Origin of the sequence: Falsochrobactrum ovis (assembly GCF_003259955.1) — a bacterium.
Lineage (GTDB): Bacteria > Pseudomonadota > Alphaproteobacteria > Rhizobiales > Rhizobiaceae > Brucella > Brucella ovis_A.
Genome location: NZ_QLMK01000006.1, coordinates 57,672 through 115,147, shown reverse-complemented (window position 1 = coordinate 115,147; position 57,476 = coordinate 57,672). Strand labels below are relative to the sequence as shown.

The following is a 57,476-nucleotide window of genomic DNA, read 5'->3' as shown; positions in this document are numbered from 1 at the left end:
TTACTGAGGCTTTTCTGCGCTTCATCTCGCAATAGATCGCTGTCTATGCCTCCGCGCAGAACGACAAAACCGACACCACCTATCAAAAATATAGCAATGCAAACTGACAAAAAGCATTGATAAAAACGGGTTAAGAACGAACGTCTTGTGTGTTTTAAACCGCGTCCAGTATCGCGCACGTCTTGTGAAGTAAGACGTTCGATTCTTTCAAGCTCGCCTTTGCTGAAGCGTATTCTGCGCGGTTTTTCCGTCAATATTCCAGCCGAATTATTCGTTCCATAGTCAATCTCGCCCACGAGTTGTGAGGGAGATCATATCTATATTCTGTTCTCGTTGGTCGCACTCAAAAACGGGTCTGAATATTTGCATATTCCCATCTAAATGCGATAGCACAAACTATAACCTGATATGGTCGCATTTCCATCAAAGAAAGGCTTTCCTATGGCTCGTCCTCAAGTTGGAGAAAAAGCTCCAGATTTTACCCTTGCTTCTGATCGTCGTGGGACGATTTCTTTATCGGAGTTCCGGGGACAAGCGGTCGTCGTCTATTTTTATCCAAAAGACGATACATCGGGCTGTACAAAAGAAGCCATTGAATTCTCGCAACTACAGCCGAATTTCGATGCAATAAATACAAAAGTCATTGGTATTTCCCCTGATAGTATTGAGAAACACGCAAAATTTCGAACAAAGCATGATCTGACGGTCGAGCTTGCTTCAGACCAAGATAAAACCGTTTTGGAAGCCTATGGTGTCTGGGTCGAAAAAAGTATGTATGGTCGCAAATATATGGGGGTCGAACGCACCACCTTCCTCATTGATAAAGATGGCCAGGTCGCGCAAGTTTGGAATAAAGTCAAGGTTGCTGGCCATGCACAGGCAGTACTCGAAGCTGCGGAGAAGCTAAATTAACTATATCTAAGAAATTTTTGATTAACCTTGATGAGGTCATAATCGTAACATCTATTAAGGATGTATTTCCTGCGCAACAGAAATGGACATGCGATGCAGAGCCATTCTCGCTTTAATAGTACATCCGCACAACTAGCCGTCAGGATTGGCGGCGCGTTGCTATGTGGAATTCTAGCTTTCGGATATAGCGGATTTTCTGCAAATGCTGATGAGCGTCAGATAATTTTGATCCAACCATTGCCAGAAAAGCCATCGGAAGCAGCGCCGCAGGAACTTGATTTAGAAGATGGAATTATCTCAGCACAGAAATTTACGGTTTTTGGAATTGATCCAATCATAACCGGTCCGGTTCCCGGGATTACACGCGGCTGATCCGTTAAAGATAGCCTAATTTTTGAACAAAGCGCCAGTTGAAGCTTTCAACCGGCGCTTTTGATTTGTGCTGTTATCAGTCGATATCTTCGACTAATTCCGCTCCGCCATGTATACGGTGCGCGAGCGCTGCTTCCATAAATGGCGTCACTTCACCGTCAAGTACCTCTTGAGGGTTGCTGCTTTCAACACCTGTCCTGAGGTCTTTGATGAGCTGGTATGGTTGCAATACGTAAGAGCGTATCTGATGGCCCCAGCCAATTTCCGTTTTCGTGGAGTTGGCGGCATCAGTCGCTTCTTCACGTTTCTTGAGCTCTTCCTCGTATAAGCGGGCTCGCAACATTGACCAGGCTTTTTCACGGTTTTTATGCTGTGAACGTTCGGCCTGACACTGAACCACGATACCAGTCGCAATATGCGTGATACGTACCGCGGAGTCCGTCGTATTGACATGCTGTCCACCTGCACCGGACGCCCGATAGGTATCGATGCGCACATCTGATTCACTGACCTGAACATCGATATTATCGTCGATCACAGGATAGACCCAAACACTGGCAAAGGATGTATGACGCCGAGCATTGGAATCATAGGGCGAAATGCGCACAAGGCGATGAACACCCGATTCGGTTTTCATCATACCGTAGGAGTTATGCCCCTTTACAAGAAGCGTAGCCGACTTGATGCCAGCCTCCTCGCCGTAGTGAACTTCCATCACTTCGACCTTGCGGCCACTGCGCTCTGCCCAGCGTGTGTACATCCGAAGCAGCATAGACGCCCAGTCCTGACTTTCAGTTCCGCCTGCTCCGGCATGAATTTCCAGATAGGTGTCGTTGGAGTCAGCTTCACCTGAAAGCAACATATCGATCTGACGGCGATCTGTCTCTTGTTTGAGTTCGCGGATTGTCGCTTCTGCATCCTCAATAATTGACTGATCGCCCTCCTCTTCGCCCATAGCGATGAGTTCGATACAATCATTTAAGGATTGCGTCAGCCCGTTTAGACCATTGATGCTATCTTCCAGGTTCTGGCGTTCCCGCATCAGTTTTTGGGCTTCTTGTGCATCGTCCCAAAGTGTCGGATCTTCAGCTTTCTGATTCAGATAACCAAGACGTTTGATTGCCTGATCCCAGTCAAAGATGCCTCCTCAGCAGGCTTATGGCCTGCTGGATTTCGTCGACCAGCGACTCGATTTCCGCGCGCATGGGTAAATCGTCCTTTATCAATTCTGTATGTGGTAAGAATAACGCAGGCTCTCCGAGGGAGCAGTTCCGCGTCATTCGATTCAGCGGTCAAACTCCGCCTGAACGGGCAGGAACATAATTAGCCTGCCCTAAGCTGTAAAGAGGGTGCTCAGTAAAGGCCGCCTGCACCAGAATTAATTGCTCTTGTGGCTTGGGGCGACTGCGGAATCACAGGCGCGCCCTCTCTATATTGATCCATTCCAATAACGGAATAAGTGTCCGAAGGCCCTGTTCCCGGCTTGAAAGCCTCCATGATCAAATTCGGATCACCTTCATTGGTCCGCATACCGGTCTTACGATTGATCCCAATTAATGTCATACCTTCCGGAACGCGGAAATTTGTTTTTGGCGTGCCTTCAAGCGCTTCGGTCATGAACGCTTTAAACACCGGCGCGGCCAGAGCGCCACCGGTATTACCGCGTCCGAGCGGCGTCGGCGTATCATATCCCATGAACACTCCCACAACGAGATCAGGTGTATAGCCAACGAACCAAGCATCTTTTTCGTCGTTGGTAGTACCCGTTTTACCCGCAATTGGGCGGTCAAGGCTTTTGAGAAGCTGGGCAGTTCCGCGCTGCACTACGCCTTCCATCATGGAGGTGATCTGATACGAAGTCATCGGATCAAGTACCTGATCCCGGTCGTCGATCAGAGTTGGCTCGTCCTGATTAGCCCATTGGAGCGCGTTGCAATTTTCGCATTTTCTTTCATCATGTTTAAATACGGTTTTGCCATAACGATCCTGAATGCGGTCGATCATTGAGGGCGTAATACTCATGCCGCCATTGGCCATCACAGAATAAGCCGTCACCATCCGCAAAACAGTAGTTTCCCCTGCGCCGAGAGACATGGAAAGCACTGGCATCATTTTATCATAGATACCAAACCGCTCCGCATATTCTGCCACGATGTTCATGCCCATATCCTGTGCAAGACGCACGGTCATGACGTTGCGCGATTGTTCAATGCCATAACGCAATGTGGAAGGGCCGGAGAATTTACCCGAGTAGTTCTTAGGCGCCCAAACACCCAGTGAGCCACCTTGATCGACTTCTAATGGCCCATCAAGAACGACTGATGCGGGTGTGTATCCGTTATCAAGAGCAGCGGCATACACAACCGGCTTAAACGAAGATCCGGGCTGGCGATAGGCTTGTGTTGCTCGATTAAATTCTGACTCAGAAAAGGAGAATCCGCCCACCAGCGCCAGAACACGGCCCGTGTGAGGGTCCATCGCAACGATAGCACCTTCTAGCTTAGGTGGCTGCTGCAACCGATAACGGGAATCGCCTTCGGCTTTTGATACAAAAATAATATCACCGCGCTCAAGGACGCCTTCGGGTGATTTAGCACTGCTGCGCTTGCCGCCAATATTGATAACGCGCATGGCCCATTTCATATCATCGGCCGCAATGAAAGCGCGATCACGCTGTTTGCTTCGCAAGCCCGATGCTTCAAGCGGCGGCTGCAATCCAATATCAACGCCTGCCGAAGAAACATTTAAAACAATTGCGAGACGCCACTCGGGAACATCAGAGAATGGCTCTAAGTCTCCAAAAGCAGTACCCCAATCATTTCCGATTTCGACATTTTTTACGGGTCCGCGCCAGCCACGAGCTTCGTCGTAACGCAGCAATGCTGATTGCAATGCCTTGCGCGCTGATACCTGCAATGCGGGGTCAAGTGTAGTGCGAACCGATAAACCGCCTTCATAAAGTGCGTCCACGCCATATTTCTGAATAATCTGACGGCGAACTTCCTCGGCGAAATATTCAGAAGCAAAAAGATAATGGGTCGCAGTACGCGGCTTTACGCCTAATGGCTCGCTCTTTGCCTCTTCGGCTTCTGCCGAAGTTATATAGCCATTCTCATACATGCGATCGATGACCCAGTTGCGGCGCTCAATGGCCCGATCTGGATAGCGGTAAGGATGGTAATTGTTGGGGCCTTTCGGCAACGCCGCTAGATAGGCAGTTTCTGCGATCGACAATTCGCCTACCGATTTGTCAAAATAGGAAAGAGCAGCAGCGGCGATACCATATGATCCGAGGCCAAAGAAAATTTCATTCAAGTAAAGTTCAAGAATGTGATCTTTGGAATAGGCCTGCTCAATGCGCATGGCCAGGATGGCTTCTTTAATCTTTCGATCATAGGTCTGGTTTGATGAAAGCAGGAAGTTTTTTGCAACCTGCTGGGTAATGGTCGAAGCGCCCACCGGCCGCCGGCCTGTTCCCATATTCTTGATATTGGTTACAACAGCGCGCGCTAACCCACCAAAATCTAGGCCATGATGTTCATAAAAAGTCTTGTCTTCGGCAGAAATAAACGCGGCTTTGACGCGGTTTGGCACGGCCTGAATGGGAAGGTAAAGACGGCGTTCGCGTGCGAATTCTGACATAAGGCTACCATCAGACGCATGCACACGCGTCATGACAGGCGGCTCATATTTCGCCAAAACTTCGTAATCCGGAAGGTCGTGGGTGAGATTACCCACATAGAGAGCGACCCCGCCTGCCACCAACAGCATCAGAACCGTCCCAATTCCGAAGAAATATCCGATTAGCCTTACCATGAATGCGGATTCCTGCCGTCCGATTATCGCCTAAGCGCAGCTAGCTATTGCAGCTGCCCATTGTACCATCATGCCCTTAGGCACCTTGTGGCTTAGTGACCACCAAATACGTCAAAGGCAAGATCGTTTCGGTGTTTTTACCAGTTTAACCCATTTCAAGGGCAGTGGGTGCTAAAAAACGTTGAAACTGTTGCATGGCTGCATCTGATAATTTGTCTCCCAAACATAATAATAAAATATTGGGCTAACCTTTCGAAAGATGTGATGGACGTCTGAAAGCTTTAAAGGCCTTAACCGCCAGTGCAATTCGATCCGCCAATTTATAACGCCACTGCGGATCGCTTAGCAATTTTTCGTCCTGCGCGTTCGATAAATAGCCGATTTCGATCAGAACCGATGGTACATCGGGCGCACGCAACACCTGAAATCCCGCAAAACGGTGCGGATTATTGATCAGGCTGATTTCTCCACGAAGATGGCTAATTACTTTTTCAGCAAAGCTAAGCGAAAATGTATGTGTTTCGCGGCGTGTCAAATCCAGAAGGATGTCCGCAACCTCGGGAAAATCTTCTGCGACAATGCCTGCAACATTGTCGGCCTTGTTTTCACGCTCAGCCATAGCCCGTGCGACCGCATCGGAAGCCTTATCCGAAATAGTGTAAACAGTTGCCCCGCGAATATCGTGCTGATTAACCGTATCCGCGTGAATGGAAATAAACAGATCCGCTTCCTCTTCGCGCGCTAAGCGCACCCGTTCAGACAGCCGCAGAAAAGTGTCGTTATCCCGCGTCATCAACACCCGAATTCCATCTTCCTGGGCCAATCGATCACGTAATTCCAGGCTAAACGCAAGTGTTAGATTCTTCTCCATTAAGCCGCTTATGCTTTCGGCCCCGCTATCAATGCCGCCGTGGCCGGGATCGATCATAACCGTAAACGGCCGCGATGGATCGCGTTCAAGAGCCGCTTTCACTCCGACCGGGGGTGCCACACGTTCAGTCGAACCTGTTATATCGCGTTGGGATTGAATTTTTGCGGCAAATTCACCAGATGATGTAGCGGTGATATCGGCCACTAGCTGGTAGCCCGGGGCATCTTCATTTTTTGTCACGCGGATAGTTTCGACATTAAATGGACCGCGAAAGGTCAAGATCAGCCTCGAACGGTTCGGCCCGACCAGGCCATATCGAACACGCGAAATCATTCCTCGTGGAGCAAGACTTTTTTCGTCAAATCCAAACCGTGTTTCGGGCATGTCCAGCACCAGCCGGTGGGGATTGTCGAGCAGTAATGTCGAAAATGTCGGTTCATTATCGAACATAATGACCACGCGCATACGCAAATCATCGCCCACCATCCGATAGGTGAAAGCGGATAATGAAGGATTAGCACCTTCTGCTTTAGCTTCGCCTGAAAATGATAAAAATGATGCTAGAAGCGTGAGAATAAACAGAATTTGTACTCTTAAGTTGAATTTTATTTCATTATTTTCAGTCGGATAATCCATAAAATTCCCAGTCAAATCTCGTTGGAATAACTGTTTAGGATCAGCCCATAGGTCAAATTCATCCTCTTCTTCCAAGCCCAAGCATAGACAATCCATATAAAACTTCGGTTAATGCGCGTCCGCCAATCCTCGCTTTTGCGCTGATCTGGCGCAGAATACCGCTTTGTAAGGCAGTTTTAAGCGAAAAGCTATCGACGCATGAAATGATATTCATACTTGTCATAGATGAAGCGACACCATAAAAGCTTAGTTAGGTTACGGAATAGCAGTCAGAATCATTTGCTGGTTCTTCATGAATACCGCAAGGACTAGCTGTCAAAAGTTTGGCGTAATTTAGAACGCCATGCCGATAACCACACAGAATTCGACGGAATACGGCGCCCCTGCCGCTTCCGTTTTTTAATCGGCCGACTGCGCATGAATACGCGCTGTCGCCAGCGCCCGAAAAGGGCAAAGAGGTCGGCCCGGCTTTTTCGGGTCATTTACGAGGTCGTTTCGTTCGGAACAGCTATGGGTCAACTAAGACCGACCATCGCAAGCTTGAAGACCGTGATCGCCACGAGGCCGTCGCGCGCGAAGTCCTTAGCCTTTGTTCTGACAAACTTTAAATTACCCGGCAGATGCAACCCAGTTACGATGACAGCCCACGGGGCTTTATCGAGCCTTAGCGGTTTGCGTTCTGGTTCCGGCAGGAAAGATACTAATGTCCAACAAAATGCTTATCGATGCCTCCCACCCGGAGGAAACCCGCGTCATCGTTACGCGCGGTAACAAGATTGAAGAATTTGACTTTGAGTCGGAACATAAAAAACAATTAAAGGGAAACATCTATCTCGCACGCGTTACGCGGGTCGAGCCATCTCTTCAGGCCGCTTTCGTCGAATATGGCGGTAATCGTCACGGTTTTCTCGCTTTCTCAGAAATTCATCCGGACTATTATCAAATCCCGCTAGCGGATCGTCTTGCACTGCTCGAAGCTGAAGCTAATGCAGCAAATGGGGAAGACGATGATGATGAACCCCGTAACAATAAGAGCGAGCGGCCGCGCCGTGGTCGTCGCCGGGGTCGTCGCGACGAGCAGAATGGGGATTCATACGCTAATGGCTCGGAAAAATCTGTTCCACCCGCAGAACCTGTTGGGCCAGCCTTTGAAAATTACGTACCTGGAACGCCAGCCATCAGCCTTTTGCAAAATGCTGATGTCGTGTCTGAAGTGATTGAAAGCCAGAATGGCGACGATGATGATTCAGACGATAATGGCGACAGCGAAGATGATTTGGTTGAATCGGTCGGCTCCGAAGACGCGTTGGAAGAGCTGCCCACGCCGCGCCGCACCAATCGCCGCCAATATAATATTCAGGAAGTTATCAAGCGTCGCCAGATTATTCTGGTGCAGGTCGTTAAGGAAGAGCGCGGCAATAAAGGTGCGGCTCTAACAACTTATTTGTCCCTTGCTGGTCGCTATTCGGTATTGATGCCAAACACAGCGCGCGGCGGTGGTATTTCTCGCAAGATCACAAATCCTCAGGATCGCAAGCGCCTGAAAGAGATCGTCAAAGAACTCGAAGTGCCGCAAGGCATGGGCGTAATTTTGCGCACAGCGGGTGCCAATCGGACCAAAGCTGAAGTTAAGCGCGACTATGAATATTTGATGCGGCTGTGGGAAAATGTCCGCACGCTGACCTTGCAATCGACTGCGCCTACCCTTGTTTATGAAGAAGGCAGCCTCATTAAGCGGTCTATTCGCGACCTGTATAATCGCGACATTTCAGAAATTCTGGTCGCGGGTGAAAACGGCTATCGTGAAGCAAAAGACTTCATGCGTATGTTGATGCCCAGTCATGCCAAAGTCGTTCAGCCCTATCGTGACCCGGTTCCTGTTTTCACCCGTTATGGGTTGGAAGCTCAGCTTGATCGAATGTTACAGCCGCAGGTTACGCTGAAATCCGGCGGTTATCTGATCATAAATCAGACAGAAGCTCTTGTCGCGATTGATGTGAACTCTGGCCGCTCGACACGTGAACATTCGATTGAAGACACGGCTTTGCAAACCAATCTGGAAGCAGCCGAAGAAGTGGCACGCCAATTGCGACTGCGAGATTTGGCCGGTCTGATTGTTGTCGATTTCATTGACATGGAAGAAAAGCGCAACAATCGCGCGGTCGAAAAGAAGATTAAGGAATGTCTCAAAGATGACCGTGCCCGCATTCAGGTGGGCAGAATTTCGCATTTTGGTCTTCTTGAAATGTCGCGTCAGCGGATTCGGGCATCGGTGCTGGAAAGCACTATGCAGATTTGCCCGCATTGCGGTGGCGCAGGACATATTCGGTCAGACTCCTCAATGGCGTTGCAAATCATTCGCGGCATCGAAGATTTTCTCCTGCGCTATCCAGGCTATGACATCGTCGTGCGCACACCAGCGACATCAGCCTTATACGTACTCAATCACAAACGTCAGTTGCTTGCGGATCTCGAAGGTCGCTTCGGCGCAGCCATCAGCATCAATGCGGATGAAAGCGTTGGTCATCAACAATTTGCAATTGACAAAGCAGGTCCATCCACGCGCCCAATCACGCATAGGCCGGTCCAGCCAATCGATAGCGAAGAAGATCTGAACGATCCGGATATTCCAATCGATGATGATTTCAACGCAGAAGATGACGCAGCATCTGTCGGTGAAACGGCAGATAAGGAAAACGACGAGAATGACCGTAAGCGCCGTCGTCGCCGTCGTCGCCGTGGTGGGCGTGACCATGAGACTGCCGATCAGTCAGAACAGACAGATTCTGAGAATGGAGATTCTGACGAAACGGATGAAGAAACCAATATTGGCGCAACATCCAGCAATCAGAACGAGGAAGAAAGACGCCGGAAACGTCGTCGGGGTCGCCGTGGCGGCAGAAAAAATCGTCGCGATGACGATGCTAGAATGCAAAGAGTCCCTGATGCGGAGCCAGTTGGCTATATTCCTGTTTGGCCCGTTGAAGCAGAGAAACCCGAAACTCCTGTTCAGGAACAATCGGCGACAATTCACACGATAGAAACAGTCGAGCCGGTTCGCATTGAAATCGAAACGCAACCCAGCGAGCAAGCTGAACCATCTACGGATGCGGACACAGATGCCAAAGCAGATGTGACTGAGGCGGCGGATACTTCTGCTGCGGTGGAGGCTGATGTAAAACCCGCCGCTCCGGTGCGGAAACCTCGTACGCGGCGCACCGCGAAAACCGAGGCGGCGGCTAGTGTGGAAGATAAGACAGCATCGGAAACTGATGCGGTTGAACCAGAAAGCGCCGAGGAGCCGGTGAAACCCGTACGCAAAACACGTACGCGTAAAAAGCCGAGCGAGACTGAAGTGGTGGCGGAAGCGGCTGCGGCACTGGATGACGAACAGCCTGCTCGCCCCACGCGTCGCACCCGTAAAGCTGCCGTGGTGACGGAAGCTGATGCTACGGATAGCTCTATAGATGAAGAGGCTAAACCCGTATCAAGTGAAAAAGCTTCAGTTTTGGAGAAAGAGAAGCCTGCTGAATTGGTAGAAACCTCCAGCGAAGGCGAGGAAGAAAAGCCAAAGCGCACCGGTTGGTGGCAGAAAAAAGGTTTCTTTTAAGAGCCTTATAATAAACAGCAGAAAACCGGCCTAACAGCCGGTTTTCTTAATATTTACCGAAGTTATTAGATTACGCCTGCTGCTGCGGAAGCCATTGCTCCAATCGGCGAAGAGCTTCCTGCATTTCATCAATGCTTCCAGCATATGAAAACCGCATGGTACGGTGTCCATCGATAGGGTCAAAATCCTTACCCGGTGTAGCAGCAATGTGGATATCTGTGATCATCCGACGAGCAAATTCCATGCTGTCATTGGTAAAACGGGAAACGTCACAATAGGCATAAAAGGCGCCATCCATAGGCGCAGCCAATTTAAGTCCCATCTTGGGAAGTCGTTCCATCAAGAGCGCGCGGTTCTGCCGATAACGATCTTTGACTTTCTCCAATTCTGCCGTCGCAGTAAAGGCTTCAATAGCAGCGCGCTGTGATAATTCGGGCGCTGAGATGTAAAGGCTTTGTCCGACCCGTTCAACTGCGCGCACATCACTTTTAGGGAGCACCATCCAACCGATTCGCCATCCCGTCATGCAATAATATTTCGAAAATGAATTAATAACGGTTACATTATCAGAGATTTGCAAAGCGGTGAGATCTTCCATCTCATAAGAAAGCCGGTGGTAAATTTCGTCTGAGATCACCCGAATACCGAGCGAATGCGCTGTCTCAATAATGGCCTGTTGATCTGCTTTGTTGATAACGGCACCGGTCGGATTGGCAGGACTTGCGAAGAGGATTCCTTTCAACGGTACCTGTGCATGAGCTTCAGCCAGCGCCGACGCTGAAAACTTTCCGTCCCGATCGGTTGGGATCTCGACGACCTCAAGACCAAGTGCGCTTAATATGCTGCGATAGGCCGGATATCCCGGACGGGTGATAGCAACACGATCGCCGGGATCAAAATAAATCAGAAAAGCAAGGTTAAATGCGGCCGAAGACCCGGTTGTTACCGCCACGCGTTCAGGAGAGATATTGACGCCATAATAATCAGCATAGTGACCGGCGATGACTTCGCGCAGTTCACTTAAGCCTAGCGCATTAGTATAACCTATACGGCCATCTTTAAGCGCACGCTCTGCTGCTTGAAGCACTGGAGCGGGCGCGGGATCTGCTGGCTGACCTACAGCCATTGAAATAACCGGATGGCCTGCGGCGCGAAGGCGATTGGCTTCGGCAAGCACATCCATCGCGTGGAATGGTTCGACTGCGCTGCGATTGGACAGAATATTCAAGACGGTCTCCAAACTGTTTAAGGCGTCACCTATACCCGCCCTATAATCGCCGGATTGCTAAAGCAACAGCGAAACTGAGAAAGGTGCAGCTCTATCGATGAATCGATGTGCAGGGTATAAGAATGATACTCATAGGCACAATGATGGGAACAATAGGATGCTAACTAAAACGAATACGGTCGGAAGATTTTTATCCGGCAGGGTTTTACGCAAGGCCCTAACGGTTTTTGCTGCGGTCGCTATTGCGACCAGCAATGTTCTGCCGGCCGACGCGCAATCGCGCAGTGTGCCCATTGTTCGAGATGCCGAAATCGAAGCATTGGTTTCAGATTATGCAACGCCGATCTTGAAAGCAGCTGGCCTGAGTACGCGCGGTGTACGGGTCATTCTGGTCAACTCATCCAGCTTCAATGCGTTCGTTGATGGTCGTCGCATTTTCATCAATACGGGTGCTTTGATGCAGGCGGAAACGCCAAATGAAATCATCGGTGTTATTGCCCACGAAGCAGCCCACCTTGCCGGCGGTCATCAACATCGGCTTCGCGAGCAGCTTAGCCGTGCCCGTACCATGGCTGTTCTTGGAGCTGTTCTGGGCATTGGTGCAGGTGTGGCAGGCGCAGCTGCTGGTAGTGGCGCTGCTGCAGGCGCTGGCGGCGGAATCGCCATGGGCAGTTCGGAATTTGCTATGCGCGGCTTGCTTAATTATCAACGCACGGAAGAAATGACGGCAGACCGTTTGGCCGTTAATTATCTCAATGCAACTGGCCAATCCGCCAAGGGAATGCTTGACACATTTGCTCGCTTTGCCTCAGCGCTGTCTCTTTCGGGCACACAAATTGACCAATATCGGGTCAGCCACCCGCTCCCGCGTGAACGTATCGCAAATCTTGAAGAATTGGCCAAGAAAAGCCCGAACTTTAATAAAAAAGACCCACCAGCCTTGCAAGCGCGCCATGACATGGTGCGCGCTAAAATTGCTGCTTATTCTGGCAATATGGGAGCACTGCAACGGATGTCTCGAAATAGCCCAAGCGGTTTCCCCGCTCGCTATGGAAGTGCCATTACGACCTATCTTAATGGCTCGCCCCGTTCGGCGCTGCCAAAAGTCGATGCACTTTTAAAAGAACAGCCGAAAAACCCGTATTTGCATGAATTACGCGGAGACGTCCTTATTAAAGCAAATGACCCTGCACAGGCGGCAAAAGCTTTTCAAAGGGCCGTTTCTCTTGATCCGCGCAAATCACCACTACTTCGGATGAGCCAGGGTCGCGCATTAATGCTGACCGGAACCAAGGCTAATATGCCGACTGCGATCAAGGAAATTAAAGCTGGTATCGCGTCCGATCCGGAATTTCCAGGCGGCTATGGCTATCTCGCGCAAGCCTATGGTCAATCGGGTGATATTGCGCGCGCAGATCTCGCAACCGCAGATATGCACTATTATTCAGGTCGTCTTCAACAAGCGAAAATTTTCGCCATCCGGGCACAAAAGCAAATGAAGTCAGGTTCGCCTGATTGGGTACGTGCTCAGGATATTATCAACACAAAATCCCAAAAATGATATATTAACTGCCTAATTGTGCGTGTTTTTTATCCTAGAAAGTGAACTTATGAAAAAAATCATTTCAGCATCCGTGGCGACTGCTTTTATTGGTGCCGGCTCGTTACTATTGGGCTATCAGGCCGGAGCCACACACTCGAACACTAGCTCAGCCGAGCGTAGTAGAGTGGCGATGTCTGATTCCGTGTCGCGAGACGCAATTGAGAAAACTGTCCGTGACTATCTTATAAAAAATCCAGAGATCATCGCCGAGGCGCAGCATGCGCTGGAGATTAAACAGGCTGAGGCTGAGAAAGCTCACATTGCTGACATTATCGCTTCCAACAAAGATAGGCTTTACGATCCCGAGCATGACGTTGTTTTCGGTAATCCTGACGCAGATGTGACCGTCATCGAGTTTTTTGATTATAATTGCGGGTACTGCAAGCGCGCCCTACCCGACATGCAAGCGATTTTGAAGAACGATCCTAACGTTCGCTTTGTCATGAAAGAATTTCCGATTTTGGGACCTGATTCAATGCGCTCACATCTGGTTGCGCAGGCATTTAAATCGATGATGCCTGAAAAATATGCAGAGTTTCATGATCTTCTTTTAAGCAAATCTGAACGCGCAACAGAGGCTTCCGCTATTGCTGATGCCGTGGCATTGGGTGCAGATGAAAAGCAGCTCCGCGATAAGATGCAAGATCCGGTAATCCGTAGTGCCTTTGAAAACACATACCAACTTGCAAGTCAGCTTAACATCACCGGTACCCCTTCTTATATCATCGGTAGTGAACTCATTCCGGGCGCTGTTGGAGCGGCTGAATTGATTGACAGAATCGCGACTTTACGAGCAGAAGCAAAAAATTGAATGCAAGGTTCTAATATAATTATTTGAGAGACTTTATATTCGATTTTTAGCGATCGAAATAACTGGCCTTATCTTTCAGGCGACCTCCCAAAGGTTAGGGAAACCGGCTAAGAACCCTTGTGATTGAACATAAGCTATGAATTAGAGGGTTTAGACTTGCATTCAGTGCTTCTATATGGAAAGCGAAGTGCATTCGACTTTCATCAAGTCCGTCATCGATTGTGAACAGATTATGGTAAAGACAGTTTTTGTTTTGAATGGCCCCAATCTTAATCTTCTTGGGAAGCGTGAGCCTGGAATATATGGCAGCGCGGCGCTCGAAGACATTGAAGCGAGCTGTAAAAGCGAAGCTGAACGTCTGGGCCTGTCCATCGAGTTTCGTCAAAGCAATCATGAAGGCGAATTGGTGAGCTGGATACAGGAAGCAGGTAGTCTCAATGCCTATGTGTTGATCAATCCAGCCGCATATAGCCATACTTCGGTGGCGATCCATGATGCTATCCGCGCGGCTAAAGTTACTGTAGTAGAAGTGCATCTTTCAAATATTCATGCGCGTGAAGCGTTCCGGCATCATTCCTATGTCTCCGCAGTCGCCACAGGCGTAATCTGCGGTTTTGGCACGGAAGGATACCTGCTCGGCCTGCGCGCTCTCGCGGCAATTGCCAAACAAGAAGAAAACAACGGGCAAGCTTAAAAGGGGCCTGATATGTCCAATAAAAACTCTGTCATCGATAAGGAAACCATCCGCGGCTTGGCGGATATTCTCAACGAAACCGATCTCACTGATATTGAAGTTGAGCATGGAGATTTGCGCATTCGCGTATCGCGCAAGGTTAAGGTTCAGGCGGCTGCCACGGTCATGCCAGCCGCCGCACCTCTAGCGCCAGCTGCTGCTGCCCCCGCCCCTGCTCCGGCTGCAGAAGCCAGTAAAGCAGATGTTGCGAAGAACGCTGTTCCCTCCCCTATGGTTGGCACCGCTTATCTTGCACCCGCGCCGGGTGCGCGCAATTTCATTGAAGTTGGCACTGAGGTAAAAGAAGGTCAGACGCTTCTGATCATTGAAGCGATGAAAACCATGAATGCTATTCCCGCACCGCGCGCGGGTACGGTGAAAGCCATTATGGTGGCCGACGCTCAGCCAGTGGAGTTCGGCGAACCGCTCGTCGTCATCGAATAATACCGAGTTGCATATTCGACCTCCGGCATTTTCAAGAAACGGGCAGCAAACGTAATGTTTCAAAAAATACTCATAGCCAACCGTGGCGAAATTGCTCTTCGTGTGCTGAGAGCCTGTAAGGAACTGGGCATCAAGACCGTCGCCGTTCACTCGACAGCAGACGCTGACGCCATGCATGTGCGATTGGCCGATGAAAGCGTTTGCATTGGGCCTCCTCCATCGCGTGATAGCTATCTGAACATTCATCAGATCGTCGCGGCATGTGAAATTACCGGCGCGGATGCTATTCATCCAGGCTATGGATTTTTATCCGAAAACGCCAAGTTTGCCGAAATTCTCGAAGCACATAACATCACTTTTATCGGGCCTACCGCTTCTCATATCCGGGTTATGGGCGATAAAATCGAGGCCAAGCGCACCGCAAAACGCCTCGGTATTCCCGTAGTTCCGGGGTCAGAAGGCGGAGTAGCCGATGAAAGTGAAGCAAAGCGAATTGCTTCGGAAATTGGGTATCCTGTCATCATCAAAGCGTCAGCCGGTGGCGGCGGCCGGGGTATGAAAGTTGCGCATTCCGAAGAGGAACTTTCGGTAGCTCTATCCACAGCACGTACCGAGGCAGGTGCCGCATTTGGCGATGATGCGGTTTATATCGAAAAATATCTCGAAAAACCGCGCCATATTGAAGTTCAAATTATGGGTGACGGTGCGGGCAACGCGATCCATCTAGGTGAGCGTGATTGTTCACTGCAACGGCGTCACCAGAAAGTCTGGGAGGAGGCAAACTCCCCCGCACTCAATGCCGAAGAACGTGATCGCATAGGCATGATTTGTGCTAAAGCCTGCGCGGAATTAGGCTATCGTGGCGCCGGTACAATTGAGTTCCTTTACGAAAATGGCGAGTTCTATTTCATTGAAATGAACACGCGTCTTCAGGTGGAACACCCGATCACAGAAGCCATTACTGGGATCGATCTTGTGCACGAACAAATCCGAGTTGCAGCAGGGCTTGGCTTATCGGTTCAACAGAAAGATGTTCGTTTTTCTGGACATGCAATCGAGTGTCGAATCAATGCTGAAGATCCCAGAAACTTCACTCCATCGCCGGGCTTGATTACTCATTATCATACACCGGGTGGGCTTGGCATACGCGTCGATTCAGGCGTTTATTCGGGCTATAAAATTCCGCCCTATTATGACAGCCTTATCGGCAAGCTCATTGTGCATGGTCGCAATCGCATCGAATGTATGATGCGTCTTCGTCGTGCGCTTGATGAATTTGTGGTAGACGGTGTAAAAACTACTCTGCCCTTGTTCCAAGAGCTGATTAGCAATCAAGATATTGCTAATGGCGATTACGATATCCATTGGCTAGAGAAATATCTGGCTGGCAATACCGATAACAAAGGTTTGTAAATAAATTGGCTGCAGGAGCATTGCCGGACGAATATTTGATCGCACCGGAACTGCTCCTGCGAGCCTATGCGTCTGGCGTTTTTCCAATGTCGGAAGATGCCGAAGATCCAGAAGTTTTTTGGGTTCGACCTGAAAAACGGGGCATCATCCCGTTAGATGATTTTCATATCCCCCGAAGCCTGCGCAAAACCATCAGGCAGAACAAATTTGAGATCAAAATTGACAGTGATTTCGTCAGCGTAATCGACGGATGTGCCAGCGGCACAGGAGATCGATCACGTACTTGGATCAATAAACCTATCCGTGATGCCTATATAAATCTGTTCCATTTAGGCCATTGCCATACGGTCGAGGCTTGGAGGGACGATCAACTGGTTGGCGGACTGTACGGCGTAACACTTGGACGAGCATTTTTTGGCGAAAGCATGTTTAGCCGTGAGCGGGATGCTTCCAAAGTCTGTTTGGCCTATCTTGTCTCTCACCTCAAACGCCAGGGCTTTGTCTTGCTAGACACGCAATTCACCACACCACATCTTGAACGATATGGTGCGGTGGAAATTGAGCGTAAAGATTATGAGAAGCTTCTCGAAAATGCACTTAAAAGCAGTGCAGTTTTTTAATCTTATTGATGGCCTGAGTTAAGCCATCTAAAACTAAAATTATTTCGAGCTATTGTTACGCTTATTTATTGCGACCAGCTCTTCTACACATCTCTTAAAGAATTCTTGCAGTTCTGGCTTATCTTCAAATGAGTTGAGCAAATTAAGGCCATGAGGTACAGGGTCTCCCCAAAGATCTACTTCTTGATGAGCCCTGTTTTGACATATATAGACTGCCCATGCTGGGTAATCTGTAACGTCCCATTTGGATTCAGTACTAGAAGATGTCTTTGCATCATTTGGTGATGCTTTAGCAATAGTGCAAACCGACATTACAAGCATAAGGCTTAAGGCAATTTTTTTCATTTTTAATCCTTTAAATAAATACAAAAACGACATAGTTCATGTACAAATATTTTAAAATACCAATTCCTTAGGGCAGTAATTGAATAAAATTGAAAAATAAAATTAAAATATAAATTAAATATAGCGAAGGAAAAGACTATCTACACACATCAACAGTTAAAATTCTTCCTATTGTTCAATATAGTCCGATCCTGTCGACCTATAAATTGGCATTAGCGCCATATCATCCAGCTTTGCTGTGCAATGCTCGCGGAGTTACCTGCAACGGACCCATATTTAATTTTGCATTGTGGTGGCGCGAGCAAGTAAATGACTTGCGCTATCTTAGATTGCTATTATCCCAGCTATATAGACAAGTTAATTGTGCGCGGTCGCAATCGCATTAAATCTATACGACTTCGCCACGTGCTTGATGAAGTTTGTGCTACGTGATGTTAAAAACTTCCCTGCCCTTGTTCAGCATTGCCGTTAATTTTTGATCATATCGGAATCGCCCTGCAGTAATTGTTCGGCAGGCTATACGGCGCTACTATTGGACGGGCATTTTTTAAGGAAAACCTGTTCGGCCGAGGACGGGATGTTTCCGAAATTGGATCGACCTATCACACTCAAATGTCGGCATTTGCGATGCTGGATGCAAATTCACCGCACCAGATCTGGGCGATTTGGCGCGGCGGACATTGAGCATAAAGATAATGAAAACCTACCAAAAACGCATTTAAAGCAGTGCGTTTTTTATGACTTAAGTTAAAACAGATACAGCTAAAATTATTTTATATTGTACTCGATCTTTAACATTTGTAGTTCTTCCTCCACGCATCTGTTAAAGCGATCATGTAATTCCGGATTTTCCCGAAATGAATAGGACAGATCCATAGCATTGTCCCTAACTTTCTCCATATCTTCGCCGTTATACTCATGAACCTCCTCTTGGCATTTAATAATCGCCCAATTTCGCAAGATTCCCTCATCCGGCTGTAAATTAGTGCCGGAAGACGCCTCTACACCGCTTGATGATGCAATGGAGCTACTGCAAACCGGCATCAGAAGCATAAGGCTCAACGCAATTTTTTTCATTTTTAATCCTCCATTTTCAATCCTTTAAATAAGAACAAATAAAGTAACCCATGTAGAAGGATATAAAAATCCCAACTACTTAGGGCGAAATTTAAGAACAATTAAAAATAAAATAACAGGAAATCAACGGCTTGCAGCGGGAGCAGGAACCGTGGAACTTTGCCTGCACCCGTTACCAGGAGCAAATGAAATGTCAGGAATTTGCGAATTTGGAGTTGAATTCACCGCACCACGTCCTGGACGTTTTGGTGCGGTGGAAATTGGCGCAATATTGAGAAGCTTCTCGAAAACACACTTAAAGCAGTGCAGTTTTTTATGGCCTAAATTAAGTCAGATACAACTAAAGTTAATCTAACTATACTGGCGCTTTAATAATTCGAGCGTTTCATCCACACATCTGTTAAAGCGGTCATGTAATGCTGGACTTTCACGAAATGAATGGGACAGATCGATCGCATTATACTTAAGTTTCTCTATATCTTCTCCATTGTCCTGACGAATCATGTCTTGGCATTTAATGATCGCCCAATTTCGCAAAATTGAATCGTCCGGCTTAAAGTCATTGCCAGAAGACGTCTTTGCACCAGTTGATGATGCATTGGAACTACCGCAAACCGAAATTACAAGTATAAGACTCAACGCAATTTTTTTCATTTTTATTCCTTTAAATAAGCACAAAAATTAAATATCCCATGCGGCGAGATATAAAAACCCCAACTACCGAGGGTGAAATTTAAGAAGGAATAAAAAATAAAATAGCGGGAAATTAACGGCTTGAAGCGGGAGCAGGAACCGTCGAATTTTGTTTACAATTTTTTAACCAGACATCGTAAACCGGATGCTCAACTGCGTTAAGACCGGGACTGTCGGCAAACATCCAACCGGTGAAAATTCTTCGAATTTTTCGATCTAACGTGATCTCGTCGACTTCTACAAAACTGTCGGTAAGCGGCGCTTCATCCTCAGTTCTGCTGTAACAGACTTTCGGCGTCACCTGTAAAGCACCAAACTGGACAGTTTCATCTATATACACGTCAAAAGTCGTGATACGACCGGTGATTTTATCGAGCCCAGAGAACTCAGCAACTGGATTGGAAATCCGTTCCGCATAGGCCATATTTAAGCTTGCACTGGCTGCGGTGAGAGCAAGTAAAATAATTTGCGCTGTCTTATAAAATCCGCTGCCGTTTTTAATTGCTATGCCGGAACTATGCTTCGTCAAAACGGAAATCCGCCTCAAAATAGTTAAAGTTTAAGCTGGATTGGATTCTAGAGATCAAATGTGACGATTCGTGGCCGGCTCGCAAGCAACAATGCGCTATCAAAGACAATCCGATCCGTTTGTCCTCAAAGCTTTATCGCTAGAAAGGCAAAGTCCGGCAAACAACAAGCCGCCGGACTAGAATGTTATCAGTTACCCGGCGTCCAGGCGTCATACTCACCCGTTACACGTGGCCGTTCGGCTGGCTGTGTGCCTGGCATTGCGATGGCACCTTTCGGCCGATAAGCGTAAGGCGTGCCTGTCAAATTCTGCAAGTGAGGCTTCTGCCACTCACGCGGCTTATAGTCCTCTTTGCTTGGTGGTGTGTCGACCCGATGATGTATCCAACCGTTCCAGCCAGCAGGAATAGCACTGGCTTCAGAGTAACCGTTGAAAATCACCCAGCGACGCGTACGACCTTCTGAATCCTTGCCGCCCTGATAATACACATTACCATACTCATCTTCGCCTACGCGTTCACCTTTGCGCCAAGTATGAAAGCGGGTTCCGAGTGTCTGGCCGTTCCACCAAGTGAAGAACTGCGTAATAAATTTTTTCATGACCTATCCAGATCCGTATTTTCCCCGGGCGAAAAGTCGCCGGATTTGCATTTCTTATGCCGCGTGCTTTTTAGTGAAGCAAGAGGCAAGTTGCCGCGATTACGAGTGATCAGCTAGATACTCCAGCTTGACAGCTGTTTTTCCAAGATCAGCACTGGCTCTTTGCTGGTGACACTGCCCCAATCTTCATTGCGATCTACACGTTTATAGTCTTTTTGCTCAAAAAAGCGAATAGCGCGTTCATTTCGTTCAATTGCTTCAAGCCGGATGCTGCTTACATCGGGAAAGGCCATTTCCACCTCGGAGAGAAGCATTGTGCCGATACCCTGGAGTTGGGATTCTGGAAGCACATATAATTGATGCAAAAACGCCCTATTCTTTTCACTCTGTCTGGCAAAGGCCATGCCGACAATCCGGCCTTCGCCATCGTCTGCAACAACAAATTCGGAATATGGTTTGCTCAGATTCTTTTGTAGTACAGCTAGGGAATGCCACTGATTGGTAACATCCGTTACCATTTCTCGGCCCAATATATCATCATAGGTGGCGTGCCAGGTTTCTAATAGCAGCTTATGGACTGCTTGCAGATCAGACACACTGGCACTCCGAACCCACATTATTCTTCTATCCCGAGCTTGTTTTTGACCAGTTCATTAACTGCCTGAGGATTAGCCTTGCCGCCTGTGGCCTTCATAACCTGTCCAACGAACCAACCAGCAAGCGCAGGCTTAACCTTGGCTTGTTCAACCTTCTCAGGATTGGCAGCGATAACGTCATCAACAGCTTTTTCGATAGCGCCGGTATCGGTTACCTGTTTCATGCCGCGTTCTTCTACGACTTTCTTCGGATCACCACCCTCGTTCCAGATGATTTCGAAGAGGTCTTTTGCGATCTTACCAGAAATCGTGCCTTCCTTGATCAGATCAATGATTGCGCCAAGCTGTTCGGGATTGATCGGCGATTCTTCAATGCTTTTGCCAGCTTTGTTAAGTGCGCCCAGCAAATCATTGATAACCCAGTTGGCAGCAGCCTTTCCATCACGACCATCGGCTACAGATTCATAATAATCTGCAATGGCTTTTTCGGTGACGATGATCGAAGCGTCATAGACTGAAATACCTTGCGTTTCGATCAGGCGCTGTTTTTTATCATCCGGAAGTTCAGGCAATTCGGCAGCAAGCGCATCGACGAAAGCCTGATCGAACTCAAGCGGAAGCAGGTCTGGATCAGGGAAATAACGATAGTCATGCGCTTCTTCTTTGGTTCGCATGGATCGGGTTTCGCCCTTTACCGGATCAAACAGACGGGTTTCCTGATCAATGGTTCCACCGTCTTCCAAAATAGCGATCTGGCGACGGGCTTCATATTCAATTGCCTGACCAACAAAGCGAATCGAATTTACGTTCTTAATTTCGCAGCGTGTGCCAAATTCTTCGCCAGGACGCCGAACGGATACGTTAACGTCAGCCCGCATTGAGCCTTCATCCATATTGCCGTCACAGGTGCCAAGATAGCGAAGAATTGTCCGCAATTTGGTCAAATAGGCGCGTGCTTCATCAGATGACCGCATATCGGGCTTGGAAACGATTTCCATCAACGCCACACCAGACCGATTTAGATCGACATAGGACATTGTTGGGTGCTGGTCATGCATAGATTTGCCGGCATCTTGCTCGAGATGCAGACGTTCAATCCCAATTTCCACATCTTCAAACTGACCCTTATTATCGGGTCCGACAGAGATCATAATCTTGCCTTCGCCAACGATTGGCTGTTTGAACTGCGAAATCTGATAACCTTGTGGTAGATCGGGATAGAAATAGTTCTTACGGTCAAAAACTGACTTAAGATTGATCTGCGCTTTGAGACCAAGGCCAGTGCGAACCGCTTGTTTTACGCATTCCATATTCAACACTGGCAGCATGCCGGGCATTGCGGCATCCACCAAAGAGACGTTAGAATTCGGCTCAGATCCAAACGCCGTGGAAGCACCCGAAAACAGCTTCGACTCGGACGTGACCTGTGCGTGGACCTCCATACCAATGACGACTTCCCAGTCGCCGGTAGCTCCGGAAATGAAACGTTTGGGTTCAGGCGTGCGCGTATCGATAAGGGACATTTTGGCTCGTCAATTGTGTAAAAACTGAATGTATATTCGCTAGAACAAAGCCCCTAGCGATGCAAGCTTTTAGGCTTATTGGAACGAAAAGGCCGCGCAAAGCGCGGCCCTTCCGTATGATTTCAATCGGTATGACTTATGCTTCGTCCGATTTTTTTTCTTCAGTTTTGGCGGCTTCAGCTTTTTTCTTAGGAGCGGCTTTCTTTTTTGGCGCGGCCTTTTTCGCAGGCTTTGCTTCAGTCGCTACTTCGTCTTCTTCAGCTGTCAGTTCTTCTTTCGAAACTTTTTTATCGGTTACTTTGATGTTGGCCAGCAAATGATCAACGACTTTTTCTTCAAAAATCGGCGCCCGCAAATTGGCTACCGCATCAGGCGTCTTGCGAAGGAATTCGTAAATTTCCTTTTCCTGACCGGGATAACGGCGAACCTGATCGTAAACTGCGCGCTGCAATTCTTCTTCCGAAACTTCTACACCAGCCTTTTCGCCGATTTCAGAAAGAACCAGTCCAAGACGTACACGACGTTCAGCAAGCTTGCGATATTCTTCGCGAGCAGCTTCTTCCGTAGTTTCTTCATCTTCGAAAGTGCGACCAGCCTGCTGCAGATCGAAATTAATCTGCTGCCAGATATTGTTGAATTCAGCATCAACAAGCTTCTGCGGCGTTTCAAACTGATAGTCATTATCCAAAGCATCCAGAATCTGGCGCTTTACCTTCTGACGCGTGATCTGACCATATTGACTTTCGATCTGCTCACGAACGATTTCACGAAGACGCTCAAGTGATTCGATGCCAAGTTTTTTGGCCGTTTCGTCGTTGAGTTCCTGCTCAGTTGCCTTCGCAACTTCCTTGACCTTGATGTCAAAAGTAGCTTCCTTGCCAGCAAGATGCGTCGCACCATAATCAGCTGGGAAGGTTACATTGATGGTCTTTTCATCTCCAGCTTTGACGCCAACGAGCTGCTCTTCAAAACCCGGAATGAATTGGCCTGAGCCAAGGATAAGCTGCGCATCATTGTCGGCACCGCCTTCAAAAGGCTCGCCATCAATTTTGCCGAGATAATCGATCGTAACACGATCATCATTGCCAGCTTTGCCCTTCTTTGGCTCAAAAGTGCGGGCGGAGGATGCGATGCGCTTGACCTGCTCGTCGACTTCTTCTTCAGGGATGTCTACAACTTCGCGTGTGACTTCGATCTTGGAGAAGTCTTTAATTTCGATTGCAGGCAGAACTTCATAGTTGAGCGAGAAAACAAAATCGGCCTTACCATCAAGCACCAATTCTGCCTCTTTCTCATCTTCCGACATGATGACTTCTGGCTGAGTGGCAGATTTTTCATTGCGCTCAGCAAGAATCGACCGCGAAGATTCGTTTAGAATTTCGTTGACAATCTCGGCCATGAAGGACTTGCCATACATTTTGCGCAGATGCGACACAGGCACCTTGCCAGGACGGAAGCCGTTAATGCGCGCCTTACTGCGAGCAGATTCGAGCCGCTCACCGAGCTTGGCTTCGAGATCTCCGGCCGGAACCACGACTTTAATCTCGCGCTTCAGCCCTTCGTTGAGCGTTTCAGTAACCTGCATGTCAAACCTTCACTTCTGTCATTGTCCCGCCGAAAATGGCTTAGCTTGCCTCGTCGCGGGAAAGAAATTCCTTTGCCTAGGGCAGTTGGTGCGGATGGAGGGACTCGAACCCCCACGGTTTCCCGCCAGAACCTAAATCTGGTGCGTCTACCAATTTCGCCACATCCGCATCTGAGAGACAATCGTTGAAACCAACGTCGTAAATCTCTCTCAAATATCAAACCGCCTTCGAAAGCGCGCGTCTCTATATCACTCAACTTTGCCGGTTCAAAGGAAAAAAGCCAATCTGAACTTTATGACAGACATGTTTTCTTTCAACCGGTCCGATTTGACCACGCTTCGCAGCTTCGTGCCTCTCTTATATCGTCCGAATGGATTAGCCAAGCCCTTTTAAACCATCAATAAAGCGGTTCTGCATAAAGTTGACGTCCATTATCACGCAACGACTTTAAAACGGCATGCCCGTCGGGATCAACCGCCACGACGGCAGTAATCCTTTTTGCCTGCTGAGCCCGCTCGACTCGGCGCCCCTCGCCTTCGGGAACGTAATAGCGTTCAATCCCATAAAGAACGCCGATAATAGCGCCCGAAGCATTTGGAATGGTATTAACCGCCTTCCCACGCAACTGAACTTCACCGTCACTTAAATCTGTGAATGGTGCGAATGCCGCCCGTGAAAACTGCGCAAACCCATCGCCATCGGGTTTTACTGCAACGTAAAGATTGCGGTCTCCTGCGGCGGGTACGCCCCGAATGGCATCGCGCTTAATCGATGATATTTGATACCGTAGAGTGACATAGTCGCCCCGCATAAGGTCCCGAGGGTCAACCGGTTCGGTCTGTAAAACCACTTCCTGACCGCCACGCAATATATATGCACGCTTTTCAACCGCTCCGAACAGAACGCCTGTTTGCAGTAATGCGGCCAGAACTGCCCCAATATAAAGCCGTTTCCGGTTACGACTAAGCATGAGAAGCCTCGGTTTGGCGGCGGCGGCTGAAGCGTTTCTCCATTCGCCGGACAAAGGCGGCAAGCAGTAAGACGATTATCCCTGCTGTGAGGAAAAAGCCGGACGTTCCAATCATGGTTCCCACCGTCTCGAATGCAAGATACAGAACTTCAATAGAAAATGCCGCATAGGCGATGGTGCGTAAACCGCCATTGTCACGGCCGCACAATGCCAAGGCAGCGACCGAAAGAACGAGAATCAGGATAGCAAATAATATGTCGGCCGAGATTGAGCTATCAAATATTGACGAAACGAACTGATCCATCTGAAAGACACCCAACGCCGCGATTGTCAGAAGCAGACCATATGAAGCCAAGGGGTGAGCAAATCGGGTCATATCTTGAAGTTTGCGGTGGGCAAAAGCATCCGCCAACATCAGAGCTATCCCAACGATGATCATGATAGTGAGCACCCAACCGCTTTCATTCTTGCTATAAATCATCAAGGCCCAGCTGATCACAAATAGAGCAACAAAATGGGCAGCAGGCCGCGAGTTGGTGAACAATGCTGCAGCGGCACTGACGAAAGCGAGTAACGGACCCGCCCAAATATAATCCAAATCGCCGTAAGATTGGTCGAATATGTGAGTGGCAAGATAAAACAGTGCAATGCCCGCCCCTACCGCAGCCAGTATCGGAGCTCGCAATAAAAATGCTGATGCGAGAACGCCTCCAGCCCAAATCAATGCTGCGAAATGGCCATCTCCGGACAAATGGTACATTTGACCAACTAAAGCGATCCCGGCACCGAAAGATGCAGCTCCCAAAATATACAGCGCTGTCGGAATAATCCTTTCACCGAGCGATTGTCGCCACGCGCCGCCTAGATAGCTTGCCCAGATAAGCATGACTATGAGCCCGATGCGCATCAGCCGTGGAATTTCCTGCCAATTGGCAGCAACGAGCATTATGACCGCAGCGCCTAGCAGCAAGCCGCCCAATGTGGCGAGCACAGCTCCAAGACTGAAATAGGGTGCGCGCTTTTCTAAATCAGCGCGAAGACGCGAAGCTGTCGCGTCATCAATGAGGCCTTCTCGCCACCACCTATCAACGAGTCGCTCGACGGAAAAGGAAAACGACAAATCAGCTCCTGACTGTCAGGCCGCTTCTCGCAGCAAGTTTTCTAAATGATGGAGAACATACAGAAAACTGACGCAACGGCAAAGAGTTAGCGAAAATAGTTTACGACAAAATTGTGCTCTGCAACTTTAATCGTTTTATAGCGGCCTGCAACACTCGCAAAGCAGCTATGCATTCGCGGCTCTACTCACTTTAAAAACAATGAGTTATATACTGGCCATACAAAACGAAATGAACAGAACAGTTCCTCAACGATGAAGGAATAACACGATGAACCTTGTACGCTCTTTCAATAACTGGCGCCGTTACCGCGAAACCGTAAATGAGCTGAATCAGCTCTCAACGCGCGAACTTAATGACCTTGGCATCTCCCGCGGCGACATTCCATACGTTGCTCGTCAGTCCAGGCAGCGTTAATCAAAGAATTCTTTTTCCGGGTCTGGCACTCCTCCCATCAGACCCGATTATCGCAAAATTTCCTCCCAGTTTTGCGATACCGAGACCGGTTTTCTCCTCCCAAACTACCGGTCTTACATTAATGGCACTCGTCGCCCTTCCGCGACGAGTGCCATTTGTTTTTGGCGATGTCATTTGAGCTTTCCATTGAAGACAAAGTTTAAAGGGGATAAGGAAGCGTCATGTCAAAAATTAAAACTTCGTCCCCTGTTCATATTGTCGGTGGCGGCCTCGCAGGCTCCGAAGCTGCATGGCAAATTGCCCAATCCGGCATCCCTGTCATTTTGCACGAAATGCGGCCCGTTAGGGGCACAGATGCGCATAAGACCGAAAAATTAGCAGAGCTCGTCTGCTCAAACTCTTTCCGGTCAGATGATGCTCAATCAAATGCTGTTGGAGTTCTGCACGCAGAAATGCGCATGGCAGACTCATTGATCATGGCATGTGCCGATGCGCACCAGGTTCCTGCCGGTGGCGCGCTAGCCGTTGATCGAGAAGGTTTTGCGCAAGCAGTCACTGACAAGTTGGAAGCGCATCCGCTCGTTACCATTGTGCGGGAAGAAGTTGTTGGGCTCCCTCCCGAAGAATGGGGAACCACTATTATCTCGACCGGACCGCTTACAGCACCTGCATTAGCCGAGAGCATCAGTACACATACGGATTCAGATGCGCTTGCGTTCTTTGACGCAATTGCGCCGATCATCCATTTTGATTCCATCAATATGGATGTGTGCTGGTTCCAATCACGTTATGATAAAGTTGGCCCCGGCGGAACGGGTAAGGATTATATCAATTGCCCTTTGGACAAGGAGCAATATGAAGCATTTATCGCTGCTCTTATTGAAGGTGAAAAGACTGATTTCAAGGATTGGGAAGGGACGCCCTATTTCGACGGTTGTCTTCCAATCGAAATAATGGCGGAGCGCGGTTCCGAGACCCTTAGACACGGACCGATGAAGCCAATGGGGCTGACCAATGCGCATAATCCGACGGTTAAGCCATATGCGGTGGTCCAATTGCGTCAAGATAATGCTTTGGGCACGCTCTATAATATGGTCGGTTTTCAGACCAAGCTTAAATATGGCGCGCAAACCAATATTTTTCGCATGATACCTGGGCTGGAAAATGCCGAATTTGCACGGTTAGGCGGCCTCCATCGCAATACTTATCTCAACTCGCCGGTCTTGTTGGATAAGATGTTACGTCTAAAATCTCGGCCTTCATTGCGCTTTGCAGGACAAATTACCGGTTGCGAAGGCTATGTAGAATCATCGGCAATTGGCCTTCTTGCGGGACGTTTTACCGCAGCCGAAAAACACGGCGCGGAGATCACCCCTCCACCGCCCACCACTGCTTTCGGAGCGCTGCTTGGCCATATTACCGGCGGACATCTTGTTGCCGATGACGAGCCGGGAAAAAGGTCGTTTCAACCTATGAATATCAATTTCGGGCTTTTTCCGCCGGTTGAGATTGTGAAACCAGAAGGCAAACGGCTGCGCGGCAAAGAAAAATCCATTGCCAAGAAGCACGCACTCTCAGCGCGTGCGCTTGCAGATTTCCGCAAGTGGCTTGAAGACGGCGCGTCAATATCAATTAAAAGCAGCGCGCAATAGCAACCATTGTTTGCGTATGGCCGAGAAATCGGCCACACGCGAAGCTGCATCAGCTCCAAGCTGTTCAATCGCCTTCAAATAGGCCGGAACAAGAGCCATGGGCAGAAATGCTGGCTTCAGCGTTTTCGGTAAATCCACCTTCGCTTTCGCATAAAGATCAAAATGTTCATGGGCAAATGCAGTCATGACCCGGATCACACGCTCATGTGATGACCGATCCTGATTGGACAGAAACTCTTCACGGGTGACACCAACTGCCCGCATCATGTCTGCAGGTACATAGACTTGCCCCCTCTGCCTATGGATAGGTAAAAGACGCAAAAAACCCGTAACCGCTTGTGCAACGCCCGCATGTCCAAAAGCATCACTATAGGCTTGAGCTGCATCGCGATCCAGGATCAAGCCAGCTAGCTGCATCATGACAGATGCTGTTTCGCCACAATAGCCCTCAAGATGGCTTCGATCAGGCATGGGATCATCATAAAGATCGAAAATCCGCGCTTCGCAATAATTGTCGAAAGCTTGGCGGGGAAGATCATAATTTTTAATCGCGTCCATTAAAGCGGCTGCAACTGGGCTGGCTTCAGCGCTTCCCCTCGCCTCCCCATTGATAAGATCACGCCACCATTGCAGACGCACTTCGCCCGGTAACGGATCATGCACAATATCCCGAATGCGGGCGACTTCTGCGTTGAAAGCAAAAAGTGCGGCGAGAGGACCGCGCTTGCCCTCAGGCGCGTAAAGCACGCTAATATATCTATCCCGATCTGCATCACGAAGAAGCGACAGGCAACGGGTTTCATTTTCGTTCATAATCTTCAGTCTACTGCGATCAGAGCGGCCGCTACGGCTCTGTCTTCTGCAAGAAGCACATTATAGGTTCGCACCGCAGCTCCCGTACTCATCGGATCCGACGAAATTTGGTGGCTGCGTAATAAAGCCCGGACATCCTCTGGAATGCGACGCAAATCCATGCCGGTTCCCACTAGCAAAATCTCTATTTCGGCGGATTGCTCTAAGATTAAGCCAATATCGCGCTTGGAAATGATGGGGGGCGTCTCCGGTTTCCAACCGTGAATGCCCGACGGCAAGCACAGGATTGAACCCCGGTGTGACATTTCAGCAAAACGAAAACCGCCATTACCATAAGCGTCAATCGGTGCACGTCCTGGAAAATGTGCGTCACGAATTTCTATGCCTTGCGCCATTATAGACTATCCAAATTAAGTGAATTGGCTAATTCGTCGCCCACCCCATCGTCATCGTTTTTACCGCGTGGCTTCAATCCAAATTGTACCAATAAAGGTGCGGCGATGAAAATGGACGAATAACACGCCACCACAATGCCAACGCTGAGCGCCAGCGCGAAGTTCCGAATATCCTCGCCGCCAAATGCATAAAGCGGTACATGGGCCAGAAAAGTTACGAATGAGGTTAGTAGAGTGCGCGACAAAGTCTGATTTATCGACGCATCGATAATCGCGGGCAATGGCGCACTTTTATAGCGTCGCAGGTTTTCCCGAACGCGGTCGTAAATAACGATCGTGTCATTTAATGAATAGCCGATGATGGTGAGAATTGCGGCCACACTCCACAGATTGAACTCCATCCGAAACACGATGAACATGCCCGCCAGAATAATAATATCATGCAGCGTCGAGAGCACCGCTCCGAGCGCAAGCTGCCAGCGAAAACGTATCCAGACATAGACGAATATTCCGATCAGCGAGAGGATGACGGCTGCTATGCCGGCACGCGAAAGCTGCTCCGAAACCGTTGGTCCGACGACTTCAACCCGCTGGAACGTATAATCCTGCTCAAACTCACCGCGGAGCTTGAGCGCGACAGTCTGCTCCGCATCATCTCCCACTTCTTGGCTACCGATAATGAGAATAGCGGACCGCTTTGATTCGGCGGGCAAAATATGAGCGCTATCGATGTTTAATTCATCCAACCGCTCATTAATATCGATCAGGTCTGCATCACCGTTCCGCGCTTGCAACTCCACCATGGAGCCGCCGCGGAAATCGATACCATAGTTAAAACCAATATTTACGAACAGCGCCACCACAATTGCACATGCGAGGATCGAAACGCTCAGCGTCGCGAATTGAAGCCGCATGAAGGGAATTTGTGTGACTGTCGGAACGAGCTTGAGGCGACGCTTTGGAATTTCCTTAGGCTTGGCTTTTTTCACCCATTCAGAAATGAGCAAACGCGTGAAGGTCAGCGTTGTAAAGAGCGTCGTGCCAATGCCGATTGCAACTGTCAAAGCAAAGCCGTGAACCGCGCCAGACCCAAGAAGAAACAAGACCAAGGCCGCAATTAATGTTGTCAGGTTGGCGTCTATGATCGTGGACAGAGCCCGATAGAAACCTGATTCCATCGCCTGAACCACAGAATAGCCCTTGCGGCGGTCTTCGCGAACCCGTTCATAAATCAAGACGCTGGCATCCACGGCGAGCCCGCTGGTCAAGATAAGGCCTGCAATGCTTGAAAAACCGACCGACGCACCCATTAGGGATAAGATCGCGATCAGAATAATAATATTGGCCAAAAGTCCGATCATGGCGATGACGCCAAGAATGCCGTAGGACAGCACCATGAACAGACCTACGAGAACAAAGGCCAGCACCGCTGCAATTACCGCAGAGTTGGCGTAGTCCTCGCCCAGCGCTGATGCGATCGTTCTCTCTTCCAATACGGAAACGGCCTGGGGCAAGGCACCTGAACGCAGGACAACAGCCATATTATTAGCCGATTGTAGATCAAAAGCCCCGCTGATCTGGAGTTCGTTAGTGTCTAACCGCTCATTAACAAGTGGTGCTGAAACCACTTGATTATCGATAATGATAGCAAATGTTTTCTCGCCGATCTGCGCTGTAGCTGCCGCTAAATTGACGCGTGCAGTGTCGTCAAGTGTCAGGGTTATGACCGGCTCACCATCCTCACTTGATAGGGTCGCTTCTGCATCTATAACGTTGGCGATGGAAAATATTGGCTCGCGCTGGACCAGATAGCCAATTGGCGGATCATCGTAAGAATAAACAACTTCGCTATTGGCAGGCGGAGTGCCGCGAATAGCGTCATTGGACGACATCGAATCGTCGACCGCTCGGAACGTTAGATTGCCCCGAATACTTAAAATGTCTTTGAGAAGCTGTGCATCGTAAAGCCCTGGCACTTCGACGCGAATGCGATTGCGCCGCTCTACCTCAACAATAGGATTACGATAGCCCAGTTCGTGTAAGCGTCGCTCCATAATGGCAGCGGATTGCGCAACTTGGCCTTCACTGGAGTTTTGAACCTGAAGGATCAGTCGCGACCCGCCTGAAAGATCAAGTCCCAATATCACCTGTTGTTTGGGCAAAAAATTGGGAAGTTTCGCGAGTGTTTCGCGCGAGAAGAAATTAGGAGAAGCGATTATAAGGCCGACAATAATCGCCAGCCAGATCAGTGCCGATTTCCAACGTGAAAAATAAAGCATAGAGCGGCAATTCCATCTCGGCTCAGACACAGCACCGGAGCGAGTTGAAGCTCACACCGGGTCTCAATGCATGGCTAACGCCGTGCATGTGTCTATCGTAAAGCACCGACCATCAAGAACACCGCAAAGGGCGGTTGAAACTTGAATGGCCGGAACCTGGGATAACACACGAATTATTTGTTTTTATTATCTGCAACCGGTTCGCCTTTTACGCGAACTTCTAAGAGCGTGCTACGCAGGACACGGATGCGTACACCTTCTGCGATGTCGACTTCGAGTTCGCCATCTTCATGAACTTTTTGAACTTTACCGACAATTCCGCCACCGGTCACGACGGTGTCACCACGGCGTACCGCAGCCAGCATTTCCTGACGCTTCTTCATCTGCGTGCGCTGCGGACGAATGATAAGGAAATACATGATTACGAAAATCAGAACAAAGGGCAGAATGCTCATAAGCATATCTGGCCCTGCACCACCGCCGGCTGCTTGGGCAAAAGCTGGGGTAACCAACATTAGTAACTCCTCTAAGATCTCAAAAGGCAATCCTTTACGGCATTACAATGGTTGTTGTGACAATTGCAACCAGCGAACGGCCTCCATCATCGAAGGCACACACTTTTCCGAGCTGTTGTGACATGCTAATGCCTACCCATCAATGAGGGCATGGAATGACAACCGAAAATTTACTGAATCAAAAATTGGATCGTCTGATAGAGGCGCTTGAGCGAATTGCGCCACCCAAACCTACAATTCCCGATCTTAACGCCGCCGATTGTTTCGTGTGGTCGCCCGAGCGGCTAACGCTTGATCCCGTCGAAAAAGTAAATCGTATTGATATTTCTCTCATTCGAGGCGTCGACCTTGTCCGTGACCAGCTGGTCGAGAACACTAAGCGTTTCGCCCTCGGGCTTCCCGCGAATAATGTTCTTTTGTGGGGCGCACGGGGAATGGGGAAATCTTCCCTCGTGAAAGCAGCGCAAGCTTCTGTAAACAAAGAGCTTACGGATCAAACCCCATTGCGGTTGATAGAAATTCATCGTGAGGATATCGACACCCTGCCGGTTTTAATGAATCTGATCAAGGATGCGCCTTATCGATTTATTCTATTCTGTGATGATCTTTCTTTCGATCATGACGACACGTCATATAAATCGCTGAAGGCCGCATTAGAAGGCGGTGTCGAAGGACGGCCAGCAAATGTGATCTTTTATGCAACCTCTAACCGCCGCCATCTTATGCCGCGGGATATGATTGATAATGAACGCTCAACCGCTATTAGTCCTTCGGAAGCGATTGAGGAAAAAGTATCATTATCGGACCGCTTTGGTCTTTGGCTCGGCTTTCATAAATGCAGCCAAGACGATTTTCTGGCCATGGTGGACGGATACGCCGCCCACTTTAAACTCGATTATGACCCGCAGAAAATGCACGCGGAAGCATTGGAATGGGCAACCACTCGCGGTAACAGATCGGGTCGCGTGGCGTGGCAATATATACAAGATCTCGCTGGCCGCATGGGCAAGATGATTTAAAAAGGCGGGTTTATGGCCCGCCTTCCTTTAATGTCTCCGCTGTATCAGCTTTCCAGATATTTTGCTGGATTAACCGGCGAAGAATCTTTTCGTACTTCAAAGTGAAGCTTAGGTGCCTTAGCATTGCCGCTCATTCCTGATTTGGCAATATCTTCACCACGGCGAACTTTCTGACCGCGTTGAACCAAAATCTCGCTATTGTGACCATAGACCGTCACGAGACCATTATCATGGCGGATCAGCACTGTTTGACCAAATTCCTTCAGACCATCGCCCGCATAGATCACAACACCGTTTTCAGCGGCCTTTACCGAAGTGCCTTCCGGAACCATAATGTCGATGCCATCGTTGACGGTGCTACCATCTCGCTGGCCGAAGCTCGTCAAGATGCGGCCGCGAACGGGCCAGCGCATCTGCGTGATACCCGACGAAGACGGCGCCTTTGCCTGGTCTTTTTCAGCTTCTTCGATAACCTTATTGCTGGCTTGTGGCGGGGTATAAGGCTTCACATCAGCTGCATTGGGTGGCGTTGATGCGGGCTTCACATTTTCGGCCACCGCAGGCTTCTGCGGCTGTATTGTGGCCGCTGCCACTTGGGTGGTAGCGCCAGCTCCCGAAGGAATGGCTAAGGATTGCCCCACTCGAATCGCACCGCTGCTCAAGCCATTTGCGCGTTTTAACTCATCGACCGAAACATTGTGTTTCTGGGCAATCGAGAAAAGAGAATCGCCGGATTTAACCATGTAAGCGCCACCGCTGGCGGCAGTCTGCGGCTGAGGCTTATCGATTGCAGGTGCGGGGGTGGAAGCAGCCGCCGTGTTGGAATTGGGTAGCGGCACGCCATTTGCTGTCGCTGGCAACTGCCCCAAAACATTCTCGCGAGCGTTGCTAGCCGCAGAACTTGCTGCGGTGGCAGCGCTGGCCACTTGGGTTTGTGCACGATTAGCCGTGTCATTAACGCGCTCTACAGCAGCATTTTGCACGGGCGACGTGGCTGCCGCGATTGGTGCAGAGGAAGCCGGAGGCAGGGTGTGTCGCTGTACTGTGCCACTGGAAATGGGCTGAGCGGCCGCGACAGGGCCCGGCGAATACATATTATTGTTCGACTGCACGACACGTTGATTGGTCGTGGAGCCTGTATAAAGTCCGTCGGTAAAGCGCATCGTATCAGCGCTACAACCCGCACCTAAACCGGCAATCAGAACGATCGCTGCATTCCGCAGAAGACGCTCGGACGTGTGCTGCAATATTGGAAAACGCATGTTCAACTCGCCCACTCTAAAAACTCGCTTGAGTCATTAAAGCGCGTTAATGTTACCTGCTGGTTAAGAACGGGCAGTTAGCGTTCAAAAAATTCACTAATTAGACACCATAACGAAGCATTTCGTGCTTCAACATTCATAAAACTGCCGAAATACCTTCGATAAAAGGCTGATATCGGACCTGCATAATTTCTTCTTGATCAAAACGACTGCCGATCTTCGCCACACGCATAACTGTCTGCACACCGTCAGCTGGGCCTATCGGCGCGATCAATACCCCGTGGGTTGCCAGCAGCTCGACGAACTGCCGAGGTAAATCTTCACTCGCTAGCCAAAGGACAATACGATCAAACGGGCCGCCGGGGATGCCGTTGCGACCATCAGCATGTTTAACCACGATGTTTTCGCGTTTGTGGGTAACAAATTGCTGCAAGGCACGATCACATAATTTGCGATAACGCTCAACTGTTGTCACTCGACCCACAAGAGGCGACATAATAGCTGCGGTAAAACCGGATCCTGTGCCGATTTCTAAAACCCTGTGCCCTGGCTCTAAATCCAGCGCTGCTAGGATACGCGCTTGATCATCAAGACCCTCCAGATACGAACCACATTCAACCGGTATCATCCGAGGACTATATGCTAGGTGAGCGTAGGAAGCGTCCACAAAACTCTGCCGAGGAGTGGCTTCTATGGAAGCAAAGAGCTGGGGATCATTGATCCCCTGCCCTCGCATACGCATAACAAAGGATGCAAACCCTTCTCTGTCCGAAAGCTGTGGGCGATCAGACGGCGATTGCATCATACTTCACCCTCAAGAGCCTGGCTCAGCTGCTGACGCACAGTTTGGGCGGTCAGATCGAGATGAAGCGGTGTTACAGAAATATTATCTGCTCGAATGGCGGCAATATCGCTGTCGGATGCCACTTCCGCTTTGGAACGGCCAAATTGAAGCCAGAAATATGGATTACCGCGCCCATCGCGCCGCTCATCAAGGCGTGCATCGTGGCTAAGCTTGCCCTGGGCGGTGACGCGCGTTCCTTTAACTTCATCCGGAGCGCAGTTGGGGAAGTTGATATTAATCAACACGCCTTCCGGCCAGCCAGCTTTGACCAGTGTTTTAATGACATTTGGAGCATGGGCTTCTGCTGTTTCCCATGGCACAATGCGTCGATCGCCTTCATAATCATATTCTTGCGAAAGCGCGATTGAAGGAACGCCAAGAAGCGTGCCTTCCATGGCGCCAGCCACGGTTCCGGAATAGGTTACGTCATCAGCCATATTGGCTCCAGAATTAACGCCCGAAAGCACGAGGTCTGGCGCTGCTGGCAAGACGTGACGCACCCCCATAATGACGCAGTCGGTTGGTGTTCCACGCAGAGCAAATCGACGTTCGTCGATTTGGCGCAAACGGAGCGGCTCTGACAAGGTAAGTGAGTGCGCAAGACCACTCTGATCAGTTTCAGGGGCAACCACCCAAACATCGTCTGACAGTTGTCGTGCGATACGCTCCAAAACCGCCAGCCCTTCGGCATGAATACCATCATCATTGGTCAAAAGAATACGCACTATCAAGCTCCTTTAATCAGGCGGAATTCTCGTTCACGCGCGTCTTTCGATACGCGTGAGACCGCCCATATAGGGCTGGATTATATCAGGAATACGAATGCTACCGTCTTCTTCCTGATAATTTTCCATGACCGCGATGAGCGCGCGACCAACTGCTACGCCAGAGCCATTTAATGTGTGTACGAAACGCGTCGATTTTTCGCCTTCGGGACGATAGCGCGCATTCATGCGCCGCCCTTGGAAATCCCCACAAACCGAGCAGCTAGAAATTTCACGATAGGCATTTTGGCCCGGCAACCAAACTTCGATGTCATAAGTTTTCTGCGCACCAAAGCCCATATCGCCGGTGCAAAGAACCACCGTGCGGAACGGTAGACCGAGGCGTTTCAACACTTCTTCGGCGCAAGCGGTCATCCGCTCATGTTCTGCAATCGCGCTTTCCGCATCGGTAATCGAAACCATCTCGACTTTAAGAAATTGATGCTGGCGCAACATGCCGCGAGTATCGCGGCCGGCCGACCCTGCTTCAGAGCGGAAGCAAGGGGTCAATGCGGTATAGCGTTGAGGAAGAGTTTTCAGATCCACAATTTCGTCGGCCACTAAATTGGTGAGCGGCACTTCCGCTGTCGGAATCAACCACCGACCATCCGTGGTTCGAAAGAGGTCTTCTGAAAATTTTGGTAATTGACCGGTTCCGTAAACAGCATCATCGCGCACGATCAAAGGGGGCATGGTTTCGGTGTAACCATGTTCGGTCGTGTGCAAATCCAGCATGAACTGGCCCAGCGCGCGTTCGAGGCGGGCTAACGGACCGGTGAGAACAGTGAAGCGTGAACCTGCAAGTTTTGCCGCACGCTCAAAATCCATATAGCCAAGCGCTTCACCCAGTTCATAATGTTCTTTAGGTGCAAAGGAGAAATTCGGCTGGTCCCCGACACGGCGAATTTCGACATTATCGGCCTCATCTTTGCCTAGCGGCACATCATCCAAGGGGATATTCGGTATATTGGAAAGAGCGTCGTTAAGCTCCTTGATCAGACGGCGTTCGACCTCTTCCGCTTCGGCTAGGAAAGTCTTGAGCTGACTGACTTCGGTCTTTAACTGTTCGGCTCTTTCCGTATCTTTTTCGGCCATTGCCTTGCCGATTTCTTTGGATGCAGCATTGCGGCGTTCTTGTGCAGCCTGCACTTTACCGACATGCTCACGGCGCTTTTCATCCAAACTGATCAATTCAGAGGAAAGTGGGTCTACGCCGCGCTTGGCCAGTGCTTGGTCCAAAACTTCGGGGTTTTCGCGAATCCATTTGATATCGAGCATGGAAAAACCGTTTCGTGATTATTTGCAAAATAGCCTGATGCTGGCTGCATCCGTCTAATGTTAATACTGGGTCAGGAAACTGAGGCACCGTCTTCGGCTTCAGAGGCAGCCTTATCTTGATCGCGTTGCTTCTCAATCATGCGAGCCAGTATGATGGAGATCTCGTAGAGAAGGATCGCCGGCAAGGCAAGGCCGATCTGGCTAGCCGGATCAGGCGGTGTCAGCACCGCTGCGATAACAAACGCAATGACGATTGCATATTTGCGTTTATCCTTGAGACCTTGCGATGTCACAAGCCCAACCCGCGCCATTAGAGTGGTTACGACCGGCAGCTGAAAGACGAGGCCAAAAGCAAAAATCAGCGTCATGATGAGGCTAAGATATTCGGAAACTTTTGGCAGAAGCGAGATCTGAACCTCTCCTCCCCCGCCGGTCTGCTGCATGGCCAAAAAGAACCACATGACCATTGGCGTGAAGAAGAAATAAACCAGAGCGCCGCCAACGAGAAAAAGAATCGGCGATGCAATCAGAAATGGTAAAAATGCCATACGCTCATCTCTATAGAGGCCAGGAGCGACAAATTTGTAAATCTGAGCGGCAATAATAGGAAACGCCAAAACCAGACCGCCGAACATGGCGACCTTGACCTGCGTAAAGAAAAATTCCTGCGGGGCTGTATAAATGAGTTCGGCCTTGGACCGATCCATCCCTGCCCAGTCAATCGCCCACTGATATGGCACAACCAGAAGATTGAACAATTGCTTGGCAAAAGCGAAACAGAAAATGAACGCGACAAAAAACGCCAAAATTGCCCAAATCAGGCGGCGCCGCAGTTCGATCAGGTGCTCAAGCAGAGGGGCTGAGCTGCGTTCAATTTCATCCTCGTCCCTGGTCACGCTTCGCTTCCTGTCTTTTTTGTCGTCTTTTTACTGGTCTTTTTTGCCGAAACAGTGGATTTGGTAGCCGCTGGCTTGGCCGGAGAGACCACCTTTTTAGTGGCCGCGGGCTTACTGGCTTTCGCTGGAGCGGTTTTCGCCGCGGGCGCATCGGAAACCGCGTCCATGTCAGCAGATCCGACGGTTTTGTCCGTTGACGATGTAGGCGAAGCGCTCGGCTTTATGCTGGGTGTTTGTTCCACTTGCGCTGGAACGTGAGTTCCATCAGCTTCCACGGGCGTGCTTACTTCGGCTGGTTTTAATTGGTCCACCGGTGACATTGAGCTGGTTGATTGCAGCTCGGCACGCAAATCTTCTCCTGCACTGCGGATAGGGTCAAAAACCTTTGTCAGCTTAGACCGTGGATCAAGCTTTCGTGCTTCGTCGACTAGGTTTTTAACATCATCGAGTTCGGCTTCGTTCAATGCTTCGTCAAACTGACGGCGAAATTCATTAGCGGTGGCGCGCATACGCGAAGTGGCCTTGCCGAACGCTCTGAGCATTTTCGGCAAATCTTTAGGCCCAACCACCACAATCATGACGGTTGCGATTACCAGCAGTTCAGACCAACCGATATCAAGCATGATTTGACACTTCGCGCTATTTTGCGCGCGCCCCGGCTTCTAGCGGAAAACCGCACATTTCAATTGCGAAACACTCGCGCACGCATCTGAGAATGCACGACGTGCCCCGCCACAGATCAAGACTTTGTTGTCTTCTTAACGTCGTTGACCGTTTCGTCAGCCTTCGCATCAATCGTGCGCGGTTCGTCTTTAGCGTCTTCTTCCGCCAAGCCGCTTTTGAAGTTCTTGATACCTTTGGCTACATCGCCCATCAGTTCTGGAATTTTGCCACGTCCAAACAGAATGAGCACGACGGCTAAAACGATCAGCCAGTGCCAAATTGAAAACGTACCCATTTTAATCCTCTCTACGCCGTGAATGCACGGATCATGCCTATAATCTCGACTACGATCTAAGCGCTTTCAACATATCTTTCAAACGGAAGTATGATTGTGAACAGTGTTTCGCGAATTTATTTGTCTAAAAGGCATAATCACTCCTCACCGCGTGGGGCCAATAAGCCCAACTCTTCCAGATTAATATCCTCTAACGGATCTTCCTCCTCAGTCAATTCGTCGGCCTCCAAATTGGGGACCGGCACCGCAAATCCCGGCGGAATGCGAGCGGAAAGCAAACCTGCACCGCGCAATTCCTCGAGTCCGGGCAAATCGCGAATTTCCGGCAGTCCAAAATGATCGAGAAAGGCATCCGTTGTACCATAGGTTACCGGTCGCCCGGGGGTACGCCTGCGCCCTCTCAGTTTAATCCAGCCCGTTTCCATCAAAACATCCAGCGTGCCTTTGGATGTTTCGACACCGCGAATATCCTCTAGCTCTGCACGAGTGACTGGTTGATGATAGGCAATGATTGCCAATACTTCCATCGCCGCTCGCGAGAGTTTTCGCTGCTGTACCACTTCGCGATTCATCAGAAAAGCGAGATCTGGAGCGGTGCGAAACGCCCAATTATTGCCAACCTGAACCAAATGCACTCCACGATTTGCATAAACCTTCTGGAGATGATGCAATGTTGCTGCAATATCGGTATTCTCTGGTAAGCGTTCTGCGAGTATACGCTCAGAAACAGGCTCTGATGAGGCGAAAATAAGGGCTTCTATCATACGCGCTGCTTCGGCCAGCGTGGTGTCTTCGTCCACCGCCTGGTCTCGCTGCATAGTTGAAAATTCGGCGTTAGACACCCTCACCATCCTCTTGCGTTATGTCGCCTATTACGCGCATATAAATCGGCTCAAAAGGTGCATTTTGCGAAACCTTGAGCTTGCCCTCGCGAACCAGTTCAAGGCTTGCGGCAAATGAGCTCGCCAAAGCGGATGCACGTTCGCTTGGGGAAAGCGCGTAGTTTATCAAAAACTTGTCCAACGCCACCCAATCAACATTCTCGCCCATAAGCCGCACCAAGGCCGAACGGGCCTGTTTTAATGACCAGACAGTCCGTTGCTCAATCTGAACATGGGTTACTGCCTGTCGTTGGCGCTGCGACGCATATGCGGTGAGAAGCTCATAAAGTGAGGCAGAAAAAAGGCTCGACCGATCAACGACGCCGACTTCTGGATTTCCTCTTGGAAAGACATCTCGCCCAAGTTGGTGTCGATTGGCGAGCTTGGCGGCTGCGTCGCGCATAGCCTCCAAACGCTTAAGGCGAAACTGCAGCGAAGCAACCATATCTTCGCCGCTAAGCTCTTCGTCACTCTTTTGCTTTGGGATCAAAAGCCGCGACTTCAGATAAGCAAGCCACGCCGCCATTACCAGATAGTCGGCAGCCAGTTCGAGCCGCAATGCCTGAGCGCGCTCGATAAAATTCAAATATTGTTCTGTGAGCGCTAGGACCGAAATTTGTGTAAGATCAACGCGTTGGCTTCGTGCTAGGTGCAGCAGAAGATCAAGCGGACCTTCGAAACCTTCGACATCAACCAAAAGCGAGGGATCGCTCTCTGCGCGCGGGCCATCCTCATACCAAATGGCCCCCATTGGCGTGTCCCTGCTGCTTTCATTTAGGTCGTGCGACGTTGGTGCGCTCAAACTATCATCCTATAAATATATAATAATTATTCCGATCTTACATGTTTACGAAAGCTAAACCGTCAGATCAAACATCTGTCCGAATTCCTCGCGCAACGCCGCTTCATCAGACAGATCGGGATCGCCAGCATAAACCTCAGCAAGTTCGGCACGCCGCAAAGATTTTCCCTCCAACAACGGTACGCGAGCCGCCACTTCGCGCAATTCTTCTAAAACTCCACCGCAGTAAAGAACAACATCACAACCGGCAGAAATAATTTTCTCTGCCAGATCGCCCAAATTACCTTGCAGGGCTTTCATCGAAATATCGTCACTCATAATGAGGCCATCAAAGCCTATAAGGTTACGAATAATCGCGTGAATTACGGTTGGAGAAAGGGTTGAAGGCAAATCCGGGTCGATACAGTCGAAAATCACATGCGCGGTCATTGCCATGGGCAGATCATTAAGCGCGCTGAATGGAATGAAATCATGTTCCAGAAGTTCGTTGAGCGGAACCCCTACTTGCGCCAGATCCTTATGGGTATCATTGATGGCGCGGCCATGGCCCGGCATGTGTTTAACAACAGGCAATACCCCACCAGCTAGCAAGCCTTCGGCCGCGGCACGCCCCATTAAAGCGACGTGATGCGGGTTTTTCGAATAGGCACGGGAGCCAATAACATCGTGCGCACCTTCGACGGGAACATCCAAAACCGGCAAACAATCCGCATTTATGCCCGCTTTTTTAAGGTCAAATGCGTGTAAGCGGGCTTGCAACCAAGCAGCTCGCAAACCTTTATCGGGGTCTTGATCATAGATCGCACCGATCTGCGCGGCCGATGGATAATTAGGTACAAGTGGCGGACGCAATCGTTGCACTCGCCCGCCTTCTTGATCGATAAATATGGGCATCTGATCACGACCCATCAATTTTCGCAAATGGGAGGTCAGTTTTTCAAGCTGTTCGAAGCTTTCGACATTACGCGCAAAAAGAATAAAGCCCCATGGTTTCTCGTCTTGAAAGAATGCCTCCTCATCCGGTGTCAATTCGGTTCCGGATACGCTGGCAATCCATGCCTTGCATTTTCTCATGGAGTCTTCCTTCGATTGGTATGGGTAACGTGCTTTGCCAGACATAGCTGAGAAATATTATATGAAAGAGTCAAGCAAAAGGGCGGCAATTGCCGCCCTTTTGTTTTAATAATTGATGTGTTTTGCATCACTGGGTGACGAAACAGCTTCCGCCGGCGGATTTCAGGCGCTCGCAGAGGGCAGTTGCTTCATTCCTCGTGCCTGCCTGAACACGAACTCGATAATAGGTGCCCTTATTTGGTATCTCTGCGCGCTTAATATCTATCGCGCGACCACCGATGACGTTCCCATAACGCTGCGCCATATTAGCGTAGGATTTCTGGGCCAGCTCAGGGGTTGGCTGCGATGCAATCTGGACGAAATATCCGCCCACACCAGCAGCCGACGCTACTTGTGTTTCTGCCGGGGCTTGGGCTGTTTGCTGTGTCCGTTGCGCTACATTGCCCACCACATTGGTTGGCTGCTGCGCCGGGCGTGATGGCACCAGCGGAGGCCTGATCGGCAACTGAGGCTGCACCGCAGTGTCAGTCGGAGCGGTTGTTTCGGCATCTGCTGCCAATGCCGGTGCTTCGTCATTTGCGGCAGGGATATTTGCAGCTGGGATATCATTTCCGGCAGCAAGATCAGCTATTTGGTCAGTCTCTGCCGGTGGGCTGATAAGCGGCGCATCAGACGATACGCTTGCATCTGGTTCAGCTGGTGGGGCCTGATCGGCGGCCGCCGTGGTATGGAGCTGAGGCCTCATGATTGATCCATCGGGGCGGACAATCATGGTTTCAACTTCGCGCGGACGGATCAGTGGAGCCTCGGCTTCGGAATTTGATTGCGACGATGCAATCGGCTCATCTACATCGTCAACAGTGGGCGAAAAATCTTGAGACGCTGCCAAATCAACCGGTTCTTCGCCAGAAGCGATCAACGACTTTTGTTCCGGGCTACCCGGCAAGGTTCCTGCTACGCGGTCATAAACGGCCTTATCCTGATTCGGCACGGTGACACCGCCAGGATTCTCCGGCTGAACCTTAACCGGTTGATCGCTTGCGCGGACAATAACCGGTTCGCCCGATCCTCCACCAGCAAGCAAGTGATAACCGATACCGCCGACGAGCACAGCCGCGCCGGCAATGCTCGCTACAATCAGACCACGGCGACCTCTGACCGGCCTATTGCGATAGGCCTCAGCAGCGCTGCCAAGATCTTCCTCACCTTGCTCTATCTGAGATGGATGCTCACGCAATTCAGAAATTGGTGTGGTTTGCGCACCGGATGCGGCCCAATGATTATAGAAATCGTCATTGGTTGCGTTATTGACGGACGCGGCTTGCGTGTCTGCGGGCGCTGCCCCGCGAGCTAGACCGGAAGAAGCAGCCGAAGCACCCATTGCAGCACCGGCAACAGCGCCAGCCGCTAAATAGGAAGTAGCATTTTCGCGGAAAATATCCTCGAACGCCCGATCAGCTTCGCTTGGGCTATCAGTGTGCGGCTGCGGTTCTTCAATGTCTATCGTGTTGAAAACCTCAGCAAATTCCGCTTCCAGGTCAGAAAGCCCAGTGTTTTTATCCTCTTCTTCATAAGGGATTTCCGGCAGGTCGAGTGCGTGAGTTTGCTCAACCTTAGTTTCACCCACACTGATCGTTTCAATCTCCGGCGCCTGCTTGTCAAAGCTGGAACTAAAGACGAGATCGGGTGATTCGGCATTATCGGAATAGGTCGCGTGAGCATATTGTTCGACATTTTGCGGGATGTCGGTGCCCTCTTCCTCGCTCAAATCCAAATCATCGAAGCTGAGCAAGTCACCACTATCAAAAAGCAACTGCTCTTCAACTGGCTCCGCGCCAGAGTCAGAATTGTCACCAGATGCTTCAAATCCAAAATCATCCACATTGAGGTTGAATTCATCAAAACCAGCCATCTCGTGGTCCTGATCGGGCTGATCGGCAGAGCTTCGTTGCAGCGCTAGATCGAGATCAAGCGCAAATTCCTCACCAAAAGAAAGATCATCTTCCGCGCTATCAATGTTTCCATCACTGTGGCTATCAATGTGAGGAGGTTCTGGCGCGAGGAGACCGGTGACTGGACTATTGGGAGAAAAGTTTCCACGCGGATAATGCGGATATACCGGCGCATCAGAAGCCAAAGTTGAGCTGCTCGCACCAAAATCATCCTGATGAGCGTCGGGCGCAGATTGTATCTCAGCGGTCTCAGCGGTCTCAGTGGCGGTGACTTCCGATTCGGGTTCGAAAGTAAACGCTTCACTTTTATTCAGAATGTCATGCGGCTCTGCCCATTCCCGATGTTCCGAGAAAAATTGTTCTGCCAGCGGAGGTTCCGCGGAACCTCCTAGCTCTGATGACAGATCTGGCTGCACTTCTTCGAAGGATGGCGTTTCAGGTGCAATCGGTTCATCACCAAAAAGCAAGTTCTGAAGCTCTTCTTCCAATGAAAGTGCGGGAGCGGATTGAACCGTATCCGATTGGGCCTGATGGGGCTCATTCAAATATGCTGAATGTGCGTCTTCAGGCCGGGCATGATCCCATTCAGTGGAAAATTCAGAGGAATAATCATCCTCAAACGACAAGTCAGGAGTAAAGTTTGGAGAACCAATTGCCGAGCCTGGCTCTGAATCGAAGGGATTTTGCGAGAAAACTTCCGGCTGTTGCTCGGTCTCAAAAATCTCGTTCTGATCAAAATTCAAAGGTTGATTTGATGCTAGCGGGTCGGTGAACTGGCCCGCATCCGCATTCAAATCAAACTCTTCCATATGCAGATCAAGCTCGTGCTCAAGGGCCGAAGCGAATTCGTTTTCAGCAAAGGAAGATTCTTCGCTGGCAAATGAAATATCTTCGAACGATGTTGAGCTGGATGGAGAAAAATCTGCTGATGCTGGCTGTGGTTGATTCTCTTGTCCACGCTCTGAAAAATCAGCGAAATCGCCGAGAAGTTCTCTTTCGAGCTCTAAAGCTGCATCAAAAGAAAGAGCATCATGCGCGGAACCGAATTCTGGATCCGAACGGCGCGCAGCATTATCTTCAGCGCTCACGCCGAAATCTAAAATCCGCGACAGCTCCATTAGCGGATCATCTTCGTGCAGCGGAGGCTCACCGTTATTACGGGGGGTGGCACTGCTATCCGTCATGACGTGGTTCCTAACTCAACCCTGGACGCCAAAAGACGTCTTCACACACTATGTTCTAGCTAGGCAATGTGTGCAAAAGTTGACGGTAGTTCCGCGGCGCCAGAAGGAAGATCAATGATCAGTAAGAGATTGATCTTCCAACTTTCGACTTTCCAGCCACGTAAGCTCAACTTGTTGAACTTGCCATAACTCTACAGTCTTAGCGCATTTCCGTTGGAGCATCCGCACCGATTATAGTCAAACCGGACGTCAGCACATCGGAAACAACCTGCACAAGCCCTAGCCTTGCTAGTGTCAAGTTTGGATCGTTAACCTTAATAAAACGTAAGTCTGGGTTTTCTGTACCTTTATTCCACTGCGAATGAAACGCGCTGGCCAGATCATAAAGGTAAAATGCCAGGCGATGCGGCTCTTGATGATGGGCCGCAGTTTCAATCAGACGCGGATATTCAGCCAGCTTACGCACGAGGGCTATTTCGCTCTCATCCGTCAGCCTGTCAAAATTTGCGGCCATCGAAGTGCGGTCTAAATCCGATAAGCCCAATTGATCCGCAGCCTGACGGAAAACCGAATGGCAACGTGCTGATGCATATTGCACGTAAAATACCGGATTATCCTTGGATTGCTCTGTGACCTTTGCAAAATCGAAATCCAGCGGTGCGTCACTCTTGCGATAGAGCATCATGAAGCGAACTGGATCTCTGCCGACTTCGTCCACCACATCACGCAGGGTAATAAACTCCCCTGCCCGTTTTGACATACGAACCGGCTCGCCATCGCGGAAAAGTTTCACCAGTTGGCACAGCAACACTGTAAGTTTGGCCTTTCCGTCAGATACGGCCTGCGCAACCGCCTCAAGACGTTTTACATAGCCGCCGTGATCTGCGCCAAGGACATAGATCATCTCCCGGAAACCGCGATCATATTTATCCTTAAAATACGCCACATCCGCCGCAAAATAAGTGAATTCTCCGTCAGATTTCATCAAAGGGCGGTCGATATCATCGCCAACTTCCGTTGAACGAAACAGCGTCTGTTCGCGATCTTCCCATTCTTCCGGAACCTGTCCCTTTGGTGGTGGCAGCTTGCCTTTATAAACATGGCCTTTCAGCGTTAGATCGTTGATTGCGCTGCGAATGGCCCGCGCATGATCTGCATGAAGGGTGCGCTCTGAATAAAAAACATCATGATGGACATTCAGCGCATCAAGATCAGCGCGGATCATCGCCATCATCGCATCAATCGTCCGGTCCTTGATAAGGGGAATTGCCTGATCTTCCGGCATTTCCAGCAAAGACCGCCCGAATTCGGAAGCAAGCTGCTGCCCGACAGGAACCAGATAGTCGCCCGGGTAAAGTCCAGCGGGAATTTCGCCGATATCTTCTCCTAATGCCTCGCGATAACGCAGCAATACGGAACGTGCGAGAACATCAATCTGCGCACCCGCATCATTGATGTAATATTCCTTGACGACATCATAGCCCGCAAATTTCAACAGATTGGCCAACACATCGCCAACGACAGCGCCACGGCAGTGACCGACATGCATCGGGCCGGTGGGATTAGCCGAAACATATTCGACATTCACCTTGGTTCCGTGACCAATTTGCGATCGACCAAACGAAGTTCCAGCGCTCAACATTTCATTGAGCTGGCGCTGCCAATATCCATGTTTCAAACGCAAATTGATGAAGCCTGGTCCAGCTACTTCGACCGACTCAATATCCGGATCAGCGCTCAAGGCGTCTGCTATTTTTCCTGCCAGTTCACGTGGGTTTTGACCAACAGCCTTAGACAGAACCATCGCAGCATTTGTGGCAACATCCCCATGGGACGCATCACGCGGGGGTTCAACACTCACTCTTGTTAAATCAGGAGCAGCTCCGTCTTTTGTTTTTAAATCAATGCCTTGTAACGTTTTTTTGATACGTGCATCGAAATCAGCAAAGATATTCATGGTTCGTCCTGTCAGGCGTTCATCCGGCTGGGCTTTGTTCCGGCGTCGGCTCTTGAGAAAAACTGCTGGCGCTTCAATAATCAATGACTTCGAAACCAGCTCTTGTTGCACCGATTAAGCTAAATCGGGTGTATGGTCAAACAGTCGTCGGTGTTCACGCACCGCATAATTATCGGTCATACCTGCCAGATAATCCGCGACACGGCGCGCTCGCCCGGCTTCGTCCAGCGCTTCACAATCCGCGCACCATTCAGGCGGCATAATCGCTGGCTTATTGAAACATGCATCAAACAAATCGCGAACAATTTTATCGGCAGCCTCTCGACGAACCGTCACGCTGGGGTGGAAATAAAGGTTTTTGAAAAGAAAGGCTTTAAGCGCTTTTTCATCGGTTTGCATATTCTTCGAAAAACCAACAAGGGCATGAGTTTGCCCGCGTACGCTTTCCACGTCAGATGGGCTAGCAGATGCAATACGCCGTTGGGATTCTGCAATGACATCTTCTACCATCATGGTAATCTGCCTGCGGACCAATTCGTGGCCCGCCCGAATCGGATCAAGTTCTGGATAGCGTTGCCAAACCATATTTAAAATTCTGTTGGTAAGCGGCACTTCGGTGAGGTCATCAAGCGTTAGCAGCCCAGAACGCAAACCATCATCAATGTCGTGGGCATTATATGCAATATCATCAGCAATAGCGGCACATTGCGCTTCCAAACTCGCAAATCGCTCCAGTTCGAGGTCATAACGCTGATTGAAATCAAGGATTGGTTGCGGGACCGATATAGTGTCTGTGGCCGCAGAGCCTAGCAATGGGCCGTTGTGTTTGACCAAACCTTCCAAGGTTTCCCAAGAAAGATTAAGGCCATCGAAATCGGCATAACGATGTTCAAGTTTTGTCACCAATCGAAGTGATTGAGCATTGTGATCAAAGCCGCCATAGGCTTCCATACACTCATTCAAAGCGTCTTCGCCGGTATGACCAAAAGGCGTATGACCAAAGTCGTGGACCAGCGCCACTGCTTCAGCGAGATCTTCATCCAAACGCAAAGCCCGCGCTAGGGCGCGCGCGATCTGCGCCACCTCGATTGTATGGGTCAGCCTCGTTCGATAATGATCGCCCTCATGGGCGATGAAAACCTGCGTCTTATGTTTAAGCCGCCTAAACGCGTTTGAGTGGATGATGCGATCTCGATCCCGCTGGAACGGCGTTCGGGTTGCGCTTTGCGGTTCCTCAAACAGGCGTCCACGGCTATTTGCAGGATCACACGCGAAAGGCGCTCGCGGTCGATAGCCGAAACCAATTCCATCCAGTGACATTGCTGAGAATTCCTCACTGTAATATGATTAAGCCATAAAGGCTTTAAGATTGACTTCCTTCACTCGCGTTCTTAGCTATCAAGGAATGAGAACAAATAGGCGATGTTAAGTTCGTGCGATATCAGTGCGACCATCGCTACCGCAAGCGGACAATTTAGATGACAAACATCACGGTTTCCGAATCCGCAGCTAAGCGGATTGCCAAGATTATCAGCGCAGATCCAGACAAAACCGCATTACGCGTTTCTGTTGAGGGCGGCGGCTGTTCGGGTTTCTCCTATAAATATGACCTCGTAAACGAACAAAATGACGATGATTTGGTCATCGAAAAACTCGGAGCGAAGGTTTTTATCGATTCAATTTCCGTTCCTTATTTGGATGGTTCGGTGATTGATTTCGTTGACGATCTGATGGGGCAATCATTTCAGATCCGCAATCCCAACGCCACAGCCTCTTGTGGCTGCGGCACCAGTTTTGCCATTTAAAAAGTAAAGTCGGCTGTATTCACAGCCGGCTTTTTTATTCCTTCGCAGCAGAAACGGTCGCATCAATGTGATCGATCAGAGCGTCCGGCAGACCCAGCCTTCCGGCCAACATATCAAGATAACCACGTTCTGCGCGATTGTCTGGATCTATTGCAAGGCGAGAAGCCGTATAAAGCTCAACTTTTTGTTCTTCGGTGCGCGCAGCCGCAACCAGTTCATCAAGATCAACTGGATTTGCCAATTCTTTTTCCAGAAAATCCTCGGCTTCATGATCCAATCCAGAAACCGCCACCTTTTCCATGATCTTGGCGCGTTCAACATCATCAAATATGCCCGTCTGCCTTTGCGGCGGCGATCATGGCCTGAATGAGGGTGAGTGCAAAACTATTGCTCATTTCGGGCGATTGCGGATGAAAAGGTGATTCTGCCGGCGGCAGCGAAATGGTTTCGAGCGCGTTTTCCTTGGGTTGAACAGTTTCAGGCGCTTGGCCGGATTTATAATTTTTGTAAGCAAGATAGCCTAAGCCCGCTATCGCAGCGACACCGCCAACCTTTGCTACATTGCCCGCTAATTTCCGCCCGGTTTTAGTGCCCAAAATTGCAGCGGCTAAAGCACCGGTCGCCAAAGGATTTCGTTTTGCAAGCTCACTGGCTTGTCCGGCTTTGTCGCGGATGCTGCCCGACATTCCCGGTATTTGGGACCCTAGAAACTGATCTAGAAGCTTTTTTTGCATCAAACATGCCGACTCCTGCTGCTTGTGGTTGCTAGAGAAATAGGTAGTCAAACGCTCTATTCAAAGCTTTTGCCAAGAAAAATCTGCGCCGCTAATTTCTGTTAACGAAAACTGAGGCGCTTGCCCTTAGGGTGAACTCGGCTTAATCAAGTTAGTTATGAAAATCGCGACATGGAATATTAACGGCGTTAAAGCGCGTCTTGAGAATCTTCAGCACTGGCTAAAGGAATCAGAGCCTGATATTGCCTGCCTGCAAGAGATAAAATCGGTTGACGAGCTCTTTCCGCGCCTCGAAATTGAAGCTCTTGGATATCATGTAGAGACCCATGGGCAAAAGGGCTTTAACGGCGTTGCCATTTTGTCAAAAAAGTCTCCCGATGAGATCATTCGGGGGCTTCCGGGCGACGATGGTGACGAGCAAGCTCGTTTTATAGAAGCCGTGTTTTCCACGTCCAAAGGCGTCGTGCGGGTGGTTTCACTCTATCTGCCAAACGGAAACCCGATCAATACGGAAAAATTCACTTATAAATTGTCTTGGATGCAGCGATTTGAAGCTTGGGCAAAAGCTCGGCTTGAGCTTGAGGAACCGTTGGTCCTTGCAGGCGATTATAACGTCATCCCTGAACCGGAAGACGCAAAAAATCCCGATCTGTGGGTCAATGACGCCCTTTATCAGCCGCAGTCGCGGCAGGCATTTCGCCGGCTTGAAAATCTTGGATTTACCGACGCCGTTCGGGCAACCAATGACGATGACGGTATTTACTCATTCTGGGATTATCAGGCGGGAGCTTGGCCGAAAAACAATGGCATACGCATCGATCATTTGATGCTCTCGCCCGAAGCTGCCGATTTGCTCGTGTCCGCAGATGTGGAAAAGCACGTTCGTGCTTGGGAAAGACCGTCTGATCATGTGCCGGTGATCGCAACGTTTTCTTTGTAGAGTATTGAGCGGGTTTAATTCCGCTAAGGATTAAAAACCGCCATCGCTCATATAGTCGCTTGCAAGAGCCACCGCATTACGGCGGTCGGCTTCGCCGGCCACTGAGAAAGCTTGCTCCTGCATATCGCGGATCCAGACGCAATCATCTGAGGAGCAACGTTCGAAAGCTGCCGTCAACATCGCCAATCCGCGAACAGTTTTTCCTGCCTGAAACAGCATATTGCCAAGCATGGCCTGCGCGCTAGCGTTACCCTTGCGTGCAGCCAGTTGAAACCAACGGGCTGCTTGGACCGCGTTCTTCTCACCGCCCTCACCTAGAAGAAGCATTCTTCCAAGTTCAAACTGGGCGGCAGCATCGCCAAAATTAGATGCAGCCTGAACATATAATTCCCGTGCAGCACGGGGATTGGGTTTTATAGGCGTACCTGAAATTCCATCTTTCAAATAGCCTGCGAGAGCAACCAAAGCGTCGGCAACATAGGATTCATTTTCAGAGCCAGGCTCAGCGCCGTCACGAACGATTTTTTCAAATATTTTGAAAGCTTCGAGATCATTTTCCACCACGCCATCGCCCTCAGCATACATACGTGCGAGCTTCCATTTGGCGCCTTGGTGGCCGTGATCGGCTGCATAACGAAGCGCTTTGACCGCCTCATCCTTATGCCCGTTTTTATAAGCAGAAAAACCAAATTTGAAGACCTCGAACGGACTGCGCGATTCTTCCGTATCGTCTTTCAAATCAAAAGCCCCGGCGCTGTTACACATGACTGTAAGTCCTAGCGCCAGCGCTATGAGTGGGTATGAAAAACTGCGATTACGCATCACGACGCTGGTCTTTCACAAAGAGGAATAGGTTAACCGGGATCATAACTTGGCATTGAGACAGGACTAAGTCGCGAATTTGACTGAAAAAAGCTATTCCTTTGTCCACGATCAAAACAGGGAAACGAGCATTTTCAGTGCTATTCACAAGAAAAATACTTGCAAATCCGCCTTGTCTGTCTTTCCTGATCCGTCGCAAGATTACATCCCCGCTTACTAAATCTTTCGCCTATAACGGGTGGAGCTGCTTTGTGGCGGGAAATGGGCAAAAACCATTGTCCGAGCAGAAACCGACCGCATTGCGTTCCACTGTTGCGTAATCACCACAAAATCCACCTTCACTTTCTATGTTTAAATCACCCTATAGTTGCTAGCTGGCGTCAAATTGCTTTAGCCCATATAGAAAAGTGCTTTTTAGGATTATTCAATGAAACGGGTGCGCGGCACTAGCCAAAAATATTATCGAAGAAAACGCCCAATCAAAAATATAAAACTCTTTGATATCTTACTGACTTTATTCATTTTTTCTGGTTTGATTGCGGCAATTTTTGCCCTCGACTCCTCATCAGATTCCACCGATTCTCTCGTGGGTACGCCGCGTATTATCGATGGCGACACATTGGTAATACGCAATCGACATGTACGTTTGTTGGGAATCGATGCCGCTGAACTTAACCAGACCTGCCATAGGGATGGGAAACCATATGATTGCGGTCGAGAAGTTAAAAAAGCGCTTCAAAATGAAATCGGCAACACGGTGATTCGGTGCGAAATTGATGGCGCCGACCGATATAAACGTGATTTGGGCCGATGTTTTAAATCGGAAAAAGATATAAATGCATGGCTTGTGGAGAATGGCTGGGCGCTTTCTTATGGCGATTATCGCAATGAAGAAATTATTGCGCGGCGAGCAAAGCGCGGATTGTGGAGTGGCGAATTCGAACGCCCTTCTCAATGGCGCGCCCAGAATAAAGCAAATCGTCAGCCAGGCATTGATTCAACTGAATCCTTCTCCGCTGCAATTTCGAAATGGGTTTACTATATTAAGACACATATTCTGGAACTAATATCCCGCTAGCGAAGTGAAAGCGAATTTATGGATGATTTGAGCGAGATCAAGCGCTCCATTCGGGCCTGCCGTATATGCCGCGACCAGCCGAAGCACTTTCCGGCTTTGCCGCATGATCCTAATCCGGTTTGCATTGTTTCAACCCAAGCCCGCATTGCAATTTGCGGCCAAGCGCCGGGCATTCGAGTTCATAATAGCTCTGTACCGTTTAATGACCCGTCGGGCGATAGGCTTCGGCAATGGCTGGGGACCTCTCGCGAGGAATTTTACGATCCGTCCTTATTCGCAATTGTTCCGATGGGCTTCTGCTTTCCCGGCTATGATAAGCATGGTGGAGATCTTCCGCCGCGGCGGGAATGTCGCCAAATTTGGCATGATCGCGTTTTCGCATCGATGCCGCAGCTCGAAATTATACTGGTGATTGGGCAATATGCACTGGCCTATCATCTACCAGATCGGCCGAACAAAAGCCTGACCGACACTGTTCGGAACTGGCAGGACCTCATTGCCACCCCCAATAAGGCGGGGCAGATCATATTCCCTCTTCCGCATCCCTCGTGGCGCAATAGCGGTTGGCTAAAGCGCAATCCTTGGTTTAACGCAGAAGTTGTTCCTGTTCTTCAGCAAAAAATCCGCCACATATTGGAAAATAGTAAATAATTTTTAGCCTTCCAGCTTCCAATAGAATTTTCTTCCTGTTATTTAACATCATTCCGACCCATAAGGTATGCTGTTTCAAACCTCCTGAAATTTGGGGAAATGATTTCTAAAATTGGGAATGAGATCAATGGACAGGCTCGACAGGAAAATACTGCGATTATTGCAGGAAGACGCGACACTGGCAGTAGCGGATATTGCCAGGAAAGTGGGCCTTTCGACCACTCCGTGCTGGCGGCGCATTCAAAAGCTTGAAGAAGATGGCGTCATCAAACGGCGGGTTGCTATACTTGATCCGGCGCGGATCAACACACGTGTCACGGTTTTTGTCTCTGTGCGCACCAGTTCGCATAGTAATGAATGGCTGAAGCGGTTTTCTGAGGTCGTGAAAGAGTTCCCGGAAGTTATTGAGTTTTATCGCATGAGTGGCGATGTCGACTATCTCCTGCGCGTTGCGGTGCCAGATATCGCTGCTTATGACGCTTTTTACAAACGTCTCATCAGCAAGATTGAAATCCAGGATGTGTCGTCTTCTTTCGCCATGGAGCAGATCAAATATACAACGGAATTGCCGCTGGATTACATGCTTCTCGACAAGGAAAACAACTAACAAAAAGCCCGGAGATCACTCCGGGCCTTATTTTAAAGCATCTATTTTGCGGCATTAGGAATGCCGAGCTGCTCGAATGTTGCCATGCCGCTATGACAGAGCGCCGCGGCTTTCACGATACCGGCAGCCAAAGCTGCGCCGGTGCCCTCGCCCAGTCGCATGCCAAGATCTAGAAGTGGTTTTTTCCCCATTTTATCCAAAAGGAGGCGGTGACCTGGTTCAGCGGACACATGGCCAAACAAGCAATGATCAAGCGCTGTTGGATTGGCAGCATAAAGAATAGCGGCGGCAGAAGTTGCAACGAATCCATCAAGGATAACAGGGATTTTTTCCATCCGAGCTGCGAGAATTGCGCCTGCCATGGCTGCAACTTCTCGCCCGCCTAACCGGCGTAACACTTCCAACGGATCTTTCAAATGTGCCTGATGCAGCGTCACTGCGGCACGAACTGCTGCGAGCTTGCGTTCCATTAGCTCGCCTGTAGAGCCGGCCCCCGGCCCGACCCAATCTTCTGCCGAACCGCCAAACAGGGCCAAAGCAATGGCTGCTGCAATGGTTGTATTGCCGATTCCCATTTCGCCAATGCACAGAAGATCCGTACCCCCAGCGATACCTTCCATGCCAAATGCCATTGTGGCAGCACAGCTGCGCTCATCCATAGCGGCGTCTTCGGTTATGTCTGCGGTGGGGTGTTCCAACGCCAGATCAAAAACTTTAAGCCCCAAATCATGCGCGATGCAGATCTGGTTGATTGCGGCACCACCGGAAGCAAAATTTTCGACCATCTGAGCGGTAACGCTTGATGGAAATGGCGTAATGTTTTTGGCTGTCACTCCGTGGTTGCCAGCAAAAATTGCGACCAGCGGGCGATTGATCTGTGGAATAGGCTTGCCCGACCAGCCAGCCAACCACACAGCGATTTCCTCCAGCTGCCCAAGCGAGCCATGCGGCTTGGTCAGTGTTGCTTCGCACGCCCGAACAGCTTCCTGCGCGGAAAGATCGGGGCCGGGAAGATTGCGGATAAGTTCACGGAAATCGTCAAAAGGAAGGCCACTGGCACTCATATCGTCTGGTCCAATCAATCAAGGGAGGATGCAAATCTATTGTGCTCGTCCTATAAGCTGTTGGCTAATTTTTCAAATCACCTTTGCGTCGCGCTAAATTATATATGATGGGCGCGAATAGAATGGAGCAAACAGATGCATCGGCCGAGCATCATAAGAGACACAATTCTGTCTCTTGGTTTTTTAAGCCGCCTGCCTCTGGCATCCAGATGGTTCGAAGGCTCCAGCGATTCCTTAAAAGAGAGCGTGCGGGCTTTTCCGCTTGCTGGTGCAATTCTCGGGACGCTAGCAGGTATCGCGCTTTTCATTTGTGATTATCTCGGCCTACCCGCCCTTGCTTGCAGCTTCGTTGCGGTTGGAGCGCTGATCGCCATGACGGGCGCCTTGCACGAAGACGGGCTTGGGGATACTGCCGATGGTTTTTTTGGTGCTACAACACCGGAACGCCGTCTTGAAATTATGAAAGATTCGCGCATCGGCACCTTTGCGGCCCTTACGCTCATCATTTTCATTGGCCTAAAAGTGTCATTGTTGGCAGCGATTCTGCAACGCTTTGGCGTATTTCAGACCATACTGGTGCTTATCGGGGCAGAAGCGGCAAGCCGCGCTGCAATGCTCATGCTTTGGTATCGATTACCATCGGCGCGCCCAGGCGGAGTTGCTGATAATGTTGGTACGCCAAAATGGGAAGCCCTTCTCTGTGCGTTAGCAATAGGATTTGGGATTTTGATCGCCACAATTTTTCTGGTGGGAGGTGTTTTCGCGCTATTCAAAGCGATAATTTTTGCCTTCGCCTTGCTCTATGGCTTTGCAAAATTATGTTTGGCCAAGATCGGCGGACAAACCGGCGATACTCTGGGCGCTGCTCAGCAGCTTGTGGCACTGGCCATTCTGCTTGGGGTTGCTTCGGCACTATGAGGCAGCCACATTATTTCCTATGAATAAAAAGGCCATCGAATCACCCTGTATAATGGTGTGTGTCATAGATCACCGGACCGGGCTGTGTCTGGGCTGCGCCCGCTCACTCGACGAAATCGGCCGCTGGTCAGCGATGAGCGATCAAGAACAGCTCTCGGTGCTAGCGACACTTTCGGAGCGCCATAAACAATTGAAAAAGAAAGAAGGCTAATGGGCCGATTTTTCTGGATATTGATAGCCGCAATAGCAGTCGTTGCCTTGTTGTTGATTAGCAATAATGATGCAGGCACAACATTTGGCCTTGCCAATGATGCCTTCGGTCAAGCGGCATATCTGGGGATTTTGGGCATTGTTATAGCAGCGGGCCTGCTTGGCTCTGGTATTCGCTTAGGCGATTTTGCGCGCAATATGGCGGTGTGGGCGGTTATCGTATTGAGCCTCGTCGCAGCCTATCAATATCGCTATGAGCTTCAAGATGTTGGTAGCCGCATCACTGCGGGACTTATTCCCGGTAGCCCAATTTCGGGCCGGGCGTCAGACGGCGCTCTTACGGTTACCTTGGCAAAAGCCCCGAACGGCCATTTTGAAGTCAATGGACGCGTGAACGGCAAAAGGGTGCATTTTCTGGTCGATACTGGTGCCTCATCGGTGGTGCTGTCGCTTGAAGATGCCAAACGAGCCGGCATTGATACGGATGTTCTTTCTTATTCGGTGCCGATCATGACCGCCAATGGTAAGGCGCATGCTGCCAGTATCAATATTCAATCGCTACAGATTGGCGACATAGAACGTAACAATATTCGTGCGATGGTGACCAAAGAAGGACTGATGAATGGCAGCCTGCTTGGCATGAACTTTTTACAAACGCTCGGCGGATTTAGCGTCCGGGGCGATCAGCTCATTATGATTGACTAAGCCAATTCATTGCTGGCTTCCATCACCATTGCATAAGCCTGACGAAGCACGTCGCTCGTCGCCCCGGGCTTGGTTGCATCAGTTGATAATATTTGTCGCCAGCGCCTTGCCCCCGGCTGACCGGTAAAGAGCCCGACCATATGGCGGCTGACATGCGTAACTCTGCCACCCGACGCAATATGCCGGTCGATATATTCGCACATAGCGTCAATGATTTCATCCATATCAACCGCTTTTTGCGGCTCGCCATAGATAAGATGATCAACGTCAGCAAGCAGTGCTGGATTATGATAAGCGGTACGGCCCAGCATCACGCCATCAACGTGGTTGAGATGAACGGTCGCTTCCTTCAGATCAGAAATACCGCCATTTATGCCAATGAATGGCGAATTCAAACGCGCTTTTAAACGATAGACGCGATCATAATCCAAAGGTGGAATATCGCGGTTATCTTTGGGTGAAAGCCCCTTCAACCAAGCTTTGCGCGCATGCACCCATAGCGCATCGGCACCGGCTTCTAGAACCTGATCCGCCACGGCGTCTAACGCGATTTCCGGGTCCTGATCGTCGACACCGATACGGCATTTGACGGTAACCGGAACCGAAACGGCCTCTTTCATAGTGGCGACGCAACGCGCAACCACATCTGGCGTTTGCATAAGACATGCGCCAAATGTGCCCGATTGCACCCGGTCGGAGGGACAGCCGACATTGAGGTTGATTTCGTCATAACCGAAATCCACACCGATACGCGCTGCTTCACTGAGCTTGATCGGATCAGAACCGCCCAGTTGCAAAGCGATAGGATGTTCAGCCTTATCAAATCCGAGCAACCTCTCACGCGGGCCATAAATTGCAGCATCCGCCACCACCATCTCGGTATAGAGCAATGCAC

General features: G+C 49.8%; 55 protein-coding genes, 1 tRNA gene and 1 pseudogene (2 of these 57 cut by a window edge). 20 read left to right on the top strand and 37 right to left on the bottom strand.

Translation table 11 applies throughout. From position 1 onward, the window contains the following. On the bottom strand, positions 1-254 hold the 5' end (the start) of the coding sequence (locus tag C7374_RS09725; RefSeq protein ID WP_111575450.1) for a DUF3971 domain-containing protein. 3,193 nt of this gene lie to the left of the window's left edge; the window shows 254 of its 3,447 coding nt (coding positions 1-254); the start codon lies at positions 252-254; its stop codon lies beyond the left edge, outside the window. A 187-nt stretch (positions 255-441) separates the two neighbouring features. On the opposite strand from C7374_RS09725, the gene bcp reads away from it, so the two are divergent. Both bcp and C7374_RS09715 read left to right on the top strand, forming a co-directional pair. Continuing rightward, positions 442-912 (top strand): thioredoxin-dependent thiol peroxidase, encoded by a 471-nt coding sequence (gene bcp, locus C7374_RS09720; protein ID WP_111575449.1) that lies wholly within the window; start codon positions 442-444, stop codon positions 910-912. Positions 913-1,005: 93 nt separating this feature from the next. Next, the gene (locus tag C7374_RS09715; protein WP_146612726.1) at positions 1,006-1,284 is read left to right on the top strand and encodes a hypothetical protein; all 279 of its coding nucleotides are present in this window, start codon (positions 1,006-1,008) and stop codon (positions 1,282-1,284) included. 76 nt (positions 1,285-1,360) lie between these two features. On the opposite strand, the gene prfB is transcribed toward C7374_RS09715, so the two are convergent. From prfB to C7374_RS09700, 3 genes are all read right to left on the bottom strand, one after another. Continuing rightward, positions 1,361-2,489, bottom strand: a protein-coding gene (gene prfB, locus C7374_RS09710; protein ID WP_111575430.1) for a peptide chain release factor 2 whose coding sequence is annotated in 2 segments (ribosomal slippage) — positions 1,361-2,419 and positions 2,421-2,489 — 1,128 coding nt in all. Because the reading frame shifts where the segments join, the coding sequence is not laid out codon by codon here. A 148-nt stretch (positions 2,490-2,637) separates the two neighbouring features. Beyond that, complete coding sequence (locus C7374_RS09705; RefSeq protein ID WP_111575429.1) at positions 2,638-5,100, bottom strand: penicillin-binding protein 1A; 2,463 nt, start codon at positions 5,098-5,100, stop codon at positions 2,638-2,640. Between the two features lie 244 nt (positions 5,101-5,344). Next, a complete protein-coding gene (locus C7374_RS09700) occupies positions 5,345-6,607 on the bottom strand; it encodes an N-acetylmuramoyl-L-alanine amidase (protein WP_111575448.1) in 1,263 nt (420 codons plus the stop codon). 703 nt (positions 6,608-7,310) lie between these two features. Here C7374_RS09700 and C7374_RS09695 point away from each other — a divergent pair. After that, positions 7,311-10,217, top strand: a complete 2,907-nt coding sequence (locus tag C7374_RS09695; RefSeq protein ID WP_111575428.1) for an Rne/Rng family ribonuclease — start codon at positions 7,311-7,313, stop codon at positions 10,215-10,217. Between the two features lie 70 nt (positions 10,218-10,287). On the opposite strand, the gene C7374_RS09690 is transcribed toward C7374_RS09695, so the two are convergent. Continuing rightward, positions 10,288-11,445: a pyridoxal phosphate-dependent aminotransferase gene (locus C7374_RS09690; protein WP_111575427.1), complete on the bottom strand. Its 1,158-nt coding sequence runs from the start codon at positions 11,443-11,445 to the stop codon at positions 10,288-10,290. Positions 11,446-11,602: 157 nt separating this feature from the next. On the opposite strand from C7374_RS09690, the gene C7374_RS09685 reads away from it, so the two are divergent. From C7374_RS09685 to aat, 6 genes are all read left to right on the top strand, one after another. Next, positions 11,603-13,006 (top strand): M48 family metalloprotease, encoded by a 1,404-nt coding sequence (locus tag C7374_RS09685; RefSeq protein WP_111575426.1) that lies wholly within the window; start codon positions 11,603-11,605, stop codon positions 13,004-13,006. A 49-nt stretch (positions 13,007-13,055) separates the two neighbouring features. Further along, a complete protein-coding gene (locus tag C7374_RS09680; protein WP_111575425.1) occupies positions 13,056-13,859 on the top strand; it encodes a DsbA family protein in 804 nt (267 codons plus the stop codon). Between the two features lie 232 nt (positions 13,860-14,091). Further along, a complete protein-coding gene (aroQ, locus tag C7374_RS16265) occupies positions 14,092-14,553 on the top strand; it encodes a type II 3-dehydroquinate dehydratase (protein ID WP_210205109.1) in 462 nt (153 codons plus the stop codon). A 12-nt stretch (positions 14,554-14,565) separates the two neighbouring features. After that, positions 14,566-15,036: an acetyl-CoA carboxylase biotin carboxyl carrier protein gene (gene accB / locus C7374_RS16260; protein ID WP_210205108.1), complete on the top strand. Its 471-nt coding sequence runs from the start codon at positions 14,566-14,568 to the stop codon at positions 15,034-15,036. A gap of 54 nt (positions 15,037-15,090) precedes the next feature. Beyond that, positions 15,091-16,449: an acetyl-CoA carboxylase biotin carboxylase subunit gene (gene accC / locus C7374_RS09670; RefSeq protein ID WP_111575424.1), complete on the top strand. Its 1,359-nt coding sequence runs from the start codon at positions 15,091-15,093 to the stop codon at positions 16,447-16,449. A gap of 50 nt (positions 16,450-16,499) precedes the next feature. Beyond that, complete coding sequence (aat, locus tag C7374_RS09665) at positions 16,500-17,069, top strand: leucyl/phenylalanyl-tRNA--protein transferase (RefSeq protein WP_111575447.1); 570 nt, start codon at positions 16,500-16,502, stop codon at positions 17,067-17,069. 39 nt (positions 17,070-17,108) lie between these two features. Here the strand turns inward: aat and C7374_RS09660 are convergent, their stop codons facing one another. The 11 genes from C7374_RS09660 to C7374_RS09610 form a co-directional block, all read right to left on the bottom strand. Further along, positions 17,109-17,414 (bottom strand): hypothetical protein, encoded by a 306-nt coding sequence (locus C7374_RS09660; RefSeq protein ID WP_146612725.1) that lies wholly within the window; start codon positions 17,412-17,414, stop codon positions 17,109-17,111. Between the two features lie 768 nt (positions 17,415-18,182). After that, entirely contained in the window at positions 18,183-18,491 is a 309-nt protein-coding gene (locus tag C7374_RS09655; RefSeq protein ID WP_111575422.1) for a hypothetical protein, read from the bottom strand. A gap of 351 nt (positions 18,492-18,842) precedes the next feature. After that, complete coding sequence (locus C7374_RS15820) at positions 18,843-19,145, bottom strand: hypothetical protein (protein WP_146612724.1); 303 nt, start codon at positions 19,143-19,145, stop codon at positions 18,843-18,845. A 112-nt stretch (positions 19,146-19,257) separates the two neighbouring features. Beyond that, positions 19,258-19,650 (bottom strand): DUF2155 domain-containing protein, encoded by a 393-nt coding sequence (locus C7374_RS09645; protein WP_374850302.1) that lies wholly within the window; start codon positions 19,648-19,650, stop codon positions 19,258-19,260. A gap of 251 nt (positions 19,651-19,901) precedes the next feature. Then, the gene (locus tag C7374_RS09640; RefSeq protein ID WP_111575419.1) at positions 19,902-20,312 is read right to left on the bottom strand and encodes an NADH:ubiquinone oxidoreductase subunit NDUFA12; all 411 of its coding nucleotides are present in this window, start codon (positions 20,310-20,312) and stop codon (positions 19,902-19,904) included. A 113-nt stretch (positions 20,313-20,425) separates the two neighbouring features. Beyond that, entirely contained in the window at positions 20,426-20,929 is a 504-nt protein-coding gene (locus C7374_RS09635) for a GNAT family N-acetyltransferase (RefSeq protein ID WP_111575418.1), read from the bottom strand. After that, positions 20,929-22,431: an Asp-tRNA(Asn)/Glu-tRNA(Gln) amidotransferase subunit GatB gene (gene gatB / locus C7374_RS09630; protein WP_111575417.1), complete on the bottom strand. Its 1,503-nt coding sequence runs from the start codon at positions 22,429-22,431 to the stop codon at positions 20,929-20,931. The genes C7374_RS09635 and gatB overlap by 1 nt, the downstream gene beginning before the upstream one ends. 136 nt (positions 22,432-22,567) lie before the next feature. Beyond that, positions 22,568-24,016, bottom strand: coding sequence for a trigger factor (gene tig / locus C7374_RS09625; RefSeq protein WP_111575416.1), 1,449 nt, complete (start codon positions 24,014-24,016; stop codon positions 22,568-22,570). Between the two features lie 86 nt (positions 24,017-24,102). Further along, a tRNA-Leu gene (locus tag C7374_RS09620) sits at positions 24,103-24,185 on the bottom strand. Between the two features lie 229 nt (positions 24,186-24,414). Further along, positions 24,415-24,987 (bottom strand): GDYXXLXY domain-containing protein, encoded by a 573-nt coding sequence (locus C7374_RS09615; RefSeq protein WP_111575415.1) that lies wholly within the window; start codon positions 24,985-24,987, stop codon positions 24,415-24,417. Beyond that, complete coding sequence (locus C7374_RS09610; protein ID WP_111575414.1) at positions 24,980-26,107, bottom strand: DUF2157 domain-containing protein; 1,128 nt, start codon at positions 26,105-26,107, stop codon at positions 24,980-24,982. Before C7374_RS09610 ends, C7374_RS09615 begins: the two co-directional genes overlap by 8 nt. 268 nt (positions 26,108-26,375) lie before the next feature. On the opposite strand from C7374_RS09610, the gene C7374_RS09605 reads away from it, so the two are divergent. Continuing rightward, the gene (locus C7374_RS09605; protein ID WP_111575413.1) at positions 26,376-26,522 is read left to right on the top strand and encodes a DUF1127 domain-containing protein; all 147 of its coding nucleotides are present in this window, start codon (positions 26,376-26,378) and stop codon (positions 26,520-26,522) included. 221 nt (positions 26,523-26,743) lie between these two features. Then, the gene (gene trmFO / locus C7374_RS09600) at positions 26,744-28,174 is read left to right on the top strand and encodes a methylenetetrahydrofolate--tRNA-(uracil(54)-C(5))-methyltransferase (FADH(2)-oxidizing) TrmFO (RefSeq protein WP_111575412.1); all 1,431 of its coding nucleotides are present in this window, start codon (positions 26,744-26,746) and stop codon (positions 28,172-28,174) included. Here trmFO and C7374_RS09595 read toward each other — a convergent pair. The 4 genes from C7374_RS09595 to yajC form a co-directional block, all read right to left on the bottom strand. Continuing rightward, a complete protein-coding gene (locus C7374_RS09595; protein WP_111575411.1) occupies positions 28,151-28,987 on the bottom strand; it encodes a phytoene/squalene synthase family protein in 837 nt (278 codons plus the stop codon). The two genes, trmFO and C7374_RS09595, sit on opposite strands and share 24 nt — an antisense overlap. A 5-nt stretch (positions 28,988-28,992) precedes the next feature. After that, positions 28,993-29,382, bottom strand: coding sequence for an Mth938-like domain-containing protein (locus tag C7374_RS09590; protein WP_111575410.1), 390 nt, complete (start codon positions 29,380-29,382; stop codon positions 28,993-28,995). Beyond that, positions 29,382-31,661 carry a protein translocase subunit SecDF gene (gene secDF, locus C7374_RS09585; protein ID WP_111575409.1) on the bottom strand — a complete coding sequence of 760 codons (2,280 nt, stop codon included), beginning with the start codon at positions 31,659-31,661 and terminating at the stop codon, positions 29,382-29,384. The genes C7374_RS09590 and secDF overlap by 1 nt, the downstream gene beginning before the upstream one ends. A 173-nt stretch (positions 31,662-31,834) precedes the next feature. Continuing rightward, on the bottom strand, positions 31,835-32,176 hold the full coding sequence (gene yajC / locus C7374_RS09580; RefSeq protein ID WP_111575408.1) for a preprotein translocase subunit YajC: 342 nt from the start codon (positions 32,174-32,176) through the stop codon (positions 31,835-31,837). Between the two features lie 155 nt (positions 32,177-32,331). On the opposite strand from yajC, the gene C7374_RS09575 reads away from it, so the two are divergent. Then, the gene (locus tag C7374_RS09575; protein WP_111575407.1) at positions 32,332-33,195 is read left to right on the top strand and encodes an ATP-binding protein; all 864 of its coding nucleotides are present in this window, start codon (positions 32,332-32,334) and stop codon (positions 33,193-33,195) included. A gap of 44 nt (positions 33,196-33,239) precedes the next feature. On the opposite strand, the gene dipM is transcribed toward C7374_RS09575, so the two are convergent. From dipM to C7374_RS09510, 13 genes are all read right to left on the bottom strand, one after another. Beyond that, positions 33,240-34,457, bottom strand: a complete 1,218-nt coding sequence (dipM, locus tag C7374_RS09570; protein ID WP_374850281.1) for a cell division endopeptidase DipM — start codon at positions 34,455-34,457, stop codon at positions 33,240-33,242. Positions 34,458-34,593: 136 nt separating this feature from the next. Next, positions 34,594-35,262: a protein-L-isoaspartate(D-aspartate) O-methyltransferase gene (locus C7374_RS09565; protein WP_111575405.1), complete on the bottom strand. Its 669-nt coding sequence runs from the start codon at positions 35,260-35,262 to the stop codon at positions 34,594-34,596. Further along, positions 35,259-36,026, bottom strand: coding sequence for a 5'/3'-nucleotidase SurE (surE, locus tag C7374_RS09560; protein ID WP_111575404.1), 768 nt, complete (start codon positions 36,024-36,026; stop codon positions 35,259-35,261). The genes C7374_RS09565 and surE overlap by 4 nt, the downstream gene beginning before the upstream one ends. 33 nt (positions 36,027-36,059) lie before the next feature. After that, a complete protein-coding gene (gene serS, locus C7374_RS09555; protein WP_111575403.1) occupies positions 36,060-37,343 on the bottom strand; it encodes a serine--tRNA ligase in 1,284 nt (427 codons plus the stop codon). 71 nt (positions 37,344-37,414) lie between these two features. After that, positions 37,415-38,239, bottom strand: coding sequence for a twin-arginine translocase subunit TatC (gene tatC / locus C7374_RS09550; RefSeq protein ID WP_111575402.1), 825 nt, complete (start codon positions 38,237-38,239; stop codon positions 37,415-37,417). Continuing rightward, on the bottom strand, positions 38,236-38,862 hold the full coding sequence (gene tatB / locus C7374_RS09545) for a Sec-independent protein translocase protein TatB (protein WP_111575401.1): 627 nt from the start codon (positions 38,860-38,862) through the stop codon (positions 38,236-38,238). The genes tatC and tatB overlap by 4 nt, the downstream gene beginning before the upstream one ends. Before the next feature lie 116 nt (positions 38,863-38,978). After that, positions 38,979-39,197: a twin-arginine translocase TatA/TatE family subunit gene (locus C7374_RS09540; protein WP_111575400.1), complete on the bottom strand. Its 219-nt coding sequence runs from the start codon at positions 39,195-39,197 to the stop codon at positions 38,979-38,981. A 137-nt stretch (positions 39,198-39,334) separates the two neighbouring features. After that, the gene (gene scpB / locus C7374_RS09535) at positions 39,335-40,015 is read right to left on the bottom strand and encodes an SMC-Scp complex subunit ScpB (protein WP_245412623.1); all 681 of its coding nucleotides are present in this window, start codon (positions 40,013-40,015) and stop codon (positions 39,335-39,337) included. A 16-nt stretch (positions 40,016-40,031) separates the two neighbouring features. Beyond that, entirely contained in the window at positions 40,032-40,829 is a 798-nt protein-coding gene (locus C7374_RS09530; protein WP_111575398.1) for a segregation and condensation protein A, read from the bottom strand. A gap of 105 nt (positions 40,830-40,934) precedes the next feature. Beyond that, the gene (gene nagZ / locus C7374_RS09525) at positions 40,935-41,954 is read right to left on the bottom strand and encodes a beta-N-acetylhexosaminidase (protein WP_111575397.1); all 1,020 of its coding nucleotides are present in this window, start codon (positions 41,952-41,954) and stop codon (positions 40,935-40,937) included. Between the two features lie 127 nt (positions 41,955-42,081). Then, a complete protein-coding gene (locus tag C7374_RS09520; RefSeq protein ID WP_111575396.1) occupies positions 42,082-45,090 on the bottom strand; it encodes an SPOR domain-containing protein in 3,009 nt (1,002 codons plus the stop codon). 199 nt (positions 45,091-45,289) lie between these two features. Beyond that, positions 45,290-47,047 carry an arginine--tRNA ligase gene (gene argS, locus C7374_RS09515; protein ID WP_111575446.1) on the bottom strand — a complete coding sequence of 586 codons (1,758 nt, stop codon included), beginning with the start codon at positions 47,045-47,047 and terminating at the stop codon, positions 45,290-45,292. A 114-nt stretch (positions 47,048-47,161) separates the two neighbouring features. Next, on the bottom strand, positions 47,162-48,367 hold the full coding sequence (locus tag C7374_RS09510) for a deoxyguanosinetriphosphate triphosphohydrolase (protein WP_111575395.1): 1,206 nt from the start codon (positions 48,365-48,367) through the stop codon (positions 47,162-47,164). Between the two features lie 158 nt (positions 48,368-48,525). Here C7374_RS09510 and erpA point away from each other — a divergent pair, with 158 nt between their 5' ends. Continuing rightward, on the top strand, positions 48,526-48,852 hold the full coding sequence (gene erpA / locus C7374_RS09505; RefSeq protein ID WP_111575394.1) for an iron-sulfur cluster insertion protein ErpA: 327 nt from the start codon (positions 48,526-48,528) through the stop codon (positions 48,850-48,852). A gap of 34 nt (positions 48,853-48,886) precedes the next feature. On the opposite strand, the pseudogene C7374_RS09500 reads toward erpA, so the two are convergent. Further along, positions 48,887-49,593 (bottom strand): annotated as a pseudogene (locus C7374_RS09500) (tellurite resistance TerB family protein). Between the two features lie 150 nt (positions 49,594-49,743). Here C7374_RS09500 and xth point away from each other — a divergent pair. Next, positions 49,744-50,526 carry an exodeoxyribonuclease III gene (xth, locus tag C7374_RS09495; protein WP_111575393.1) on the top strand — a complete coding sequence of 261 codons (783 nt, stop codon included), beginning with the start codon at positions 49,744-49,746 and terminating at the stop codon, positions 50,524-50,526. 30 nt (positions 50,527-50,556) lie between these two features. On the opposite strand, the gene C7374_RS09490 is transcribed toward xth, so the two are convergent. Beyond that, entirely contained in the window at positions 50,557-51,291 is a 735-nt protein-coding gene (locus C7374_RS09490; RefSeq protein ID WP_245412619.1) for a tetratricopeptide repeat protein, read from the bottom strand. Positions 51,292-51,775: 484 nt separating this feature from the next. Between C7374_RS09490 and C7374_RS09485 the strand changes: the two genes are divergently transcribed. From C7374_RS09485 to C7374_RS09475, 3 genes are all read left to right on the top strand, one after another. After that, positions 51,776-52,426, top strand: a complete 651-nt coding sequence (locus C7374_RS09485; protein WP_111575391.1) for a thermonuclease family protein — start codon at positions 51,776-51,778, stop codon at positions 52,424-52,426. An 18-nt stretch (positions 52,427-52,444) separates the two neighbouring features. Further along, the gene (locus C7374_RS09480; RefSeq protein WP_111575390.1) at positions 52,445-53,077 is read left to right on the top strand and encodes a uracil-DNA glycosylase family protein; all 633 of its coding nucleotides are present in this window, start codon (positions 52,445-52,447) and stop codon (positions 53,075-53,077) included. A 127-nt stretch (positions 53,078-53,204) separates the two neighbouring features. After that, positions 53,205-53,684: an Lrp/AsnC family transcriptional regulator gene (locus C7374_RS09475; protein WP_111575389.1), complete on the top strand. Its 480-nt coding sequence runs from the start codon at positions 53,205-53,207 to the stop codon at positions 53,682-53,684. 41 nt (positions 53,685-53,725) lie between these two features. On the opposite strand, the gene cobT is transcribed toward C7374_RS09475, so the two are convergent. Then, complete coding sequence (cobT, locus tag C7374_RS09470) at positions 53,726-54,748, bottom strand: nicotinate-nucleotide--dimethylbenzimidazole phosphoribosyltransferase (protein ID WP_111575388.1); 1,023 nt, start codon at positions 54,746-54,748, stop codon at positions 53,726-53,728. Positions 54,749-54,883: 135 nt separating this feature from the next. On the opposite strand from cobT, the gene C7374_RS09465 reads away from it, so the two are divergent. Genes C7374_RS09465 through C7374_RS09455 form a run of 3 tightly spaced genes read left to right on the top strand, consistent with a single transcriptional unit; the run spans position 54,884 to position 56,581 of the window. Further along, a complete protein-coding gene (locus C7374_RS09465; protein WP_111575387.1) occupies positions 54,884-55,666 on the top strand; it encodes an adenosylcobinamide-GDP ribazoletransferase in 783 nt (260 codons plus the stop codon). Further along, complete coding sequence (locus tag C7374_RS16635; RefSeq protein WP_483459064.1) at positions 55,551-55,877, top strand: DUF1289 domain-containing protein; 327 nt, start codon at positions 55,551-55,553, stop codon at positions 55,875-55,877. Before C7374_RS09465 ends, C7374_RS16635 begins: the two co-directional genes overlap by 116 nt. Continuing rightward, positions 55,877-56,581 (top strand): TIGR02281 family clan AA aspartic protease, encoded by a 705-nt coding sequence (locus C7374_RS09455; protein WP_111575385.1) that lies wholly within the window; start codon positions 55,877-55,879, stop codon positions 56,579-56,581. The genes C7374_RS16635 and C7374_RS09455 overlap by 1 nt, the downstream gene beginning before the upstream one ends. On the opposite strand, the gene dusA is transcribed toward C7374_RS09455, so the two are convergent. Then, positions 56,578-57,476, bottom strand: partial view of a tRNA dihydrouridine(20/20a) synthase DusA gene (gene dusA, locus C7374_RS09450; RefSeq protein ID WP_111575384.1) — the 3' portion only. 115 nt of this gene lie beyond the right edge of the window; only the last 899 of its 1,014 coding nucleotides appear in the window; its start codon lies off the right edge, out of view — the gene reads right to left on this strand; its stop codon occupies positions 56,578-56,580. The two genes, C7374_RS09455 and dusA, sit on opposite strands and share 4 nt — an antisense overlap.

Excerpts from the sequence above, each read along its gene's own strand:
- bcp (WP_111575449.1), top strand. The coding sequence starts at position 442 with ATGGCTCGTCCTCAAGTTGGAGAAAAAGCTCCAGATTTTACCCTTGCT.
- C7374_RS09715 (WP_146612726.1), top strand. The coding sequence starts at position 1,006 with ATGCAGAGCCATTCTCGCTTTAATAGTACATCCGCACAACTAGCCGTC.
- C7374_RS09705 (WP_111575429.1), bottom strand. The coding sequence starts at position 5,100 with ATGGTAAGGCTAATCGGATATTTCTTCGGAATTGGGACGGTTCTGATG.
- C7374_RS09700 (WP_111575448.1), bottom strand. The coding sequence starts at position 6,607 with ATGGATTATCCGACTGAAAATAATGAAATAAAATTCAACTTAAGAGTA.
- C7374_RS09695 (WP_111575428.1), top strand. The coding sequence starts at position 7,311 with ATGTCCAACAAAATGCTTATCGATGCCTCCCACCCGGAGGAAACCCGC.
- C7374_RS09685 (WP_111575426.1), top strand. The coding sequence starts at position 11,603 with ATGCTAACTAAAACGAATACGGTCGGAAGATTTTTATCCGGCAGGGTT.
- C7374_RS09680 (WP_111575425.1), top strand. The coding sequence starts at position 13,056 with ATGAAAAAAATCATTTCAGCATCCGTGGCGACTGCTTTTATTGGTGCC.
- aroQ (WP_210205109.1), top strand. The coding sequence starts at position 14,092 with ATGGTAAAGACAGTTTTTGTTTTGAATGGCCCCAATCTTAATCTTCTT.
- accB (WP_210205108.1), top strand. The coding sequence starts at position 14,566 with ATGTCCAATAAAAACTCTGTCATCGATAAGGAAACCATCCGCGGCTTG.
- accC (WP_111575424.1), top strand. The coding sequence starts at position 15,091 with ATGTTTCAAAAAATACTCATAGCCAACCGTGGCGAAATTGCTCTTCGT.
- C7374_RS09660 (WP_146612725.1), bottom strand. The coding sequence starts at position 17,414 with ATGAAAAAAATTGCCTTAAGCCTTATGCTTGTAATGTCGGTTTGCACT.
- C7374_RS09655 (WP_111575422.1), bottom strand. The coding sequence starts at position 18,491 with ATGAAAAAAATTGCGTTGAGCCTTATGCTTCTGATGCCGGTTTGCAGT.
- C7374_RS15820 (WP_146612724.1), bottom strand. The coding sequence starts at position 19,145 with ATGAAAAAAATTGCGTTGAGTCTTATACTTGTAATTTCGGTTTGCGGT.
- C7374_RS09640 (WP_111575419.1), bottom strand. The coding sequence starts at position 20,312 with ATGAAAAAATTTATTACGCAGTTCTTCACTTGGTGGAACGGCCAGACA.
- C7374_RS09635 (WP_111575418.1), bottom strand. The coding sequence starts at position 20,929 with ATGTGGGTTCGGAGTGCCAGTGTGTCTGATCTGCAAGCAGTCCATAAG.
- gatB (WP_111575417.1), bottom strand. The coding sequence starts at position 22,431 with ATGTCCCTTATCGATACGCGCACGCCTGAACCCAAACGTTTCATTTCC.
- tig (WP_111575416.1), bottom strand. The coding sequence starts at position 24,016 with ATGCAGGTTACTGAAACGCTCAACGAAGGGCTGAAGCGCGAGATTAAA.
- C7374_RS09615 (WP_111575415.1), bottom strand. The coding sequence starts at position 24,987 with ATGCTTAGTCGTAACCGGAAACGGCTTTATATTGGGGCAGTTCTGGCC.
- C7374_RS09605 (WP_111575413.1), top strand. The coding sequence starts at position 26,376 with ATGAACCTTGTACGCTCTTTCAATAACTGGCGCCGTTACCGCGAAACC.
- trmFO (WP_111575412.1), top strand. The coding sequence starts at position 26,744 with ATGTCAAAAATTAAAACTTCGTCCCCTGTTCATATTGTCGGTGGCGGC.
- C7374_RS09595 (WP_111575411.1), bottom strand. The coding sequence starts at position 28,987 with ATGAACGAAAATGAAACCCGTTGCCTGTCGCTTCTTCGTGATGCAGAT.
- C7374_RS09590 (WP_111575410.1), bottom strand. The coding sequence starts at position 29,382 with ATGGCGCAAGGCATAGAAATTCGTGACGCACATTTTCCAGGACGTGCA.
- secDF (WP_111575409.1), bottom strand. The coding sequence starts at position 31,661 with ATGCTTTATTTTTCACGTTGGAAATCGGCACTGATCTGGCTGGCGATT.
- yajC (WP_111575408.1), bottom strand. The coding sequence starts at position 32,176 with ATGTTGGTTACCCCAGCTTTTGCCCAAGCAGCCGGCGGTGGTGCAGGG.
- C7374_RS09575 (WP_111575407.1), top strand. The coding sequence starts at position 32,332 with ATGACAACCGAAAATTTACTGAATCAAAAATTGGATCGTCTGATAGAG.
- dipM (WP_374850281.1), bottom strand. The coding sequence starts at position 34,457 with ATGCGTTTTCCAATATTGCAGCACACGTCCGAGCGTCTTCTGCGGAAT.
- C7374_RS09565 (WP_111575405.1), bottom strand. The coding sequence starts at position 35,262 with ATGATGCAATCGCCGTCTGATCGCCCACAGCTTTCGGACAGAGAAGGG.
- serS (WP_111575403.1), bottom strand. The coding sequence starts at position 37,343 with ATGCTCGATATCAAATGGATTCGCGAAAACCCCGAAGTTTTGGACCAA.
- tatB (WP_111575401.1), bottom strand. The coding sequence starts at position 38,862 with ATGCTTGATATCGGTTGGTCTGAACTGCTGGTAATCGCAACCGTCATG.
- C7374_RS09540 (WP_111575400.1), bottom strand. The coding sequence starts at position 39,197 with ATGGGTACGTTTTCAATTTGGCACTGGCTGATCGTTTTAGCCGTCGTG.
- scpB (WP_245412623.1), bottom strand. The coding sequence starts at position 40,015 with ATGCAGCGAGACCAGGCGGTGGACGAAGACACCACGCTGGCCGAAGCA.
- C7374_RS09530 (WP_111575398.1), bottom strand. The coding sequence starts at position 40,829 with ATGGGGGCCATTTGGTATGAGGATGGCCCGCGCGCAGAGAGCGATCCC.
- nagZ (WP_111575397.1), bottom strand. The coding sequence starts at position 41,954 with ATGAGAAAATGCAAGGCATGGATTGCCAGCGTATCCGGAACCGAATTG.
- C7374_RS09520 (WP_111575396.1), bottom strand. The coding sequence starts at position 45,090 with ATGACGGATAGCAGTGCCACCCCCCGTAATAACGGTGAGCCTCCGCTG.
- argS (WP_111575446.1), bottom strand. The coding sequence starts at position 47,047 with ATGAATATCTTTGCTGATTTCGATGCACGTATCAAAAAAACGTTACAA.
- C7374_RS09510 (WP_111575395.1), bottom strand. The coding sequence starts at position 48,367 with ATGTCACTGGATGGAATTGGTTTCGGCTATCGACCGCGAGCGCCTTTC.
- erpA (WP_111575394.1), top strand. The coding sequence starts at position 48,526 with ATGACAAACATCACGGTTTCCGAATCCGCAGCTAAGCGGATTGCCAAG.
- xth (WP_111575393.1), top strand. The coding sequence starts at position 49,744 with ATGAAAATCGCGACATGGAATATTAACGGCGTTAAAGCGCGTCTTGAG.
- C7374_RS09490 (WP_245412619.1), bottom strand. The coding sequence starts at position 51,291 with ATGTGTAACAGCGCCGGGGCTTTTGATTTGAAAGACGATACGGAAGAA.
- C7374_RS09485 (WP_111575391.1), top strand. The coding sequence starts at position 51,776 with ATGAAACGGGTGCGCGGCACTAGCCAAAAATATTATCGAAGAAAACGC.
- C7374_RS09480 (WP_111575390.1), top strand. The coding sequence starts at position 52,445 with ATGGATGATTTGAGCGAGATCAAGCGCTCCATTCGGGCCTGCCGTATA.
- C7374_RS09475 (WP_111575389.1), top strand. The coding sequence starts at position 53,205 with ATGGACAGGCTCGACAGGAAAATACTGCGATTATTGCAGGAAGACGCG.
- cobT (WP_111575388.1), bottom strand. The coding sequence starts at position 54,748 with ATGAGTGCCAGTGGCCTTCCTTTTGACGATTTCCGTGAACTTATCCGC.
- C7374_RS09465 (WP_111575387.1), top strand. The coding sequence starts at position 54,884 with ATGCATCGGCCGAGCATCATAAGAGACACAATTCTGTCTCTTGGTTTT.
- C7374_RS16635 (WP_483459064.1), top strand. The coding sequence starts at position 55,551 with ATGGCTTTGCAAAATTATGTTTGGCCAAGATCGGCGGACAAACCGGCG.
- C7374_RS09455 (WP_111575385.1), top strand. The coding sequence starts at position 55,877 with ATGGGCCGATTTTTCTGGATATTGATAGCCGCAATAGCAGTCGTTGCC.